The organism is Xanthobacter sp. 91, assembly GCF_000702385.1.
Classification (GTDB): domain Bacteria; phylum Pseudomonadota; class Alphaproteobacteria; order Rhizobiales; family Xanthobacteraceae; genus Xanthobacter; species Xanthobacter aminoxidans.
Genome location: NZ_JNIB01000001.1, coordinates 3,204,245 through 3,260,756, shown reverse-complemented (window position 1 = coordinate 3,260,756; position 56,512 = coordinate 3,204,245). Strand labels below are relative to the sequence as shown.

Genomic DNA, 56,512 nt, shown 5'->3' with positions numbered 1-56,512 from the left:
ACGTTGTTGCCGATGTACTTTTCATTGATCAGAACCTGATGGACCGTACCGCGGGTCCAGGGGCGGCCGGCTTCTCTCGTCGAGCCCCGTTTGTTCAGTTCCTCCGCGATCTGTCTTTCGGATGCCAGGTCTTCTACGAACCGTCGGTAGATCGTGCGGACCACGGCGATTTCGCCATCAGGCCCAGACGTCAGCACCACGCGGTCGGTCTGAATGCTCTTCTGCTCGCCGCGGTTCAACTCTCCCTTAGGGGTGCCCGATTGGTCGATGAGCGCGCGGCGTAAGCCAAAGCCTGGCGGACCGCCTTGACGAAATCCCAGTTCAATCAGCCGGCATTGCCCTGCGAACACCTTCACGGAAAGATCGCGGCTATATTCGCCGGCCATCGCTCGCTTGACGCCCTTGACGATGGTCGAAACGGGACTGCCATCGTTCTCGAATTGCTCGGCGCAATATTGCACCGAGATGCCAGAGCGCTTGCAGATGTACTCGTAATAGGCGCTTTCATCGGCATCCTGGAAGCGTCCCCACCGACTGACATCGTAGACCAGGATCATTTCGAAGTCGGCGCGGCCGGCGTCGACATCGTCGATAAGCTGCTTCAGGGCGTCTCGCCCATCGATGCTAAGACCGCTCTTACCTTCGTCTGCATATGTTTTGACAATGTCGATTGTTCGGGCGGCAGCGTATTGGCGGATCGCTTCGGCCTGGTTCTCGGTCGAGTATTTCTGATGCTCGGTCGACATGCGGACGTATTGAACGGCGCGAGGAGTTTTGCGGACCCCTTCCTGGCCACCATTACGCTGGTCGCTTCGCTCCACCACGATACGTCATCCCTGGTCACGCCTGTCGCCGAGGCAAAGCACCGGCGGGCATATGCTCGCTTGGGCCAAGCGAGCCGCCCCGCATTGCCAAACAGAGTAACTGCGGAGGATGGGCAACATGTTTCCGAAAGAGGGCAAGAAATTACCCCGCGGACCGCGTGGATCAGGCGGCGACGGTGAGTTTGCACAGACCATCGCTGCCGCACTAAGAGGAGAGCTGGGCACGACGCACCAGGCCATCAAGACCGCGATGCGTTGGACGGGAACCAGCGAGCGAACGGTAAAGCACTGGTTTGCTGGAACTCATGCGCCGAGTGGGCCACATCTGGCATCTCTAGCGCGGCATTCAGATTCCGTGTTGATGTGCTTTTTGCGGGCCGCTCATCGCCCAGCATTGTCCGTCGGTACGCACTGGATCAGCGTCAGAACGATGCTCGTCGAGTTGGTGGAGGCGATTGATCTGCACTACGGCCTTTAGCGACTGAAGGCCGTCGCCGGCAGGACCATTTTTACCATCGCCCTTGTTAAGGCTGCCGTTTCGGCATCCGTTATCGACCACATTGCCGATGGGGTACCGAAGCTAGGGGCCTATCTCGGGCGACCACTGCCTTGTTTATGAGCTCGGGTGCCGACGGACCACCGTTTCGTCGGGGAGCGCAGAGCGAGCCGCTCCGACCCATTGGGGGCATGGCCTGAAGGCTACGCGACGTGGTCGGGGAGAGGGCAGCCCCCGACGCTGCCTCCGTCCATGCCCACTGTGCATCAGGGGGCAGGAGCTACTCTGCTGCTGCGGGTATTGCGGAGGATCTTTGGGCGCCTCTGGCGAGTAGCTTCTCGATCTCGTCCGATGTCATGCGCACCGCAAGCTTCAGCGCTTCGTCAATATGAATGTAGTCCTGCGTGACGCTGCGCGATGCGAGCCCAAGCATCGCGCGGATCGTTAGCTCCGAGAAACCGAGATCGCCGGCAACGCTGCCAAAGGTGTGCCGAAGGGTATGTGGTGTCGCCCCACTGATGCCCGCGAGCGTGCAGACACGATCCAAGCATGAGCTGACCGCTGTGAATGGTCCATCTGTGATATCGGACGGAAACACATGCGGGTTACCCGCAACAGTGGGCTGAGCGTCGACGATACGGATTGCCGCCGGACCTATAGCTCGAACCTGTGCGTCACCCTTGGTGTCGGGGAAAGCCACGTAGCCACCCTTCGGATGGACCCACGCGCGGCACATGGCTTGCGCTTCTTCACGTCGGTAACCCGTCAGCAGAAGCAAGCGCAAGACGCCGAGAGCTGTCGGATTCTCTCCGTTTCGTTCGGCATATGCGATGGCCGTACCGAGCGCCTCGATCTCAGCAACGCTCAAGCGTCGGTTCTTCTTGTTGCCTGTCAGCTTTTTCGCACCCTTCGTCGGGTGTTCGGAAAGAAGTCCTTTGTGCTTGGCGTGGCCGATGATGGCCTGAAGCGTCCCGACGCACCGTCCGGCCACACCTGCGCCGCCTGAGGCCTTGCCACCGCGCCCACCGGTGCGCGGCCTCGCGGTCTTCCCATTCTTAATATCAGCCTGCATCTGCTCGACATCTGCGATGGTCAGGTGGCGGACGACACGCTTTCCAAGCAGTGGCGTTATGTGTGTCCGGATCCGACTTGCGTCCATGTCGAGTGAAGACGCCTTGATCGGCCGGTTCTTGCGGCCGAGAATGTTTCCCGCTCGCGCTTCGGTGAGGTACCAGTCGCACATCTCAGCGACAGTCATTCCGCTGCGAGCCTGGCGAGCCTCGTCCGCCGGATCCTCGCCGGCAGCGACTGCGCCGAGCTTGATCTTGGCCTTGTCCCGAGCCTGCTCGACGGTCATGACTCCATAGCGGCCGAGATTGGTCCGCCGCTTGATCCCCTCAGCGTTTCGATATTGCAGGATGAAGGTCTTGAGCCCCGAAGGCAGAACCCGGACTCCAAAGCCGCGGATTTCGCTGTCCCAGTGAACGATTTGATTCTCCGTGGGGAGGGCGAATGCGTCGATAGCCCTCTTCGTCAGCTTTGTGGTTGGCATGCCGTTCCCCCGTGGAGACAAAGGTCCGCAAAGCGCGGTCTTGTCTCCAAAATGTCTCCAACAGAACGCGCTTCATTGGCTAAAGGAGGATATTGCGTCGCAGGCCGACAATCAATAACTACATGACAAATAGCATATTTTAGAGCCATAGCGTATCGCGGCGTAGCAGTATTTCGAAGTTGCCAAGGTTGGGGTCGAGGGTTCGAATCCCTTCGCCCGCTCCAGTTTCTCTCAAGAAAATCAGATGGTTGGCAGACGCCTTTTGGGGCGTTTTCTGCTTCCATTGACATTGGCCGTGCACCGTGGAAGCGGAATGGAAGCAGCGCGGTCGGCCTGAGCCCCGCGCAGCTCGCCCCTGCCTTCGTCACCAGCCGGCCGTTCGCGACCTCCAACATCATCGGCGCCACCACCCTCGCGCAGCTGGAGGAAGATCTCGGCGCGCTCGACGTGACCCTGACGCCCTGCACCAGTTGCACGGAACCCCCGCGCCCTGAACGGCCCCCACCGCCGGCCCGGCAAAGGCCGGCGGCGCCTCTGGCCCGACTTGCGCGATATTTTCCATTAAATTTATAGACAAACTTATTTGTGATCGTAGAGTAGCCGGCACCGATTGGCCGGCACCCGTTTCCAACGCGAGTCACCGGCCGGTCTCCGCCCTTCGGGAGAGACGCCATGGCCCCGCGCCAGCTGCACCTGAACGTCAACACCCTCAATGCCGGCTTCTACAGCTCGGCCTGGCGTGCGCCGTCGTCCGATCCCGGCGCCTATGCCGACATCGCCCATTATGTGAAGGTCGCCCAGATCGCCGAGCGCGGCACCTTCGACGCCATCTTCCTCGCCGACGTGCCGGCCTTCTCCGACCGGCCGGACCTGCGCCCCTTCCAGGCGCTGGAGCCGACCATCGTGCTGGCGCACGTCGCCGCCGCCACCGAGCATCTGGGCCTGATCGGCACCGCCTCCACCAGCTTCAACGACCCCTACAATCTCGCCCGCCGCTTCGCCTCCCTCGACATCGCCAGCAACGGCCGGGTGGGCTGGAATATCGTCACCACCGCCGACGCCTCAGCCGCGCGCAATTTCGGCACCGACGAGCTTGAGGCCCACGCCAATCGCTACGAGCGCGCCGACGAGTTCGCCGACGTGGTGACAGCCCTGTGGGACAGCTGGGAGGACGACGCCTTCGTCGGCGACAAGGCGTCCGGCCACTTCATCGACACCGCCAAGGTCCACCCCATCGAGCATCGCGGCCGGCACTTCTCGGTGCGCGGGCCGCTCAACGTGCCGCGCTCGGTGCAGGGCCGGCCGGTTCTGGTGCAGGCGGGCGGATCGACGGACGGCATCCGCCTCGCCGCGCGACATGCGGAAGCCATCTTCTCCGTCGCCCACACGCTGGAGGAGGCGCTCGCCTTCGCCGGTTCGGTCCGCACCCAGGCCCACACCTTCGGCCGCCGCGGCGACGACATCGTCATCCTGCCCGGCCTCGCCACCATCATCGGCTCCACCGAGGCTGAGGCGCGCCGCCGCGAGGAGGAGCTGTGGGCGCTCACCCCCGGCGACTACGGGCTGCGCCGCGTCGCCGGCATTCTCAAGGTGGACCCCTCCTCCCTCGATCTCGATGGCCCGCTGCCTGAGGTGGCGCGCCCGGTGGACGGGATGCAGACCTTCTTCGACGCTCTGGTGGGCGCGGCGGATCGCGAGAAGCTGACCGTGCGCCAACTCATCCGCCGCTTCGGCGGCTCCACCGGCCACCGGGTCATCGTCGGCACGCCGGAGGCCATCGCCGACGACATCGAGGCCTGGTTCACCGCCGGCGCCGTGGACGGCTTCAACCTGATGCCGGACGTGCTGCCCGAGGGTCTCGAAGTCTTCGTCGACCATGTGGTGCCGCTGCTGCGCCAACGCGGGCTGTTCCGCACCCATTATTCCGGCCGGACGCTGCGGGAGCATTTCGGCCTGCCCCGCCCCGCCAGCCGCTTCGCCCCCGGCACGGCGGTCTCCGCACCGCGCGTCGCCGTCGGCGGCTGAGCTGCCCTTCATCCCGAGGATCCATCCGTCCATGAGCCAGATCGAAGACGCCTGGGGCGCCGGCCCCACCGACCGGTACGAAGAACTCGCCAGCCGGTTCCGCCCCATCTTCCGCGACATCCGCGACAGCGCGGTGGAGCGCGAGCAGACCCACCGCCTGCCCCGCGCCGAGATCGCTGCCCTGAAGGAGGCCGGCTTCACCACCCTGCGCCTGCCCAAGGACGAAGGCGGCTTCGGCGCCACGTTGCCCGAGCTGTTCAACCTGCTCATCGAGCTGTCGGAGGCCGACAGCAACGTCACCAATGCGCTCCGCGCCCATTTCGGCTTCACCGAGGAGGTGCTGAACTCGCCCTTCAAGGACTATCGCGACCGCTGGGTGAAACGCATCGCGGCCAGGGAGACCTCGGGCAGCGGCTTCACCGAGGGGGCGGACAATGCGGTCGGCCACTTCAACACCCGCATCGTGCGCGACGGCGACCGGCTGCGCCTCGACGGGCATAAATTCTATACCACCGGCTCCCTCTTCGCCGACTGGATCAATCTCGGAGCCGAGGATGAGGAGGGCAACTTCATCCTCGCGCAGGTGCCCACCGGCGCGCCGGGCGTGAGCATCGTCGACGACTGGGACGGCTTCGGCCAGCAGCTCACCGCCTCGGGCACCGCGAAGTTCGACAACGTCACCCTCTCCGACGACCTCATCAACCCACAGCGGAAGCGCTTCCGCTATTCGGTCGCCTTCTACCAGCTCGTCCACCTCGCCACCCTCGCCGGCATCGGCCGGGCAGCGGCGGGCGACGTGGCGCGGCTCGTCTCGGTGCGCAAGCGCGTGTTCAGCCATGGCAATGCCGACCGTGCGGGCGCCGATCCGCAGATCCTCCAGATCGTCGGCAAGGTGCGCGCCAGCGCCTACGGGGCCGGCGCGGTGGTGCTCAAGGCGGCCGAGGCGCTCCAGCGGGCCTATGACACCCGCGAGCGGGAGACCTCCGAGGGACAAGACAACTCGGGGCAGGACCTTTCGGTGGCAGTGGCGGACCTCGAGGTGAACCAGGGCGTCACGGTGGTGACCTCCCTCATCCTCGATGCCACCTCCCATCTGTTCGACGCGCTGGGCGCCTCCTCGGCGCGGCGCGGGGTGGGCCTCGACCGCCATTGGCGCAACGCCCGCACCCTCTCCTCCCACAATCCGCGCGTCTACCGCGAGCGCATCGTCGGCGACTTCGCGGTGAACGGCACCTGGCCCCCCGGCCCCTACCGCGTCGGCGACGGCATCGCCAAGGCCGGCTGACCGCTCCTCCTCCTTCACTGGACAAGACCCATGACCACGCCCGCCACCCCCGACATCAATGCCCTCGCCCGTCTTGCCGCGCAGGCTCAGGCCGACCTCTCCCGCATCGGCGAGACCGGCACGGACTGGGTGCCTGAGGCCGAGGGCATCGAGCACAATGTGGTGGTGGTGGGCGCCGGCCAGAGCGGCCTTGCCGCCGCCTTCGGCCTCCGGCGCGCCGGCATTGGCCGCGTGAGCCTCGTCGATGCCGCCCCGGCAGGCCAAGAGGGTATTTGGCGCGGCCCCGCGCGCATGACCATCCTGCGCACCCCCAAGGTGCCACCGGGCCCGGAACTAGGGTTGCCGAGCCTGTCGTTCCAAGCCTGGTACGAGGCGGCCTATGGAGTCGAGGCCTATGCCGCGCTGCCGACCGTGCCGCGCGAGATCTGGGCGGACTATGTGGCGTGGTTCCGCTCGGCGTCCGCCGTCGAGGTGCGCGATGGCGTCACCCTGACGCGGGTGGAGCCGCAGGAGGGGCGGCGAGAGGAAGGGGGGCTGCGGCTCCACTTCACGGCGGAGGGGAAGACCTTCACCGAGACCACCCGCAAGCTGGTGCTCGCCACCGGCATCGCCGGGTCGGGCGGACCGTTCATTCCCGATGTGGTGGCGGACCTACCCGGCAAGCTGTTCGCCCACACCCACGCCTTCGACCTGAAGGCCCTCGCCGGCCGGCGCGTCGCCATCCTCGGCTCGGCGGCCTCCGCCTTCGATGCGGCAGGTGCGCTGCTGGAGGCCGGCGCGGGGGCGGTGGACCTGTTCTCGCGCGGCGCGGACCTCGCCCGGGGCTCCGCCATGAAGCCGTTCGGCTTCTTCGGCGCCTGGGAGCATTTCCACGCACTGCCCGATGCCGACCGCTGGGCGGTGATGGCCCATTTCCGCCGCCGCGCCTCCTTCCCGCCACCGGCGGCGGTGAAGCGGGCGGTGGCCCATGCCAACTTCCGCATCCACCTCGACGCCGGCTGGCGCGCGGTGGAGCCGCACGGGGACGGCGTGCGCATCACCCTCAATTCGGGTGCCGTCTTCGACGCCGACTTCATCCTGCTCGGCACCGGCTATCAGGCCGACGCACGGCTCTACCCGCCCTTCGCCGATTTCGCTCCCGCGATCGCTCGATGGTCGGACAAGGTGGCGGTCGAGCCCGAAGACGCCGCGCTCGCCAGCGCGCCCTATCTCGGCCCCGCTTTCGAGCTGGTGGAGACGGAGAAGGGCGCCGCGCCCTTCCTCGCAGATATTCACTTCCTCGCCTTCTCGGCCATGACCAGCACCGGCCGCCCGGTGGGCGACATCGCGAGCCTGCGCCACAACATTCCCCGCGCGGTGGCCGCCATCGGCCGCGACCTGTTCGTCGCCGACCGCGCCAAGCACCTCGCCCGCTTCCTCGCGCCGGTCGGCACCGACGACCTGCCGCACGACCTCTATGCCGGCGCCATCGACGCCGGCGACACGCTGGCGGCCGCCGAATGAGCCGCCGCCTGCCCACAACCCTTCGCTCCGGAAAGCCGAGATGACCGTTCAACCGCCTCCGCCCAGCTTCGGCGCTTCCGGCGCCAGCCAGACGCCCGCATCCGCGGCGCTGGATCTGGTGGACCTCAGCCCGCGCTCCGGGCAGACCCCGGCCCGCTCGCGCTTCGGCAAGACGGCACGCTTCGCCTCCCGCGCGCTGGTGCCGGCGCTGCTTCTCGCAGTGTGGCAGGCAAGCTCCAACCTCGGCTTCGTCGCCCCGGAGGTGCTGCCCTCCCCCGCCGAGATCATCGCCGCCTATGCCGAATTGATCCGCACCGGCGAACTCCAGTCCGCCATTCCCGCCTCCCTTGCCCGCGCGCTGACGGGGCTGGCGCTGGGGGCGAGCGTCGGGCTGGTGCTGGGCCTCTTCGCCGGCCTGTGGCGCGTGGGCGAGGAACTGTTCGACGCGCCGCTGCAGATGCTGCGCACCATTCCGTTCATCGCGATGATCCCGCTGTTCATCATCTGGTTCGGCATCGGCGAGCAGGCGAAGATCGCGCTCATCTTCGGCGCCACCATCTTCCCGGTCTATCTCAACACCTACTCCGGCGTGCGCGGGGTGGACCAGAAGCTGATCGAGGCGGCGCGGGTGTTCGGCCTCTCCCACGGACGCATCGCCACCCGCGTCATCATCCCAACCGCTTTGCCGTCCATCCTCGTCGGGCTGCGGTTCGCGGCCGGCGTGTCGCTGCTGGCGCTGGTGGCGGCGGAGCAGATCAACGCGCGCTCGGGCATCGGCTTCATCCTCATCAACGCCAACCAGAACCAGCGCACCGACATCATCATCGCCGGCATCATCGTCTACGCCCTGCTCGGCATCGTCATCGACCTCGTGATGCGTTTGGTGGAACGCCTCGCACTGCCCTGGAGGCCCAGCCTTGTCCTTGCATAGCTCTTCTCCCGCTCCCGCCGAAGCCATCGCCCTCGCCGGCCTCGACCTCGCCGCGCCGCCCGCGCCTGTCCAGCCGGTGGCCGTGCGCCTCGAAGGCGTGCGCCGGGTGTTCGGCTCCCGCGCGGTGCTGGACGGCATCGACCTCGAGGTCCGACGCGGCGAGTTCGTCTCCTTGCTCGGTCCCTCCGGCACCGGCAAGACGACGCTCCTGCGCATCCTCGCCGGGCTCGACCGGGCCGATGGCGGGCGCGTGGAAGTCGCCTCCGCCCGCTCCGTTGTATTCCAGGAGCCGCGGCTCGTGCCGGCCAAGCGCGTCTGGCAGAACGTGGTGCTCGGCCATGTGCAGAACCGCGTCACCCGCAGCCTCGCCGCCGCCGCGCTGCAGGAGGTGGGCCTGGGCCGTCACGTGGACGTGTGGCCCAAGACGCTGTCCGGCGGTGAGGCGCAGCGGGTGGCGCTCGCCCGCGCTCTGGCCGGTGAGCCCAACCTGCTGCTGCTGGACGAGCCCTTCGCCGCGCTCGATGCGCTCACCCGCATCCGCATGCATGATCTCGTCGCCCAGCTCTGGCGGCGCCACCTGCCGGCGGTGGTGCTCGTGACCCACGACGTGGACGAAGCCATCCTCATGTCCGACCGGGTGATCGTCCTGTCCGGCGGCGGCATCCGCTTCGATGCCCGCTCGCCGCTGGAGCGTCCCCGCAAGCGCGGCGATGCCGGCTTTGCCGCGCTGCGCGCCCGACTCCTCGCCGAGCTGGGCGTCGCCTCCCCCGAGGCCGGCGGCCACGCCTGTGCCCTTCCCCAGTTTCAGAGTTGGAGCCATTCCCAGTGACCTCTTCCCTGCGTCCCACCCGCCGCCATCTGTTTGCCGCCGGCGCCGCCTTCGCCGCCTTCCTTGCCGCCTCCGCCGCGTCCGCCGAGGAGCGCGTGAAGCTGCTGATCGGCTACCAGGACCTCACCGTGCCCTCCACCGTCACCGCTTCGAAGGTACTCGAGGGCGCGCCCTATGACGTGGAATGGGTGATCCTGCCCGGCCCGGCGGCGCAGCTCTCGGCGCTCTATTCCAAGAACATCGATGTGGGCCACATGGGCGACACCTCGCTCATCATCGAGCAGGGCAAGGCCAAGGACGAGTGGGTGGAGGGCAATCCTCCGCTGCAGATCATCGCCGGCTGGCGCGCCAATGATGGCAAGTATCCGCCCATCGTCACAGTGGTGCGCACGGATGCGAAGATCGACACGCTGGCTGACCTGCGCGGCAAGAAGTGGTCGTACAATTTCGGCGGCTTCAACTATCTGCAATACGTGCTCACCGGCCTAAAGGCCGGGCTCACGCCGAAGGATTACGAGGCGGTGCAGCTCGGCGATCAGAACGCCAGCGCCGCCGCCTTCAATTCCGGCCGGGTGGACGCCTTTTCCGGCTCCATCGCGCCCGTGGGTGAATCCATCGAAAAGGGCACGGCCCGCGTCCTCATCACCAGCGACGAGCTGGAGATCCCCGCCCTCAACGTCTTCACCGCCCGCGGCGACGTGCTGAAGGATCCGGCCAAGCGCGCCGCCTTGGCCGATTTCCTTGCCCGCGTGCGCACCCACTGGACCTGGTATGCCGACCATCTCGACGAGGTGCAGAAGCTCTACGAGGAGAAGGTGAAGCAGACCCCAGCGCGGGCGAAGCTCACCACCCTCTACCAAAAGGCCACCTTCCAGCCCCTCGACGACAAGCTGGTCGCCCGCGAGCAGAAGATCGCCGACATCCTCACCGAAGCCGGCGGCATCCCCAAGAAGATCAACGTGAACGTTGAGTTCTACCGCGGCTTCAATTCCTCCACCGTCGGCGGAAACTGAGCGGCGCGGAACGGGAGACGACACATGGCAGCCTCTCCTCCGCCCGCCGTCAGCCGGCTCTCGCGGCGAACCCTTCTGGCCGCCACCGGCGCGCTCCTCCTCCCCGGCCTTGGTGCCGGTCGGGCGGGGGCGGCGGATGCCAGCCTCAAGGTCGGCTATCAGGACTCGACCCTGCCCGAGCTTGCCCAGGCGTCGGGGGTGTTCGAGGGGGCGCCCTACAAGGTGGAATGGGTGGTGCTGCCCGGCCCCGCCGCGCAGCTTACCGCCGCCTATTCGAAGGCCATCGACCTCGCCCACCTCGGCGACACCTCGCTCATCATCGAGCAGGGCAAGTCCGCCGATGGCTGGGCGGGTGGCCCGCCGCTTCAGATCATCGCCGGCTGGCGCAATCTCGATGCGCGCTATCCGCGCATCGTCACCGCCGTGCGCAGCCGCACCGGTGCGAAGACGGCGGCCGAGCTGAAGGGCCTCAAATGGGGCTTCAATTTCGGCGGCCTCAATTACGTGCAGTATCTCCTCGCCCGCCGGGCGGGCGGCCTCACCACCGCCGACGTCGACCCCATCCAGTTCGGCGACGGCAATGCCGCCGCCACCGCCTTCAATGCCGACAATGTGGACGTCTATTCCGGCCTCGGCGCGCTGGTGGGCGAGGCGGTGGAGAAGGGACAGGCGCGCATCGTTCTCACCAGCGACGACCTCGACATTCCCGCGCTCGGCGTGTTCGCCGCCCGCACGGACGCCATCGCCGATCCCGGCGGCCGCGCCGTGCTGCTAGATTTCGTCGGCCGGCTGGCACGCTATTTCGCCTGGTATGCCGACAATCTCGACACGGCCGAGCGCATCTATATCGACAGGGTGAAGCAGAGCCCGGCGCGCGCCCGCTATTACGTGGAGTTCGGCAAGGCGCGGCTGCGCCCCATCGATGCCGAACTGATCCGCCGCGAGCAGAAGATCGCCGATGCGCTGCTGGAGGCCGGCGCCATTCCCCGCGCCATCGATGTCTCGCCCGAGTTCAACACCACCTTCAACGCCGCCGTGAACTGAACGGCGCCGGAGGGACCATGAACGTCTCCGTCAGCCCGAAGGGGGCCGCGGTGCGCGCCGACGTCACCGCCGCCGTGGTGGAGGCGACCCAGCGCATCCGCTTCGACGACATCCCCGCGCGCACCATCGCCACCGCCAAGCGCGTGCTGCTCGATACGCTGGCGGTCGCCTGGGCGGCGGCGGATGCGGCCGGCGTCAATGCGGCGCGGGCGCTCGCGCTGCGCGGCGCGCCGGGCCATGCCAGCCTGTGGGGCGAGGGTGAGACGCGGCGGGAGCCCTCCGCCGCCGCCTTCTACAACGGCACGCTCGCGGCGGCGCTCGATTTCGACAGCCTCGCCGGATTCGTCCATGCGGACATCATCGTGGCGCCCGCCGCGCTCGCCGTCGCAGAGCAGCAGCGGCGCAACGGGCGCGAGCTTCTCGCCGCCCTCACCCTTGGCAACGAACTGGTGGTGCGGCTGGCGGCGGCGACGCGCACCAACCGGGGCTTCTTCCACACCTCCATCGCCGGCGTGTTCGGCGCCGCGCTCGGCGCCGCGCTCGCCGCCGCCCGCCTGCGCGGGCTGGATGCCGACCGCACCCACAATGCCCTCGGCATCGCCTTGTGCCACGCAGGCGGGACCCAGCAGAGCCACGTGGAGCAGCGCCTCACCAAGCGCCTGCAATCGGCCTTCGCCGCGCGCGACGGCATCATTTCCGCCGATCTCGCCGCCCTCGGCACCACCGGCCCGCGCGCCGCTTTCGAGGGGCCGTTCGGCCTGTTCGCCTTGTTTGAGGAGGGGCGGCCGGAAGAGGTGCTGGATGGCCTCGGCCGGCGCTTCCTCGCGGAAGAGACCGCGCTCAAGCGCTTTCCCGCCTGCGGCTGCAGCCATGCGGCGCTCGCCGCGGCACTGGAGATCGTCGCCCACCACGGCATTGCCGGCGCGGATGTGGCGCGGGGCGAGATCGTGCTCACGCCCTACATGGCGCGCCTCGTCGGCGGCGCCTTCGCGCCCGAGGCCAATCCGCAGGTGACGGGCCAGTTCAACGTGCGCTACGGCGTCGCCGCTGTCCTCGCGCGCGGCGGCTTCGGCCTTGCCGACATCGAGCCGGCGGCGGTGCTCGACCCCGCTATCCGGCCGCTGGTGGAGCGCCTGTCCGTGCGGGTGGACGAGAGCCGCACCGGCACCTTCGCTCCGGCGGACGTCACCATCGAGACCCACGACGGCCGCCGCCTCTCCCATCGCGTGGAAGCCGTGCCCGGCAGCCCCGAGGCGCCGCGGGGCGAGGACGAGATCAACGCCAAGCTGGTTGCCGCGTTCGGCTACGGCCGCAACGCGCTGCCGGCCGCACGCATCGAGGCGTTGGTGCAGCGCATCCACCGCCTGGAGGGGGTGGATGATAGTTCCACCCTCTTCGACCAGGTGCTGTGAGTGGCGACCCTTTTCAAGTCACTTCGCACGAGGCCTCCATGGCGCATGATTTCAAGGACCGGGTCATCTGGATCACCGGCGCGGGCGGCGCCCTCGGCCGGGCCAGTGCCGAGACACTGGCCGCGCAGGGCGCGACCGTCATCGCCTCCGGCCGGCGGGCGGAGACGCTGCCTTCCGGCGATCGCATCATCCCGCTGGCCGTGGACATCACCGATGCCGCCGCCGTCGAGGCCGCCGGGGCCGAAATCGCCAGGCGTTTCGGCCGGCTGGACGGGGTGGTGACCTCCACCAACCTGCCCGTCTTCGGCGACTTCCTGAAACTCGACGACGCCGACTGGCTGAAGGTGATCGACGCCAAGTTGCTGGGCACCGTGCGCGTGGTGCGCGCGGCGCTGCCGCATCTCATCGCCTCCGGCAAGGGCAGCGTGGTGGTGCTGAGCGGGCGCGGGGGCATCGAGCCCTCGCCGCAGCATCTGCCAGGCTCCAGCGTGAATGCGGCGCTGATCCTGCTGGTGCGGGGCCTCGGCACGGTCTACGGGCCACAGGGCGTGCGGGTGAATGCCGTGTCGCCCGGCCCCATCAAGTCGCCCCGGCTCGACGCGCTGAACGCCGCCGGCAAGGGGGCGCCGCCCGACACTGCCCTTCCCGGTCCGGGCCTTCCCACCGACGTCGCCGACGCGGTGGCGTTCCTGCTGTCCGACGAGGCGCGCTACATCACCGGCTCGAACCTGTTCGTGGACGGCGGCGGGCGCGCCCTTGCCTGATCCCCTTGCAAAGCAGAAGGCCGCCGGATCGTGATCCGGCGGCCTTCTAGCGTCAGGGATAGACCTTGAACGCGATGGTGTCGTCGCGCTCGATCTGGTGGATCAGGTCGATCTCCCAGTCCAGATACCTGCGGAAGGCGGCATGGCGGTCGCCGGCCTCCTGATAGGGCGAGCGCCAGACGTCATCGGCGGCATGGAGCAGAGCCCTCTCGCCGGTCTCCAGCGGGAGACCGATGGCCTTCCAGGCCGCCGTTCCGCCTTCCAGCACCGAGACCTGCCGTCCGGACCCTGCCAGCTCCGCCGCCGCCAGCGCCGCGAGCTTGCCATCCGCCGAGGTGAGCACAAGCGGGCGTGGCGGCAGCGTGTCCAGACCCTCCGGCAGGCGGGCGCGGACGGCGAAGCGGGCGCCGGGAATGTGACCGGCCGCATAGGCCAGACTCGTGTCGAGATCGAGCACCACCACCGCGTCCTTGGCAATGAGCCGCTCGAGCCCCGCCACCTGCGTCACCGCGACCGTGGGTGCGCGGCCGAGCAGCACCTGCGGCTCCGGCCCCTGTTCCAGCCGATCCGCCGCATCGAGGCCGAGCACATAAACATCGCCGACCCCGAGTTGAATCAGCCAGGAGGCGGTGATGGCGGCGCGCACGCCGTCGGCGTCGTCCACCAGCACGATGCGGGCGTTGCGGGTGCCGACCCAGCGGTCGGTGGCCTGCACCAGCTGGCCGCCTTCCGCCCAGAGCGATCCCGGCAGGTGGCCAGCCTCGTATTCGGCGCGGGTGCGCACATCCAGCACATAGAGGGTGCGCGCATCGCGCTCCGCCTCGAAGCGGGCAAGGCCCTCGCGGTCCAGCGTGCGGATGCCGAATCGCCGGGTGAGGCGGGCGACGCTGGCGCGCGCCTTCTCCAGCTCGGCGGGACCTGGGGCGGGCACTTCGGCGCGGTCGCCATGGGCGAGGTCGTAGCCCTCGAACAGCCAGGCCATGGTGCCGTTCTCCAGCGCCACCACGGTGTTGGGAATGCCGGCATTGATGAGCGCCTGCGCGCCGATGATGGAGCGGGTGCGGCCCGCGCAGTTCACCACCACCAGCGTCTCATCGGAGGGCACGAGCCCATGGACGCGGAACGGCAACTCCGCGTTGGGCACCGCATGGGCTCCGGGAATGTGGAAATTCTCGAACTCCTGGAAGGTGCGTCCGTCGAGGATCACGATGTCCTCGCCACGATCGAGCCGCTCCTTGACCTCGCGGGCCGGCAGGCGGGGCGTGCCATAGGCGTGCTCCACGAATTCGCCGAACGCCTTGGAGAGCACGTTGGAGCCGGTATAGGCGATGCCGCCCGCCCGCTCCCAGGCAGAGACGCCACCATCCAGCACGGACACGTCGGAATAGCCGAGTTCGGACAGCCGGCGGGCCGCGCGGGTGGCAAGGTCGCCGGCGCCGCCGTCCGTCACCACCACCGGGGCGCCGAAGCGCGGCAGGAGGGCGGCGGCGCGCAGCTCGATCTGGCTCAAAGGCAGTGGAACGGACTGGAGGATGTGGCCGTCGCGGGAGCGCACGCCCTCCTCGCGGGCATCCACCAGCGCGACTTCTCCGCCGCCAGCCAGACGGTTTCGCAGGTCCTCGACGGTGATGAGTTGGTAGTGCTCCGCCGGTGCGGCGGGCGGGATCTGGAGCGCGGCGGTCGCGGTCATGGGCGGTCTCCGGGAAGGGGTGGGCAGCCATCCTCCCTGTCTTTCTCCATAAATTCAATTGAATTTATTGACTAACATAAGAGGTGTTGATTTTCTGCGCTCACGCCGCCCGAACGGAACCGGAAACCGACCCATGACGCAGACGCCCGCCCCGGACAGCACCGGCCCCGCCGCCGGTTCAAAGAAGGAAATCCGCGTCAACGCCTTCGCCATGGCGACGCCGGTGCATCACTCGCCCGGCCTGTGGCGGCATCCGGAAGACCGCTCGCTCGACTACACGACGCTCGGCTACTGGACCGACCTTGCCCGCACGCTGGAGGACGGCGGCTTCGACGCGCTGTTCGTCGCCGACAGCATGGCCTCCAACGATGTCTATGGCGGCTCCTACCATGCGGCGCTGAAGGTGGGCGCACAGATCCCCAAGCTGGACCCCATCGTGGCGGTGTCGGCCATGGCCCGGGTGACGCGGCATCTCGGCTTCGGCATCACCAGCAATGCGCTCTACGAGCCGCCCTACCCCTTCGCCCGCCGCATGTCGACGCTGGACCACCTCACCAAGGGGCGCATCGGCTGGAACATCGTCACCGGCCACACCAGCTCAGGCTCCCGCGCCGTGGGCGAGAAGGCGCTGACGCCCCACGACGCGCGCTATGACATCGCCGACGAATATCTCGATGCCGTCTACGCCCTTTGGGAAGGCAGTTGGGATGACGACGCGGCGGTGCGCGACCGAGCGAACCGCGTTTTCGCCGACCCGGCGAAGGTGCGCCCCATCGTCCATCGCGGCCAGCATTTCCAGGTGGAGGGGATCCACCTCTCCGAGCCGTCTCCCCAGCGCACGCCGGTGCTGTTCCAGGCCGGCGCTTCCACCCGCGGCCGGGCCTTTGCCGCACGCCACGCCGAATGCATCTTCGTGAGCGGGCCGACGCCAAATGTCATCGCCCCGGTGGTGGCCGACACCCGCGCCCGTGCCGCGGCGCTGGGGCGCGACCCGAAGGAAATCCTGTTCTTCTCCATGGCCACCACCATCGTCGGCGCCACCGAAGAGGAGGCGCGGGAGAAGCTGGAGAGCTACCGCCGCTTCCTCAATCCTGAGGCCGCGCTGATCCTGTTCTCGGGCTGGACCGGCATCGACTTCTCCAAGCACGACCTCGACGCCCCCATCCGCTTCGACGACCGCTCGCAGGGCCTCGTCTCGGCGCTCGAAGCCTTCTCCATCGCCGATCCCAACCGGGTGTGGACGGTGCGGGAACTGGCCGAGCACAACGCCATCGGCGGGCGAGGCCCGGTCTTCATCGGCTCGGCCGCCCAGGTGGCGGACCAGATCGAGGCCTGGGTGGAGGCCACCGACGTGGACGGCCTCAATCTCAGCTACGCGGTGACGCCCGGCGGCTATGCGGATTTCGGCGCGCTGGTGGTGCCCGAGCTGCGCCGGCGCGGCCGCTGCTGCGCCTCATCGCCGGGCTTGAGCGGCCGGATGCCGGCAGCATCCTTATCGGCGGTGCGGCGGTGTCGGGGCCGGGCCTTGATCGCGGCGTGGTGTTCCAGGACTATTCGCTCTTTCCCTGGCTCACAGCAGGCGAGAACCTCGTCTTCGCCCTGGAGCAGGCCTTCCCGGACCGCCGCCGGCGGGACCACGTGGAGGACGCACGCGCGCAGCTCGGCCGCGTCCACCTGGAAGGCGCCTTCGACAAGCTGCCCTCGCAATTGTCCGGCGGCATGCGCCAGCGCGTGGCCATCGCCCGCGCCTTCGCCACCGATCCGCCCCTGCTGCTCATGGACGAGCCGTTCGGCGCGCTGGACGCGGTGACGCGGGCGCATCTGCAGGAACATCTCCTCGCCCTGTGGCAGACCCCGTCGGGGGCGGCGAAGACGGTGTTCTTTGTCACCCACGATGTGGACGAGGCGATCCTGCTCGCGAGCACTGTGGTGGTCCTCGGCGCCAATCCCGGACGGATCCGCGGCGTGCTCGATATCGACGTGGCGCGCCCCCGCTCGCGTCAGTCCATCCAGTCGAGCCCGCGCTACCTCGCACTGCGAGCCGCCATGGTCGATCTTCTCTACGAGAGAAGCGACGATGCGGGCGATGCCGGCACCCCTCAATAGCCCCTAATCCGACGAGACACGGACATGACGGACACGCCCCAGACCAATTCCTCGCCGCTTTCGGTGCTGACCGCATGGCTGCGTCGGCCGTGGGTGGACATCGCCGCCACCTCGGTATCTCTGCTGTGCCTGCTACATTGCATCGTCCCGCCTTTGCTCATCCTCCTGTTTCCGCTTCTCGCTTATGAGATCGAGCTGCCGGAATACATTCACGTCGTGCTGCTGGCGGCGGCCATCCCCCTCAGCCTCATCGCCCTGCGACAGGGCCTGAAGGATCATGGCAAGGTATTGCTCGTGGTGCTCGGCGTGCTCGGCCAAGGTATTGTGGCCTTCGGTGTCCTGAGCGAATCCGTGCCAGTGCTCGAAACCGGCCTGACCGTCATCGGCGTGAGCATTGTCGCGCTGGTACACCTGCTGAACTGGCATATCCGCCGCCGCAAGAACGCACTAAACTGATGGGTTGGATTCCCCCTCCGGCCAGCGTCGTAGATGTCTGCGCAGCGCTTTCGCGGCGCTTGCATGGGAGGAGCACATGCCGATGTTCATGTCCTCGCGATCGACCTGGCCAAGCGGAGCTTCCAGGTCTGCGGCACGGATCGGGGCGGGGCGGTTCTGTTCAACCGGACGGTGTCCTGCGCCAAACTGATCCAGCTATTGACTGCGCAATCGCCCTGCATCGTGGCGATGATCCTCCCCCGTTTTGGTGGACACCCATGTTAGCTTTTATGAGCTTCACAGGAGTGTTCGATGGGCGCACGGCGTCGGGTGTTTCCAGGGGCGTTCAAGCGGGAGGCGGTTGAGCGGGTGGCCTCCAGCGGCCTTTTCACCTCACAGGTGGCGCAGGAACTGGGGCCGCACGAGACGGTGCTGCGCCGGTGGGTGAGAGACCTCGCCCCCCAGGCGACGGAGCCGGCGCGGCACCCGATCCCGCAGGCGGCGGCCCCGTCGCCGGTAGACCTGGCTGCCGAGAACGCCCGGCTCAGGCGGGAGAACGAACGCCTACGGATGGAGCGCGACATCTCGAAAAAAGGCCTTGCTCATCTTCGGAGCAGCCTCCCGATGAAGTTCGGGTTCGACGATGAGCATCGCGCTGTGTGGCCGGTCCGTGTGATGTGCGCGGCCTTGGGGCTCTCCGCCAGCGGCCATTGTGCTTGGCGTGCCCGTCCGGAGAGCTTGCGCGCACAGGCTAACCGGGCGCTCACCGATGACATCCGGCTGATCCACGCGGAGAGCAGCGGGACCTATGGTGCCCCCCGGATCCATGCAGTGCTGCGAGGGCATGGTCGGCGCGTGGGCCGTTCCCGGATCGAGCGGCTGATGCGCCGCGCCGGCACCCAGATCTACTTCTGCGATCCTCAGAGTCCGTGGCAGCATGGCACCAATGAGAACACGAATGGATTGCTGCGCCAGTACTTTCCAAAGGGTACGGATCTGAGCGCACACAGTGCAGAAACGATCGCCGCCGTTCCGGCAACCCTCAACGCAAGGCCCCAAAAAGCCCTCGGCTGGAAGAGCCCAGCCGAAGCACTTGACCAGTGATTAGAATAGGATGGAACACAACTGTTGCGTCGACCGATTGAATCCGCCCAATATGCTGCCGAGGCCTACCGCGGGGCGCTTGCTACCGCGAGCATCACCCCATCCATGAGCCGCAGGGGCGATTGCTGGGACAATGCCCCCATGGAGAGCTTCTTCCACACGCTGAAAACCGAGCGGGTCCATCATCGACTCTATGCCACGAACGCCGAGGCAAGACGGGACCTGCTCGGATAGATTGAGGGCTTCTACAATTCCCGCCGCCTGCACTCCGCGCTCGGCTACATCAGCCCGGCCCAGATGGAACGCAGAGCGGCATAACCCCGTCCACTTTTTCGGGGGAAGATCACCCGCGAATTCCTCGCTGACGGCTGGCGGGTGCGGCGCTGTGCGGCAAGGTTAAGCGGGCGCGCCGCGGCCGAGCCTCATATCAATGACTGACGGGCGGCCACCGGACGCCTTCTTTCGGAGCGACTGACACAATGGACCGACTAACTGCTCTGAAAGTGTTCAAAACAGCTGCTCAGCTGGAGAGTTTCGCCGAAGCAGGCCGGCGCCTAGGCCTGTCGCCCGCTGCGATCAGCAAGAACATCTCCGAGCTGGAAGACCATCTTAAAGCGCGCCTGTTCAACCGCACGACCCGGCGCCTCAGCCTGACCGAGGCCGGCACCGCATACTTTGACCGCATCTCGCCGCTTCTGGATGGTCTGGAAGAAGCCGATGAGATGGTTGGCGCGTTGAACACCTCGCCGACAGGTGTTCTGCGTGTGACCGCGCCCCAATCTCTCACGCTCCATTGTCTTGGCCGGCTACCCGCTCGGTTGTTGCAGACCTATCCTGGGTTATCGATGCGGCTCGACCTGGACGATGGCAAGACCAACATCGTTGAAGAGGGCCACGACCTTGCCATACGCGGCAGCAGCCAGCTTGAGGACTCCAGTCTGATGGCGCGAAAGCTGATGGACCTGCCGCATGTCGTCTGCGCGGCTCCGACCTATCTCGAAGCCTGTGGGGCGCCCGGCCGGCCGGAAGATCTAAGGCGACACGAGTGTCTCACCTATGTGTTGTCGGATCATGCGGCGGAATGGCGTTTCAGTAGGGCCGGAGAAAGTATCGGCGTGGCCGTGCCCGGTCGCTTCTTCACGAATTCCAGCCTGGCGGTTCGGGACGCAGCCCTCGGAGGGCTCGGCATCGCCCTCCTGCCACGCCTTTATGTCGACAGGGATCTAAAAGAAGACCGTCTGCGGATCGTCCTCGACGATTGGATGCTCCCCGCTGCATCCGTTTATGCAATTTATCCGTCACGACACCACATTGCGCCCAAGCTTCGGGCGATCCTCGATGTCGTAGCGGAAGAATTGGCGGCGCGCACCGAGGACAAAACCTTTTTCTGAGTTTTGTGCGGCGCGTTAGCGTGGCGGAGCGCCCAGACACGCACGCGCCCTTGAGATGATCGGCGCGTGCGTGCTTCTGATGCGGCTAACGGGTGCCGTTCTTCGCGCGCTCAAGGAGCTTCGGAGGCGCGGCTTCGAAGTCGATCCACGGATTGTCGCCCAAGCACCCCGAGGCACGTGAGCTCACATCCTCATAGCGCATGACGAATTGCTCGGGGCCGTGGGCGTAGGCGACCACGAGACCATGCTTCGCGTCGAAGTAGCCACCGTGCGGCACCAGCCCCGGGTAGCTGATCCGCCACCCCTTGTCGGCTTCGGCGACCGCGCTGAACCGAACCTTCGCCACGCTCCCGTCTTCGAGAACGAAGAACCAGGTGTAGGGCCCGCCCGAGATGATCGTCATAACCTCGTCGATACCCTGACCGGCATCCGTGCGATTCACGTGCAAGCGTCCGAACTTTTTCATCAGGAACGCCACGGTGTCGGGGCCCAGAGCCTTCATGTCGTAGATCTTCGGATAGGGCGGCACCCCTTCCTCCGACGTGGTGAGAGATCCCCCGTCCTTCACCGCTGACTGCCGTCCCGCCTGATCGATCTCCCGGAGAAGAGCCTGGCGGTCGAGCGCGAAAATGGACAGCAGACGCCCCTGCTCCTGCGCATCGAGGCTCCGCATCCTGGATGTCTCGATAAGCGATCGGGCGCTTTCCGGGATCGGCACTTCCGAGACCCGGACACCGACCTTCAAGAGATGCGCGTTAACCGCGTCGAGACCGATGGCATCCGGGCGTCCATCACTGAACGACATGCGAACATATCTCGTCCCCTCGGGCTGCGGCTCGGCTTGCGCTGAAGGCACAAAGACGGTGCCGAGAAGGGCGACGGCCATGAGGCCTTGCTTGAAGAATGTCATATCAAATCCTCGCATGGGCCCCGCTTTCACTGGGGCACGAGATCTGATTTCGGTCTCGGCCGTCGAAATATTAGAGCAAGGCCAATGAAGACACTCTTCACCGGCAGTAGCGATAGGCGGGCTGCCTGTGCGAACGGCGAGCGGCCCCTGGCGGTCCTTCCAGTCGGAGCCCGTGTCGCAAGGCGTCCGCCTGGGCGGGCCGCGGCACAACGTCATGACGACGTGCGGCCCGGCTTCTAGCCGGCGGCACCGCCCCGCCGCGCGAGAATGGCGCGGGCGCGGATGCGGACTGGTTCGTCCACCATCGAGCCATCGACGGAAACGGCGCCAGCGCCGCTTGCCAGAACCCGCTCCGCCCAGGCGATCTCCGTCGCATCCGGCGCAAAGCCGGTGCGAATGGGGGCGATCTGCCGTGGATGGATGGCGAGCTTGCCGCCGAGCCCCAGCGTGCGGGCGCGGCGCGCGTCGTCCGCAGCCGCCGCAGCATCGTCGAGAGCGGTCGTGACCCCGTCGATCGGCGCCGGCAAGCCGGAGAGACGGGATGCCAGCACCAGTTCTGAACGGGCCGCGAGCAAGGCCTCGGGCACATGGGCGCAACCGAGATCCGCGCAATAGTCCACCGAGCCGAAGGCCAGCCGCGCCACCGCCGGATGGGCGGCGAGCGCGCGTGCGACGGCAAGCCCGCGCGCTGTTTCCATCAAGGCCACCACCGGCACCGGACCCACAGCGTCGGCCACGCGGCTCACGACGTTGAAATCCTCCGCCTTGGGCAGCAGGACGGCGGCCGGCTGGAGCCGCGCCACGGCGGCGAGGTCCGCCGCATGCCACGCGGTTCCGGCCGCATTCACGCGCACCAGAACCGGCAGGTCGGTGAAGGCGCAATTCATCGCGGCCCGCGCCGCCTCCTTCGCCTCGGCCGGCACAGCGTCCTCCAGATCGAGGATCACCGCATCGGGGTGCGCGGCGGCGGCCTTCGCGAAGCGCTCGGGCCGATGCGCCGGCACGAAGAGGGGGACGATGATGTCGGCGATCACCACGCGGCCTCCGCGCTCATGGCGACGGGGCCGCCGGGCCGGGCGGTCCAGAGGCTGAGCCCTTCGGCCGTTTCCTCCGCATGGAGCATCAGCGGCGCATCGTCGAACACGGGGGAGTGGCCCCGGAACGTGAAGCGCGCCGGCGGCGTGCCGTGGATGTCGGTCGCGAACCGCAAGAGCCAGGTGGCCTGGAGCGGACCATGGACCACGAGGCCGGGATAGCCCTCCACCTGCGTCACATAGGGATGGTCGTAGTGGATGCGGTGCCCGTTGAAGGTCAGAGCGGAATAGCGGAACAGCATCGGCGCGGAGGTGTCGGCCGGCCGGCGATGTCGTCCCTCGGGCGCGGGCGCAATCCCCGGAGCGGACGTCGCCGTGCGGCCGGCCGCGCGGTAGACGATGTCCTGCACTTCGCTGATCACCAGGCGTTCCCCCGACCAGATCTCGTGCCCGACGGCCACGAAGCAGAGGGAGCCGCTGCGGCCATGCTTCACCTGCACGTCCGTGACCGTGGAGACGCGGCGCACCTCGTCCTCCACCGCGATGTCGCCGGTGAACGCGAGGCTCCCGCCCGCCCACATGCGGCGGGGCAGCGGCACTGGCGGCAGGAACCCGCCGCGGGCCGGGTGCCCATCCGACCCCAGCGCACGGGTCTGCACCGCCGGCAGGGCGAGACACCAGTGCAGCATGCGAGGGGCCGCCGCGCCTACCGCCACGTCGCCGGGGTCGTCGTCGAAGGTGGCGCGGAAGCGGCGCACGAGATCCGCCGTGGCGCGCTCCGAGGCCTCCTCGCGCCGGCCGATCCACCGGCGCAGATCATCAATGTCGAGGGTCGCCGCATCCGTCATCGCGCCTTCTCCTCTTCAGGCGTGTGGGCACCAATGGCCGGCACCGGCCCATAGCTGCGCGGCGCGTCCACAAAGATCGGCCCCGGCGCGGGCAGGCGGACCGGACCGGCCGGCGTCTCCACGCAGATCCGGCGCAGGTGCGGATGGGCCGAGAGCCCGGCCATGTCGTTGATGAAGGCGAAGGCGACGCCGGCCGCCTCCACCCGTTGCGCCGCAAGGGCCGCATCGAGCGCGGCGAAGGCGTCCGCGACGGCGGCGTCGGTCTGCGTGCGGTTCTCGCAGCGGGCGATGTTGGTGGCGAAGCGCGGGTCCTGCGCGAACTCGGGCCTTTCGAGCACATGCCGCGCGAATGCCACCCATTCGCGGTCGCTTTGCACGGAGATCAGGATCTGCGACCCGTCGCGCGTATCGAACACCCCATAGGGGGCGATGGAAGGATGGGCGAGGCCCATACGGCGCGGCGGCTTTCCGCCCTCGTGCTGCAGCAGGGGGACGGTGAGCCATTCGGCCGTCACGTCGAACATGGAGACGCGGATGTCCGCCCCCTGGCCCGTTGCAGCGCGGGAGATGAGGGCTTCGAGAATGGCGGCATGGGCGCTCGCGCCCGTGGCGATGTCCACCACCGAGAAGCCGACGCGGGCCGGTGCCTCCTGTCCCCCGGTGAGCGAGGCGAGCCCGCTTTCGGCCTGGACCAGAAGGTCATAGGCCTTGCGGTCCGCCAGCGGGCCCTCGTCGCCATAGCCGGAGATGGAGCAGATGATGAGGCGCGGGTGGGCGGCCCTGAGTTTTTCCCGACCGAGGCCGAGGCGCTCCAGCGCGCCGGGCTTCAGATTCTGCACCAGCACGTCGGCACCGGCGATGAGCGCCTCCGTTTCCGCCCGGCCCTCCGGCGAGGCGAGGTCGATGGCGAAGCTCTCCTTGCCCCGGTTGAGCCAGACGAAATAGCTCGACTGGCCATTGGCCACGTCGTCATAGCCGCGGGCGAAGTCTCCCTCCGGGCGCTCGACCTTGATGACCCGGGCGCCGGCATCGGCGAGGCGGGCGGTGCAGAAGGGGGCGGCCACCGCCTGCTCGATGGCGACAACCACGAGGCCGGCCAGCGGCAACGGCGCCGGACGATGAGGAACCTGTTCCAATTTCGGCCTCGTCAGAACGAGCGCGGCAGGCCGAGCACATGCTCGGCAACATAGCTCAGGATGAGGTTGGTGGAGATGGGCGCGACCTGGTAGAGGCGCGTCTCGCGGAACTTGCGCTCGATGTCGTATTCGCAGGCGAAGCCGAAGCCGCCGTGGAACTGGAGGCAGGCGTTGGCCGCTTCCCATGAGGCCTTGGCGGCGAGATACTTCGCCATGTTGGCCTGGGTTCCGCAGGGCTGGTGGGCGTCATAGAGCCGGCAGGCCTCGAAGCGCATGAGATTGGCCGCCTCCACCTCGATGAAGGCCTCCGCGATGGGGAATTGCACGCCCTGGTTCTGGCCGATGGGGCGGCCGAACACGACCCGCTCGTTCGCGTAGGCAGTCACCTTGTCGACGAACCAGTAGCCGTCGCCGATGCATTCGGCGGCGATCAACGTGCGCTCGGCATTGAGGCCGGTGAGGATGTATTTGAAGCCTTGGCCTTCCTCGCCGATGAGATTTTCTTCCGGAATCTCCAGACTGTCGAAGAACAGCTCATTTGTCTCGTGGTTCACCATGTTGAGGATGGGTTGGACCGTCATCCCCTTGGTCATAGCCTCCTTGATATCCACGATGAAGATGGAGAGGCCTTCAGACTTCTTCTTCACCTGGTCGAGGGGGGTGGTGCGGGCGAGCAGGATCATCAGGTCGGAATGCTGGACGCGGGAGATCCAGACCTTCTGGCCGTTGATGATGTAGCGGTCACCCTTCTTCACTGCCGTGGTCTTGATCCGTGTGGTGTCGGTGCCGGTGGTGGGCTCGGTGACGCCCATGGACTGGAGGCGTAATTCGCCGGCTGCGATCTTCGGCAGGTAGCGGTTGCGCTGTTCTTCCGAGCCGTGCCGTACCAGCGTGTTCATGTTGTACATCTGGCCGTGGCAGGCGCCGGAATTGCCGCCCGCGCGGTTGATCTCCTCCATGATCACGGACGCCTCCGTGAGGCCGAGGCCGGAGCCGCCGTACTCCTCGGGGATCAGCGCCGCCATCCAGCCGGCCCTGGTCAAGGCATCGACGAAGGCTTCCGGATAGGCCCGCGCCTCGTCCACCTTGCGGTGGTACTCGGCTGGGAAATCGGCGCACAAGGCACGCACCGCGTCCCGGATCTCCTGATACTGGCCGCTGCCAACGGTCTGCATTGTCCCTCTTTCCTCCCTCGGCCTCACCCTTTGAAACCACAGGAGCCGGCCTGCGGTCGATCGGCAAGGGGCCGACGACCTAAACCCGATATAAGCGGCAGGCATAAGCGGCGGACGGGCGCTTCATGTATCGCTGGCCGGGCGGCCGCAGCCCGCGGGGAAAAAGCATGGACGCGATACGACACTTCTCAAACCACGTCTTGGATGTCCGCCTCAAGGACCTGCCTGACATCGTCGTCACGAGTGCCAAAACGTTCGTGCTCGACAGCATCGGCGTCGGCATCGCCGGGAGCACCGGCCAGTGGGCGCCGGAACTGGCGGCGTGCGCCCCCGCCTGGGGAACCGGCGAGGACGCCCGCGTCTTCGGGCGCGCCGGCCGCTACCCGGACGCGCTGGCGGCTCTCATGAACGCCTACCAGATCCACAATTGCGAGTTCGACTGCCTGCACGAAAAAGCGGTGGTCCATGCCATGACGGCCGTGCTGCCGGCGGCGCTCGCAACGGCCGAGCGCTTGGGCGGGGTGGCGGGTCCGCAATTGCTGGAGGCCGTGATCGCCGGCGTCGATATCGCCTGCGCCATCGGCCTCGGCGGGACGCGCCCTATGAAGTTCTTCCGCCCGGGTGTCGCAGGCGGCTTCGGCGCCACGGCGGCTGCCGGCAAGCTCCTCGACTTTGATGCCGCGACGCTGCAGAACGCTTTCGGGACCACATTTGCCCAGTCGTGCGGATCCATGCAGGCGCATGAGGAAGGCACCATGCTTCTGGCCCTGCAGGTCGGCTTCAATACGAGGAATGCGTTGCACGCCTGCGCGCTGGCGGCCAAGGGTCTGCGGGCGCCCCAAGAGGTGCTGGAAGGTCGCTTCGGCTATTACGCTTTGTTCGAGGACGGCAGCGACCTCGGCCCCGTAGTGGAGAGCTTCGGCAAGGTCTGGCGCATCGCCGAACTGGCGCAGAAGCCCTTCCCCAGCGGCCGCGCCACCCACGGCGCCCTCGAAGCCATCGCCGGCCTCATGGCGCGCCATGCCTTCGGCGCCGATGACGTCGAAACCGTGCTCATCCGCCTGACGCCGGTGGCGCGCACACTCGTCGGCCGGCCGCCACGGGACGACATGGCGGCCAATTACGCCCGTCTGTGCATGGCCTATTGCGCCGCGCGGATGCTGGGCGGCGGCCGTCTCGACATGGAGGACTTCACCGCGCAGGTGCTGGCGGACGGAAAGAGCCGGCATCTGGCGTCGCGCGTTAAGATCGAGGCGCTCGATACCGCCAGCACTGACGCCTTTGCACCGGCCGAGGTGGAAATCGCGCTGAAGGATGGTCGCACGCTATCGCAGACGGTCGCGCACATCCTCGGCCACCCGCTGAACCCGCTGCCGCGCGAGGCGCACCTGGAGAAGTTCCGGCGCAATTGCCGCTTGAGTGCGACGCCGCTTTCGTCCGTTGCGGCGGAGCAGATGATCGCGGCGGTGGATGAGCTTGAAAGGGTTCCCGACGTCGGGATTCTCATGGACCTCGCGGCCGCGTCCTCCTGAAAGCCCGGGGGCGGTCGCCAAGGCGCCGCCCCCGCCGTCGTCAGACGGTCCGCGCTTCTTCACGCGAGGCACCGGCTTCCCGTGCGATATCCAGCAGGATGCTCACGTCGGGCAGGTCCTCCAGGTGCCATACGGCATCGAGCAGGCGGCGTCCGGCGCCGTCCGGGAGAACACCATCGGTGCAGTCCCGGAACTTGTCCTCCAGCTCGCCATCGCTAAGCGGATAGGCAGGCCCGCCGCGATAGCGATGGTCCGACATGCGGGAAATCAACGCGCCAGATTTCGTCACGACCTCGATCCGCGAGAGGATGCGATCATGGCCCATGGCGTCGATCTCGGGATCGAACTGTGCGCGCACGCGCCGCTGCATGGCCTGCACCTCGGGCGAGCGCACGAAGGCATCGGTGAACTCCGCCTTTCCAGCCGTGCCCCGCAGGATGATGGCCGACAGCAGGAAGGCCATGGAAAATTTGCCTTCCAGCTCCGAGGTCGCGATCTCGTAGCGGATCGGATGGAGGATGTTGTTGGCGGCGAACAGCGTCACGCTTTCGATGTCGTCGGGCGTGAGGCCGTGCTCGGCCATCAGCGCTTTCATGGCGTCCATGGAGGGATGGGTGAGCACGCCACTGGGGTAAGGCTTGATGCTGATGCCCGGCGAGACCATCGAGAAGGGCTTGCCGAAGCGTCCCATCACCAGTTTCGGCTCCCCGCCTCGGCCGGCCACCGCGAGGTAGCCCCACTTCGTATCGAGCGCCTCCGTGTTGAACGCAAAGCCCTCACGCACGAGCAGCGCTGCTGTGACGCCGTTTTCGGCGGAGCGGCCCACGTGCATCGGCTTGCCCATCGTGCCGAAATTTGCCCGGATGCCCGCCGCCATGGACGCAGCGCCACCGATCGCCTGGGCCGTCGCGACCGCATCAAACTTCAGGAGCTTCGAGGCCGCCACCGCCGAGCCGAACGTGCCGATGGTGCCGCTTGTGTGGAAGCCGAGGTTGTAGTGGTCCGGGTTGATCGCCTCGGCCACCTTGCACTCCACCTCCACGCCACCGGCGAAGGCGGTGATGAAGTCCCGCCCACTGACCGGCCCGGCGATTTCCGAAACGGCCAGCGCGGCCGCGAGCGGCGGCACGGTGGGATGGGTCAGAAGGCCATAGGGGCGGCCGGGACCTTCGGCGAGCTGCGTGTCATCCCAGTCCATGGCATGGCCGGCGAGGCCATTCCAGAACGCTGCCTGAGGCGCCGAAAGGCGCAGGTCCGCCCCGACGACGCGCGCCGCCGGGGGACCGGCGTGACGTTCCAGGTAGCGGCGGGCCACATGCAGCGTCTCATGGGTGGTGCCGGCCAGCATCACGCCGAGGCCATCGACGATGCAGCGCCGGGCGATCCGCACGGCGTCCGGCGGCAGGTCCGCATAAGAGAGGTCGGCGGCGAAGGCCGATGCGTCCGCGGTGAGGGTTTCCTTCATGGCATTTCCTTTCAACGGCCGGACGAGTCGTCCCATGACCGTGCGAGATCGGTGGCTGTGGCCACGATTCCAAAACGGGCCTCGACATTGCGCAGCGTGGCGTGGTGGAGGTCCATGTCCCAGGAGGCGCAGGCATCGCCCACGGCGCTCACGTAGTAGCCGTGCTCGAACGCATCCCTGAGGGTGCTTTCCACGCACACGTTGGTGGACACGCCGCACACCGCCACCGAGGCGATGCCGCGCCCGCGCAACACCATGTCGAGATCGGTGCCCTTGAACGCGCTGTAGCGATGCTTGTGGATCACCACCTCGCCGGCGGCGGGCGACAGCTCCGGCACGAAATCCGCCCCCCGGGTTTCCGCGATGGCGATCCGGTCCGAAGCGTAAGTGGACCTTCGGCGCTGGGCGAGCCACGGCCCGGAGTCCGAGAGATGGCCGGGCAGCGTCCAGAAGCCCACATGGCAGACGAGAACGCCCGCCCTGCGCGCCGCCGCACGCAGCTCCGCAATCACCGGAACGATGGCCTGCGCCGCTCCGAGCGGCCGACCGGCGGCACTTGCCGCGAATCCGTCCACGCAGAAATCCTTCTGCATGTCGATGATGACGAGCGCCGTGTGGGGCGGTGCGAAGCGCTCGGTAAAGGATGCAAGGATGAGAGGCTCAGCTGCCGTCATGAGCGCACCTGTGTCGAGAACCAGTCGGCGATTGCGGATCCCGACATGAAGCAGACGTCCGGATTCCCCGCGAGCAGATCGACGATCCGCTCCAGGTAGACGAAGCGATGGGGCACGCCGATGAGGTGAGGATGCAGTCCGATGCCGAGCACCCGCGGCGCATGGCGGCCTGCCTCACGTGTGAGGCATTCGAGCGTCAGGCTGACACGCGAGAACATCTCCTCGGAGCGGTGCCGCTCCACCGCGTAGATCACGCTGTCGTTGAGCTCCAGCGTGTAGGGCATGGCGATGAGTTCACCGGCCCGCGTCGCCATAAGGGATGGCAGGTCGTCCACCCCCCAGTCGCAGACATAATCGAGGCCCATCTCCGCAAGGATGTCAGGCGTTTCCGCACTCTCGCGCAGCCCCGGGCTGAGCCAGCCGCGCACCTTGCGGCCGCTTACTGCCTCAAGCCGGGCCAGCGACCCGCCCACCACGTCGCGCTCGTGCTCGACACTCTGGAGGCTGGCCTGGTGGATGCCGTGGCCGATGAGTTCCCAGCCGGCCTCGAGCACGGCCTCGACACAGGCCGGATATGCATCGGCGACACTGGCATTGAGGCTAGCGGAGGCGGCGATGCCGTGCGCCCGGAACAGGCGGAGGATGCGCGACATGCCGGCACGAAGGCCGTATTCGGCCCAGCAGAAGTTCGGCACATCCGGCAATTGCTCCACCCCGTGCGGAGGCGTGAGGATTTTGCGCGGCATGGCTTTGTCGAAGGGCCAGTATTCGATATTCACCACGAAATGAACGATGATCGGCCTGCCGTTCGGCGCCGTCAGGCGCGGACGTTGGTGGGCCATCACGTAAGGGATGCGCGGGTTCGCCATGAGACCCGCTTCGGTTCGATACATCAGATCTTCCTTCGGGGAGAAGCGCTGGCGGTGAACAGCAATTTGCGTTGGCCGACGCTTCGGCTGAGGTCGCGGGAACGCGCGTCACGGTCCTTGAAAAGGCGTATCGGCCGCGACCACAGCCCGATAGAAGGATTGGCATTCAACCAGTTATACGTTTTCTTGAAGGGTGCCCGGCGCAGGGCATGGCCTAAGCGGGACGCAGCAGCGCCCCGTCCCGAACGAGCGCCTTGGGGGAGACGGTGGGCAATGGAACTGCGGCAGCTGCGGTATTTCGTGACGCTTGCGGAGATCGGCAGCGTCTCCCGCGCCGCCGTGCTGCTGGGGGTTGCGCAACCGGCCATCAGCCGGCAAATTCGGTTGCTGGAGGATGAGTTCGGTGTCGCCCTGTTCTACCGCACCGGACGCGGCATGGAGCTGACCGAAGCGGGGCACTTACTTGCCGCCCGCGCCCCCACCATCCTCACCGATTTGCAGCAGCTGGAGAACGATGTGCGCGACCTGCGCGGCGTCGCCGACGGACAGGTGACGCTGGGCGTGCCGCCAACCGAGAGCTACTTCCTCGTCACCCCGCTGGTCCAGCGCCTGCGCCGCAGCCACCCGGGCATCTCTCTCAAGGTGCTTGAAGCCTTCAGCGGCCATGTGAACGAATGGCTCTCCGCCGGGCGCATCGACGTGGCGCTGTTCTACCGGGCGCCGCGCACCACGCATCTGGAAGCGGACGAGCTCGTCACGGAGCGGCTCTATTTCGTCGGGGCGCGCGGATCGCTCGGTGACGGACCCGCGCTCGGGCTGGCGGACGTGGTGGATCGCGACTTCATCCTGCCGAGCCGCGCCCACGGCCTGCGCCTGCTGGTGGACGGGGTCGCGCAGGCCAAGGGCCTGACGCTGACAGTGCCGCTGGAGATCGATGCCCTCCTCACCCTGAAGGGACTGACGGAGGCAGGGGTCGGCATCACGATCCTTCCCCATCACGCCGTCGCGCGGGATGTCGAGGAGGGCAAGCTCGATGCGCGGCCGGTGGCCGATGTGGAACTGTCGCGCACGCTTCTCTTGGCGACCTCCACCCAGCACCCCCTCTCGCTCTCCTCGCGGGTCGTGGTGCGGGAAATCCAGGCGCTGGTGCGCGACCTTGTATCCAGCCGGCGCTGGGTCGGGGCCATGGTGGAGTGAAGGTCCCAAAACGATATTGGCCGACCTCGCGAAGAGGTCGGCCAATACAAGGTGAGCACCGAAGCCGGTGCGCCCGCACCTAGAAGGGGACGTTTTCGAGCATCTCCGTCCAATAGGCGTGGCTGAGCCGGCGATCGAGAACGGGATCGACGAGCTCCACCTCGAAGCGCGCGGAAGACCTTATGCCCCCGAGCGCCGGCGGCGTGCCGCACATGAACAGTCCATTCTGCGGCAGCGGCGCGACCGCCTCGGCCAGCCTGGCCAGAAGAATGTGCGGATGGAGCATCTCCGCGAGGCTGTCCTCCTGATAGACGACGCGCCGGCCGCCCTCCTCGATGAAGCTGCGCACCACCAGACGGTCCCAATGGTCCGCGACCTCTTCCAGCGGCCACAGCCCCGCGCCGATGGGCTTCTGGCAGAGCTGCTTGGACAACGGGATGTCGATGGTTTCCGCGCTGCGGTCCGTATGGTCCGAGCCGACGCCGAGCCAGATACCATCGGGCAGGGCCAGGAGCACCGGCTCCACCTCGCCGGAGGTATGCGGGCCGATCACCTGGATCGTGTCGGCCCGCGTCGCGAGATTGGCCGTCAGCTGGAAGAACACGGGTGCCCTGTTGGGGCGACGCACGCCGATGGCCTCCAATTCTTCCAAATGCCGTTTCACCGAATCCGGGGTGCCCGTCAGCCCGCCGAGCACCAGCGCACGCGGCGTCACGCGCACGTCTTCCTCGCCCGTCCGGCGGGTCTTCCTGAAGTCGAGCATGACCGGTCAGTCCTTCAGGGGACGGCTGGCGGTTTCCCGTGCCGCGAGCACCGAGACGATGGTGATGGCCAGCGTCGCCCAGATGTAGGCTTTCAGAGGCAGCGTGCCGGGGAACTCGCGGTAAAGCGTCGTGAAGACGAGGGGAGCCAGGCCGCCGCCTACCGCACCGGCCAGCGTGTAGGCGAGCGAGCAGCCGGTATAACGCACGCGGGTGACAAACTGCTCCGCCACGAAGGACGCCTGCGGGCCGTACATGGCCGAGTGGATCACCAGCGCGACGGAGATCGCGATGATGATGAGGAGCGGATCGCGGGTCTCGAACAGCACGAACAGAACGTTGATCCACAGCGCCGACGCGATGGCCCCCGCCACATAGACCGGCCGCCGGCCGATGCGGTCGGACAGCGCCGAGAAGGCGAGACAGCCAAAGCCGTTGGCGGCGACGCCGATCATCACCGCGCTGATCGCCACCGTGCGGTTCACGCCCAGCGACTGGGTCAGGTAGGTGAGGGAAAAGGCGATCATGAAGCCGAAGACCACGTCAGAACCGATGCGCGATCCCGCCGCCACCAGAAGGTTGCGCAAATGGCCGGTGAGCACCTCGGTGATGGGGGCCGCGGAGGTTTCACCGTCCTTCGACATCTGTTCGAACGCGCCGGTTTCTGGGACGCCGCGCCGGAGCCAGATGCCGAACGCGACCACGAAGAAGCTGAGCAGGAAGGGCACGCGCCAGCCCCAGTCCACAAAGCGTTCGTCGGAAACGAAAGCCGTGAACAGGGTCAACATGGCCGTTCCGGAGAAGATGCCGACCATGGCGCCGACCTGCGCCCAGGATGCCTGGAAGCCACGGTGGCGGATGCTCGCCTGCTCGGCGGTCAGCAGCACGGCGCCGGCCCATTCGCCGCCAAGTGCGACACCCTGAATGAAGCGCAGCGCGACCAGCAGCAGCGAGGCGCCGACGCCAAGCGTCGCATAGGTGGGCAGGAGGCCGATGGCAAAGGTGCAGGCCCCCATCAGCACCAAAGTGAGCATCAGCACGTCACGGCGGCCAAGCTTGTCGCCGAGTCGGCCGAAGATGAAGCCTCCGATGGGACGCGAGAGATAGCCGACCGCATATGTGGAGAAGGCGAGAATGGTCCCCGCGATGGGGTCGAACTGCGGGAAGAACAGCTGGTTGAAGATCAGCGCCGCCATGGTGTTATAGAGCGTGAACTCGAACCATTCGAGCGCCGTCCCGACCATGCTCGCGGCTGCGAGGCGAGAACTCCATTGCGATGGCCCTGCCGCCGCTGCACTTCTTCCTTTATCGACGTCCGATATCGTGGTCATGGATGCTCGTCCCCTGGATATTGCTCCCACCTCGGCTGACCGGATCGGCGCGATGCGCGGTGCTTTCGGGAGGCTCGGGCCGGGTCGGAGTCCGCTGGAAACGGCCTCTCTTTCGGCTCACGGGAACACTGTGATGCGATCGGTAGCCACGCAACGGCTTGCACAATCAACCAGATATAACCGAACGTTATCTGGGGGCGCTAGGCGCAGTATCCCTAGCCCTACTTGGGCCGCCCCGAGTCTCCTAGACGCCCTCGGCTTTGACTTTGTGCTGCCCTTCGAACTCGATGGGTGACAGCATCCCGTTGCGTGCTTGCGGGTGGGGTTGTAGAATATTTCGATGTAATCGAACACGTCCTGGCGTGCCTCGTCGCGCGTGCGGTAGGTCTTGCGGCGGATGCGTTCGCGCTTGAGCAAGTTGAAGAAGCTCTCGGCCACGGCGTTGTCGTGGCAGTTGCCACGAGGGCTCATCGATGGAGGCTTGGTTCAGGTACTACGACGAGGATCGGCCGCATCCCTCCGATCACGCTGCAGAACTCTGGCGCCCTCCAGCCCACCGCCGTGAGCAAGGCCGGAGACTCCAACGTCGGGCGCTCCCACGTGGTCTCGGATCAGGCGCCGATGACCTGCGAACGCTGACTGCCGCCGTCGCGAGCGACGGCTGGGTACTCCACGAAATTCACCATGGCGCCGAGATCGAGGGCGGTGCGGGTCATCAGCCGCGACACCGGGAACTCTGCAATCGGGTGGTGACAAGAGCGTCGGCGCAAGCCCGGCAAGTGCCCATCAGGCCGGTGCGAGGTCCAGGGCGGGCTTTAGCAGGGAATTGCGGATTCGCGCCACCAGCGGACCGTCGGCCTCGCTTCGCCGGCGGGCTTCGATCCAGCGCGGATCGGCCGCGAACGCCGTCCATTTTTCCTCGCGTTCCGTGAGGCTGAGCCACGCCAGCATGTAATGAAGGCTCTGGTCGTTCTCGCCGACCAGGGTAGTCCAGAAGCCAACCGGCCGGATTCCCGCCTCACGCCAGAGCGGCAGCGCATCGTCCTCGAACCTCCGCAGCACACGCGGCAGGCAACCGGGCATGCAATCGTAACACCTCAGCTCGTAGATCATGCCGGCTCCTCCTGCGAATAGCGCTCCGGCTCCGGTGCGCTCGGCATGCCGGGAAGGTCCACCAATCGACCCGCAAAGCAATCGCCGATGAGCTCGATTAGAGCCCGGACCGCAGGCAGCACGCCGTGGCTGGAGGCGAGGAGTGCGCTCACCTCGAACGTGCCGCCCGTCCAGCCGGGTAGGACGCGCACCAGATCGCCCCGCTGCACCGCGTCCTGGCCGCAAGACGCCGGCAGCAACGCCACGCCCATGCCCGCGCGAACCGACGACAGGACCGCGCCGAGGTCGCTGCTCACGAGGCGTGGTCCCAGGTCTAGGCCGCTATCCGCGATGCAGGCGCCCTCAAGGATAGTGTCCTGCCGCTCCCTCGCCGGGGTCAGCAACAATCGGCCCGGGGCCTCTGCGAAGACGAACAGCGGGCAGCCCGTCAAATCGGCGGGCCTCGTCACTCCTGCGTAGGTGGCGGCATGGCCGGCGCTTGCAAAGAGGTGGCGCGGTTCCGCCTTGAGGCGCCGTCGGACCATGCTGGAATCCTCCAGCGGCCCGTCGTGGGCGACGAGATAGACATCGGCGGTGCGCGCCCCCATTTCGTCCAGCCGCGACAGCATCCGCTGCTCGACGCGCACCTGGGGAAAGCGCGCCAGGAAGCCGGGCAACACGGTGCCAAGGCAGAGCGCGGCAGCAACCGGCGAACAGGCGAGGCGCAATGTGCCGCTCGGCGGTCCGAGACGGCTTCTGACCGCGGATTCGGCCGCCTGCGCTTCGGCGAGCATGTTGCGCGCGTGGCGATAGAATTCGCGACCCAATTCGGTGACAAGGAACGTGCGCGAGGAGCGCTGTATCAATCGGACTCCCAGCCTCATCTCCAGCTCCGCGACCCTGCGGCTGAGTTTAGACTTTGGAAGATTGAGTGCCTTGCTTGCAGCAGGGCGACACCAGATTCCGGTCGCGACCCAGGCGGTCATGCTGGGGGGAAATGTGCGGGTGGGGCTGGAGGACAGCCTTTTCATCGGCCGCGGACGGCTCGCTGCAAACAATGCCGAGCAAGTGAGGAAAGTCCGCAAGATCTTGGAAGAGCTCGGCCACGAGATCGCGACGCCAAGCGACGCGCGGTCGATGCTCGCCCTCAAGGGAGGTGATCGCGTCGGTTTCTAAAGTGTCGAACAATCATAAAATCTGGGAGGAAGAACATGAAGCAATCAGTGTCGCGCCGGGCTCTCCTGGCCGTGCCCGCGCTCGTCCTCGCTCTTGCGGGTACGGGGAAGCCAGTTGATGCCGCGGAACCGATCCGCATCGGCGCCATCCTGTCGACCACCGGGCCCGGTGCGGGGGCCGGCATCCCGCAGCGCAACGGGCTGCAACTGGCCGTGAAGCTGGTGAACGAAAAGGGCGGCATCGACGGCCGACCGGTCCAGCTCATCGTGGAGGACGATGGATCGAGCCCGGACGTCGCGGTCACAAAAGCGAACAACCTGATCTTCTCGCAGAAGGTGCAGGCCATCATCGGCCCGACGCTGACAGCCTCCACCCTCGCCGTGGGCGGTGTCGCCGACCCGGCCAAGATCCCCGTCATGGCCTTCACCGGCCTTGGCGTTCCCATGGAGAAGACCCGGCGCTGCGTGTTCCACATGCTGCCGTCGCAGGACCTCAACGCCCGCGCACTGCTCGAGGTCGCGACCAAGGCGCTGGGCGCGAAGAAACTCGGCGTCCTGCATGATTCCGCCTACGGCAACATCGTGATGACGAAGATCCGTGAGGTGAGCCCCGATTATCCGGTGGAGATCGTGGCGGTGGAAAAGTGGGAAGTGGGCGCCACAGACGCCACGACGCAGGCCGCCAAGGTGAAGGCCGCAGCTCCCGACGCCATCGCCGTCATCGGCAATTCGGCGACGCCCTTCCGCAATGCCCGCCAGATCCGCCTCACCGCGCCGCTCCTCTCGGCGCTCGGCACTGCCACCTATGAGTATGTGAAGGCCATGGGCGATGCGGCGGACAACATCGTCTTCGCCGAATTCCTCGTTGCCGAGGATCCTCTGCCCAGCCAGACCGCGTTCGTGGATGCCTTCCGCAAGGAATACGGGGTGCTGCCCAAGACCATGGAGGCGAGCGCCTGGGATGCCTTCAATGCGGTGGCGGCCGGGCTCGCCAAGGTCGGGCCGGAGGCCCAGCCTGGCGCCCTGTGCGAGGCGATCCGCGGGCCCTTCGACGGCGCCATGGCCCGGTTCGATTTCTCCCAGGAGGACATGACCGGGCTCATGCTCAAAAGTTACGTCTTCTCGAAGCTCGACAAAGGCAAGTTTGTCCGCCTGCCTTTCAAGGCCGGTTCCTGAACCCAAAGAGGGGGACATCCCTTGGCCTTGATGCTCTTCACCCAGGCGCTGCTCGCCGGCGTCACCAACGGCTTCGTCTATGCCCTCGTGGGGCTCGGCATCGCCGTCATCTTCAAGGGTAGCCACGTCATCAACGCCATGCAGGGCGAGCTCGCCGTGGTCGGCGCAGCCACGGCCGTGTTTGCGGCTGACATATGGGGCCTTTCGCTCTGGCTGGCCGTCGTTGCCGGCGCGCTCACGGGGATGGCCCTCGCCATCCTCGTGGAGCTCGGCCCCATCCGCGCCCTGTTCGCGCGGCGGGCGCGGGAGGAATCCTTCCTCCTGCTCACGGTGGGCCTCGGCTTCACCTTCTCGGCCGGGGTGCTCTATCTATTCGGACGGGAGGAACATCTTCTGCCACCGCTGGGAGACGAGGTTTACGAGGTCTTCGGCGCCATCATCCGCGAACATGCGCTCTGGGTGATCGCCATCTCCGCCGCGCTGATCCTGGCGCTGCGCCTGTTCTACCGGCACACCCATCTGGGTCTCTCGATGATGGCGGCCTCCATCGACCCCGATGGCGCCGCCACCACCGGCATCAATGTCCGCGCCATGCGCACCGCCACCTTCGCGCTGGGCGGCCTGCTGGCGGCGCTGGCTGGCCTCCTCGTCGCCCCGCTCATCGGCGTCGGCTACCAGATGGGGCCGCTGCTCACGCTGAAAGGCTTTGCCGCGGCCATCCTCGGCGGCCTTTCCAATCCGCTCGGGGCGCTGGTGGGAGGCCTCGTCATCGGCATCCTCGAGGCGATGTCCATCGTCTTCGTCTCATCCGGGATGAAGGATGCGGTCGCCCTCACCTTGCTCATAGTCATCATGATCTTCGTTCCGGATGGAATCCTCGGCCGCGCCGGCCGCAAGGGAGGCTGAGCCATGCTGCCGAACAAGACCTCTCTGGCCCCGCCCGGAATTGCCGGCGAGCTGCCGGCGCAACGGCTGCGGACCGCCCGCCCGTCGGCGGCCACCTTGTCCGTTCTTGCATTCGGAGCCGGCCTGTACCTCATCCTGCCGCTGGTTCTGGAACGCCACGCCGTGGATCTCCTGGTGTTCTGCGGGCTCTATGCCATCGCCGGCGCAGGGGTCGGCTTCCTCCTCGGGCAGGGCGGGATCGTCAATCTCGGCCAGGCGGCGTTCTATGGTATCGGCGGCTACGCCAGCGCCTATTGCTCGGCGCGGCTGAACTGGCCGGCGCCAGCGGGGATCGCCATCGGCATCGTGCTTTCGATGGCCATCGCCGCGCTCATCGGCCGGCCGATCCTGCGGCTGTCGGGTTACTTCCTGGCGCTGGCGACCCTCGCGCTCGGCATCATCTGCACCAACATCTATTTCGAGGCGGACTTCATCACCGGCGGCACGCTCGGCGTGCCAGGCGTGCCGAAGCTGGCGATCGGCGGCTTCGTCTTCGATACGCCCGAAAGGTACTATTATCTGGTCTGGCCGATCGCCTTCGCCATCATCCTTGCCATGCACAATCTGATGGGCAGCCGCATCGGCCTTGCCCTGCAGGCCATGCGCGACGCTCCGGATGCGGCCATGGTGATGGCCATCGACAACGCCCGGCTGAAGCTCTGGATCTTCATGCTGTCGAGCGGGCTCGGCGCGCTGTCGGGCAGCCTGTTCGCCCATTATGTGGGGTTCGTGAACGTGGACAGCTTCGGCGTGGACAAGTCGATCCTGTTCCTGCTCGTCCCGGTCATCGGCGGCGCCTCTGTTCCGGCAGGTGCGATCATCGGTGCCCTGTTCATCGGCCTCGTGCCGGAACTGCTCAGCGCTCTGGGCGACATCCACCGCGTCCTCTTCGGGCTCGCGCTTGTCGCATCCGTGGTGTTCTTCCCGGATGGCCTGTGGGGTCTCGGACGCGGCCTGATCGAGCTGACGAGGCGCAGGTCCGGCGCCGCTGACCGCGGGGAGACCATGCCATGACCCTTGCTCCCCGCATTGCCCCCGACGCGCCCGAAGCTCCGCTGCTGGAGCTGAAGGCCATCGCCCACCGCTTCGGCGGCTTCCAGGTGCTTCACGACGTGAGCTTTACGGCTCCGCCGGTGGGCATTACGGGACTGATGGGCCCCAACGGCTCCGGCAAGACGACCTTGTTCAACATCATCTCCGGCTTCCTGACGCCCACGTCGGGCGCAGTGCTGTTCGATGGGCGGGACATCCGTGCCGAGAGCGTGCGCCGGCGAAGCCTCGACGGCCTGGTGCGCACCTTCCAGACGCCGAAGATATTCGAGCGACTGACCGTCGCTGAGAATGTGATGGTGGGCGCATTCAAGTCCGGCCGTTCGGGTTTCTTCGCCGGCCTTGCCGGCCTCCCCTCGGTGCGGCGCGAAATGTCGGACATGCGCGCGCAGGCTTACGAGACCGCGCAGCGTTTCGATCTTGGCGCCGTCTTCGACCGGCCCTCGCCGCTGCTGACCGCCGGCCAGCGCCGTCTGCTGGAACTGGCGCGGGCCTATCAGGGCCGGCCGCGCCTCCTGATGCTGGACGAGCCCTCCTCGGGCCTCACCACCACCGAGATCGAGGTGCTCATCGCGAAGCTGAGGCTCCTTGCGGACGAGGGGATCGCCATCCTGCTCGTCTCGCACGACATGGAACTGATGGGCGTGGCGCAAGCCATCCACGTGCTGAATTTCGGGCGGATCATCGCCTCGGGCACCATGGCGGTCGTCCAGGAGGATACGGCCGTGCGCGAAGCCTATCTGGGGGTGTGAGATGTTGAGCGTGAAGGGCCTCTGCGCCGGCTACGGCGCGCTGACAATCCTCAAAGGGATCGATCTCGGCATCGGCAAGGGAGAAGTGGTCGGTCTCGTGGGGGCCAACGGTGCCGGCAAGACAACGCTGGTGCGCACGCTGGCGGGTCTCCTGCCCGCGCGGGACGGCGAGATCCGCCTGGGCGGCAAGGACATCACCCGTATCCCGCCGCATCTGCGCAGTGGGTTCGGTCTCGCCGTGGTGCTTGAGAACCGGAACCTCTTCGGCGAGCTGACGGTGCGGGAAAATCTGGCCCTGGCCGAGCGGGCAGGCCGGGGACGCCGGCGCGTGTTCACCCTGGAGCGGATCGTCGATCTTTTCCCTGCGGTGGGCGAAAAGCTGTACGTGCGATGCGACCTGCTCAGCGGAGGCCAGCAACAGCAGGTCGCCATCGGCCGCGCGCTTCTCCTCCAGCCGGACATCATGTTGATGGACGAGCCCTCCACCGGCCTTGCCCCGAAGGTGGTCAAGGACATCCTGGATGTTCTCGGCCGGCTACGCGCCGACGGCATGAGCATCATTCTGGTGGAGCAGAACATCGCCATCGCGTCGAGCGCAACCAGCCGGGCCTATGTGATGGCGATCGGGCGGGTCGCCCACGAGATCGGCGAAGGCGATTGGCCCCGCTTTATGGCCGACGAGAAGCTGGTGAGCGCCTATCTGGGCCATCATCAGGGGGCGGCCCACCAGTAAGGCAGCAGGTCCGGCCATGCCACCAACTCTGCATGCGTACCACCCCATCCGGGCGGAGCCGGCCCGGAGGCGCTCCGGCAGGTGCGGCGACAGGGGGCTCGCGCCCCCCGTTCAGGCGTAGCGGGAGAGGGCGAGGTCGCCGGCCTCGATGGCGGGGCGGCGGCCGTCGATGAGATCCGCCAGCACCGCGCCCGAGCCGCACGCCATGGTCCAGCCCAGCGTGCCGTGGCCGGCGTTGATGTAAAGGTTCGAGCAGGAGGTGGCACCGATGATCGGCGTGCCGTCCGGCGTCATGGGCCGCAGACCGGTCCAGAAATTGACCTCCCGCGTATCCGCGGCCCCGGCGAACAGGTCGCCTACCGAATGCAGCAGGGTGCCGCGGCGCGCGTCGTGAAGGTCGCGGTTGAAGCCGGCGATCTCCGCCATGCCGCCCACGCGGATGCGGGAGCCGAGGCGAGTGATGGCCACCTTGAAGGTCTCGTCCATCACGGTGGAGATGGGCGCGCGGGCCTCGTCCACGACCGGCATGGTGATGGAATAGCCCTTCACGGGATAGATGGGCAGCCGGAGCCCGAGCGGCGCCAGCAGCGCCGGCGTATAGCTGCCCAGCGCGGCGATGAAGAGATCGCCGGCAATGTCACCCGTTCCGGTCTCGACCGCCGTCACCTTGCCCGACGCGCGCTTCAGCCCGCGGATGTCCACGCCGAAGCGGAACGTGACGCCGAGCCCCCGGCACAGGTCCGCCAGCGCCTCGGTGAACTTGAAGCAGTCGCCGGTCTCATCGCCCGGCAGGCGCAAGCCGCCGACGATGCGCTCCGCCGCCTCACCCAGCCCCGGCTCGGCGGCGATGCAGCCGGCACGGTCCAGCACCTCGAACGGCACGCCGTCGGCACGCAGCACCTCGATGTCCTTGGCGATGGCATCGATCTGCTTTTGCGTGCGGAAGACCTGCAGGGTGCCCTGCATGCGCTCGTCATAGCGGATGCCGGTCTCAGCCCGCAGGTCGGCGAGGCGATCGCGGCTGTATTCCGCGAGGCGCACCATGCGGCCCTTGTTCACCTTGTAGCGTTCGGCGGTGCAGTTGCGGAGCAGGGCCAGCATCCAGCGCCAGGTGGCGGCATCGGCGGTGGGATGCAGGATCAGCGGCGCGTGCTTCATGAACAGCCACTTCATCGCCTTCACCGGCACGCCGGGCGCGGCCCAAGGCGAGGAATAGCCGGGTGAGACCTCGCCGGCATTGGCGAAGCTCGTCTCCAGCGCCGGTCCGGGCTGGCGGTCGATGACCGTGACCGAATGGCCGGCCTTCGCGAGATAGTAGGCAGAGGTGACGCCGATGACGCCGGCTCCGAGCACGACGATGTTCATGTGAGTTCTCTTTGCGATGTGTTGGCGCGCCGTCAGCGATAGCGGCGGTGATAGCGGCGGCCGAGCTGGGTGAGCAGCTCGTAGGAGATGGTGCCTGCGGCGGCGGCGAGATCCTCAAGGCTCTGATGGGGGCCGATCAGCTCCACCAGCGCGCCCTCGGCCAGCGCGCCTTCCGGCAAGGCGGTCGCATCGACGATGAGGCTGTCCATGGACACGCGGCCGACCATGGGTAGGCGCACCCCCTCGAACCACGCCGCGCCCCGGTTGCCGAGGCAGCGCGGCAGGCCGTCCGCATAGCCCACCGCGAGAGTGGCAAGGCGCATGGTGGCCGGTGCCACGAAGGCGCCGCCATAGCCGATGCGGGCACCGGCCGGCACGGTCCGGGTCTGGATCACCCGAACATCGAGCCGTACCACCGGACGCATGGGATTCTTGCCGGCCGCCGTGGGCGCCCCGCCATAGAGCGCGATGCCCGGCCGCGCCAGCGCTCCGTGATAGTCCGCGCCGAGGAAGGCGCCGCTGGAATTTGCAAAGGACACCAGCGCATCGGGAAACGCCGCCGCGATGGTCCGCAGAACCCGCAGCTGGTCGTCATTCTGCGGATTGTGGGGCTCGTCCGCGCTGGCGAGATGGCTCATGATGGCAAGGATATCGAGGCCCTCCGCGAGGCCTTCGCGGACAACGACACCAGCCTCCTCCTGCGCCATGCCGAGGCGGGACATGCCGCTGTCGAACTGCAGCACGGCGGGCAGCTTTTCGCCCCGCGCCGCCGCTGTCCGCGCCCAGCGCTCCAACTGGTCGAGGCTGTTGATGACCGGAACGATGCCAGCCGCCGCGCACGTCCCCTCGGAACCGGGCATGAGGCCGTTCAGCACGTAAAGGCGGAGCGGCGCGAGGCCTCGCGCGCCATACTTATCGCGCACCGCGGGCAGCAGCTCCAGCGCTTCGCCCAGATGGGCGACGAAGAAATCCCGGCAGCCGGCGGCGATCAACTCGGGGACCGCATCGAGCGCACCGAGACCATAGGCATTCGCCTTCACCACCGCGGCGGCCCGCGCGGGCGCCACCTGCGCACGCAGGCGGCGGTAGTTGTCCGCCAGCGCTCGGCAATCGATGGTCAGCACGCCACCGGCGGCTGCGCTCGTGTCGAAATGTGAGATCGTGCCGTGCATCGTCCGCCCTCTTGCGACCGACAACAAGGCTAGCGCAAGGACTGCGCACAATCCGGGCTTTATGTGCGCGATAGCTGCGATATGATCGTATCAACGCAACATTTTGGCATGAACTCGAAGAATCACGCATGCGCAGTCTGGACGCCATCGACCATGCCATCATCCGCCAGCTGCTGCTGAACGCGCGCATCAGCACCACGGACCTTGCGGCGGAGGTCGGCCTCTCGCCGTCCTCCTGCCTGCGGCGCATCCGCCTTCTGGAAACCAGCGGCGCCATCAAGGGCTACACGGCCATCGTCGACCGCACCTCCCCGGACGCCGGCATGTCGGTGATGGTGGACATTACCCTCGAACGGCAGACGGAAGACTTCCTGCGCCGGTTCGAGAGCGCCGTCCGCAAATATCCGGAGATCCGGGAGTGTTACCTGATGACCGGAGGCGCCGATTATCGCCTGCGGGTCGAAGTGGAGACCGCCGGGGATTTCGAGCGGGTGCATACGGATATTCTCTCCACGCTGCCGGGCGTGCTGCGCATCCATTCCAGCTTCGCCATCCGCAACGTGCTCGCCACCCGCGCTCGTCCTCGGCGCAGCGGAACCGCCTGAGAACGCCCCTACAACGCCCGCGCTCAGGTGTGGCGAGCGGAGGCGCGCATGTCGCCGCTCGTCCAGGCCGGATCTCACGGCGCAATCGGGGCAGAGCGGTGTTACCGCGCCACCAATCCCATGGGAACATCGCGCGAGGTCATGGCGCCGAGGACGAAGGCGAGGTTGGCCGCCGCGGCCAGAGAGGCGGCGTGGGCATCCGAGCGGGCCTGGCGGGCAACGAGAAGACCGCTGTCCGCAGCCGTGGCCACCGATATGTTGCCCACCCCCGCCTTGTAGGCGGAGAGCGCCGCGTCGTAGGTGACGGCTGCGGCGTCCGCGAGGGCGCTTGCCGCGCGGTAGGAGGCGAGCGCCGAGCGCAGCGTATTGGCGCTGGCGACGATCTCGCGGGCGGCCGTGTCCCGCACCTTCTCGAAGCCCGCTTCGGTCGCCGCGGCGAGGGACTGCGCATTCTGCACCTGCGCCGCCCTGAGCCCGCCGTCGAAGATGGGCACGGTCGCCCCGACCATCACGCCCGACGCCGAGGAGATCTGCCCGATGTTCGGCAACCCGGACGCCGACAGGCTGGTATTGCCGGTGGCGGCCACGGCGCTGAGATAAACCTTGGGCAGGAATTCCGCCTGCGCTGCGGCGATGCCCGACTGGCTCGCCTTCATCGCTGAGAAGGAGGCGAGCACGTCCGGCCGGCGGGCAAGGGCGGCCTCGATCATTTTCTCCGTCGGCGTCCCGATGCTCTCGGGCAGGCTGCGCCCAGTCGCCGGCCGCACCCGGATCTGCGTGACCGGGCTCACCCCCACGGCGCCGAGCAGCACCTGATAGGCATCGCGCTCGCCACCCTCGGCCTGCACGAGGGCAAAGCGCGACTGCGCCATCTGCTGGCGCGCCTGCGCCACCTCCACCGTGTTCCCGATGCCGTTCTTCAGCCGCGCCTCCGCCGCATCGAGAATGTCGCGGCTGTTGGCGAGGGTCTGGGTGGCGGCGTCGACCCGGCTGCGCGCGGCGCCGTAGAGGAAATAGCTGCGCGTGACATCGTAGATGATCTTCTGATGGACGCCGTTGAACAGCACGTTGGCGGCGTTGGAATTTTCCTTCGCCGTCTGGTGCAGCGCGCTGCGCTGGCCGAAGTCGAAGACGAGCCACTGAAGCGCCACCTGCGGCGAAAGCCCGGAAACCGAGCTCTGCACCTGATTGACATTACCTATGGTGAGGGGCAGCGGATTGGTGAAGCTCTGGTAGCCGCCGATCACGTTGGCGGTGATGAGCGGCACATAGGTCGCCTCCACCATGCCCGCCGCCAGCGCCGCCTGCCGGGCCTGCTGCCAGGCGATGCGGGTGGCGGCGTTCTGGCTCTGGGCGAGATCGATCAGCTCGGCGAGGCCGTAGGTCCTGCCCGGCGAGATATCGGGCGTCGGCTTCAGCAGCGCTGCGGCGGGCTCGGGGGGCACGGCGAAATTCGGCGCCGGTGTTGTGGATGCCGAAGTCGCTCCCGTGCCCGTGGCCGCGGCCCTATCGTCCGCCGCGGGCGCGGAAGCCGGCGCCTCGGCTTGCCTGGGTGTCCAGGGCTGCGCGGGATCGGCCGGCGCGCTGTCGAGCGCGTTGAGGGCGCAGGCCGCCAGCAGCATGCACGCCAGCATCAGGAGCGCGTGGTGCGCGATATCCTTGAGGACCGTTGGCTGTGGGCGAGGTGGCTGACGCATCATTCCGTCACCCTGCCGCCAGCCGTTCGATGCGACGCACAAGCACCGCGAGCACGCCGGGATCGCCCTCTGCCTCGCTCCTGTCGGGCAGGTCCCCGCCGCTGCCCCGGGCGACCTCTTCCGCGGCGCGGGCGAAGTGCGCCGAGATCTCCGGCGAGGACGCTCCGGCGAAGAGGAGAACCGGCAGCGCCGCGCGCACGTCCGCGATCAGTGCGTCGAGACGCGCGATCCTTACCCGCGCCGGGCGCAGCCACGCCGGCTCGAACGGCAGCAGCAGCAGTTGCTGCCGCGCCTTCTCCGCCTCGGTCTCCACGAGAGACGCGTCGTCCACCGCCTGCGCGCGCTCCCCAGGCTCCCGTGCCGCGAGCCGCGCGAGCGCGTCGAGAGCCCGCGACAGCCGAGCCCGGACGTCGAGGACGGCGCTCTTCGGCCAGATGCCGGTGAAGATGAGATAGACCACGAGATTGCCGAGCAGGATGCCGACGATGCGATCGCGCCCCGCCGACATGTCGAGGCTCGGTGCGAACCCGTTGAGGATGGTCAGCAGGAAGGCGAGCCCAACCTGCACGCCGGCGTATGAGATGCGCTCGTTGCCCGACGAGATCCAGGCCGCCGGGAGGATGCCGAGGAAAACCAGCACCATCAGCCCACCCACCGATTCCAGGTGGGGGATGACGAACAGGATGGAGAAGAAGCCCAACCCGGCGCCGAGGAGGCATCCGGAGATGCGCAGCGCCAGCTTGTGGACAGTCTCCGCCGTCGTTCCGAGGGCCGCCACGTAGCAGGTGATCATCGCGGTGTGGATGCCCTGCCAGCCGATCAGCGAATAGGTCAGGTAGCAGATGATCGCCGCCGCCGTCGTCTTCAGGGCATAGCGCTGGTAGTCGGGATTGGTGAAGGCGTCGACCGCGAGGAAGGGGGGCTTGGGCGCCACCGCGCGGGTGCCGCCGTCCGCCCGGGCAAGGCCGGCGAGCGCCGCCGTCACGGCGGCTTGGGCGGCGGACACCGGCGTCTGGTCCACCGGGGTCTCGGTCTCGGGCGCGGCATCCGTCTGCGGCGCCTCGGGTCGCCGGCCCGCGCTGACGTGCCCGGCGGCCTTGCGGCAGTGATCGGCGAGCTGGGCGCGCGTCTCTTCCATCATCCCGGCCGGCAGGGCGGCGACGGCGAGCAGCAGCTGGTAGCTGGTGCGCGCGGCCCCCGACAACCACGTCACCTCGGCGGAGGGAGCGGTGTGGAACAGGCGGGCCAGCATCACTTTCTGGCCGTCGGCGCTTATGCCTTCGGCGAAGGGCGCCGCGAGCCGTCCCGGTGCGGCCGCCGGCGACAGCGCCAGGGCATCGGCGGCCGCCACCAGGCGTTCAGCAACCGTCCTGCGCAGCAGCCGGTGGGGCGGGGTGCCGAGCACGATGTTGAAGACGATCATCAGCGCCATCGGCATGGCTGCCATCTGCCAAGCATAGAGCAGGCCGCGCGTCGCGATCTCGCCCGCCGGAAGCTGGTCCACAAGGGTCAGTACGAAGGCGATGACGAGGCCGATGATGGAGCCTATCTCGCCCAGCTGCGAGGCTGCGCCGAGGAACACGAAGACGAAGGAGAGGAGCGCCAGAATCGCGATGCGCAGCATCGGATTGTCAGCCGTCGCCGCGATCAGGGGGGCCATGGCGAGCACGACAATGCCGGCGAGAATGATGAGGCCGATGCCCTGCCCGACGCACTCCGCTCCGTCGGGCCGCGCGATGAAGATCACGAGATAGCAGCCGATGGCGGCTTCCGGCACCTTGTAGAGCATCGCCACGGCAGCCACGAGCGCGCACAGCAGCGCCACGCGCCATGCCAGTCCGAAGCGGCCCGGAAAGGGCAGCAGATCGCGCCACGCCTGGCGCGCCATGGCCGGCCACGGCCGGTCAGCAGCGGCTGCCATGATGCACCGTCGCTGTGGCGGAGGCTCCGATGCGCATGAGGCCTTCGGGCGGATCAATGAGGCGGATGCGCACCGGGAAACGCTGGGCGACACGCACCCAGTCCAGCGACTTCGGCACGATGGGCATCGTCCGCGGCAGCTTGATGAGCTCCTCCGACGCGACGCCCCAGCCAATCCCCTCCACCCGGCCGCTGATGGGTCGGTCGCGGTCCGCCAGCGCATAGACGGTGGCGCAATCCCCGGGGGCGATCCGTGGCAGCTCGGTCTCGAGGAAGGCGGCGGAGACGTACCATGCCCCGGTGTTGATGAGGGTGAAGATCGACTGGCCGGAGATGACGAACTCGCCCGGCGATACGGCGAGGCCCACCACCTTGCCGTCGAACGGTGCGCGGACCTCGGTATCGGCGAGCGCCCTCTGCGCCAGCCCCAGCGCCGCCCGTCGCGCGTCCACCAGGGCCGCGGCGGCTGCCGCGTCGCTCACGAGGGCATCGGCCGCCGCCTGCTGGTGCAGGGCCTGCCGGAGGGAGATTTCGGCGTCTCGCTTGGCGGTGGCGGCATCGTCCACCTGCTGGGCGCTCACATAGCCCTTGGGCCTAAGCGCCTCCAGCCGCGAGAGGGTCTGGCTGGCAAGATCCAGGTTGGAGCGGGCGCGCGCCACCTGCTCCTGCGCGATCACGGCGTTTGAGCGCGCGGCCGACACGGCGCGCTCCCGGTCCGCCAGCGCCGCCTCGGCGATCCTGAGGTCCGCGGCAGCCTGCTCGGCCTGCAGCTTGTAGGAGGTGGCATCGAGCGCGAACAGGAGCGCGTCCTTGCCTACGCTGCCATTGTCCTTCGCCTCGATCCGCGCGATGCGTCCCGGAACGGCGGGCGCGACGTTGACCGTATCGGCGGTGACGACCGCGTCCTGGGAGAGGGGATTGAGTTCGGCATTGCGGACATAGCGCCAGCCGAACACCACGGCTGCCGCCACCGCGACGAGGCTGACGACGACACCGACCGCGCGCCGGGGATGGGCCTGCTCCGACTCTTCCACGACCTACCGCCCGAAGCTGACAATCGAGACCAGGAAGCCGATGCCCGCCGCCACGCAGACATAGACGGCCAGACGCGCCGGAATGACGTCGTCGACGCCCAGGCGGACCAGCACCACCCGCACCAGCAGCGCCCCGAGGATTCCGATGACGGCGCACAGCAGCCAGGACGGAAAGTAGGCGCCGAAAAAGGGAATGGACGGCGCGCCAGCCGGCACGCAGCCGCCGAGCGCCATGGCCATGACGACGGTGACGGGGAGGCTTTTCATGCCGCCGATGCCCCTGCCGATATCGCGGATCAATCGATGGGACACTCGGGACGATCCTCCGCCACTGAACCCGCACAGGGATGGATATCGCCTCGAGGCGGTATTCCCGTGCGTCGTCCCATCTTCAAGTCTTAACAAACGGTTAACGGTAAATCAAACGGCAAAGACGGCGAAGCGCAGTTGTACGCGGCCTTTGCGCGCGGCACGAAATATGCCACCAAATGTCGTGCCCCGCACGGTGCGAGGCTTCAGCTTCGGGGGAAACGCCGGCATGTGCACAGCGCTCGTCTACAGCGACTCAGCCGGGCGGAAGTACCTCGGCCGTACGCTCGAGCTGACCGTCGAGCTGCCGTACGAGCTGGCCTACTTCCCGGCTGGCTTTTCGGTGAGCTCGGAGGTCTCCGGCCATCCGTCTCTCGCCTATACGCTTGAGCATGCCTTTGTCGCCATCACCATGCCCTGGCGGTTGCCGACGCCGGAGGCGCCGCTCGGCATCGCGGACCTGAAGGTCATCGAGGGGTTGAACGACAAGGGCGTTACCTTCAGCGTGCTGTCCTACCCGTCCGCCGCGGGCCGAGGGCAGGCGGTGGAGATGACGCGCGCCGTTCTCGCCGCCTCCGACCTCGGCAGCTGGGTGCTGGGCCGGTTCGCGTGCGTGGCGGAGGTGAAGGCGGCGCTCGGCACGCAGCCGGTCGTCCTGGAGGCCCTGTCCATTCTGCAGGGGGCGGTCTCGCCCTTCCATTATGTGGTGAACGATGCTTCGGGCGCCTCGCTCGTGATCGAGTTCCACAAGGGCGAGATGCAGCTTTACGACAACCCCGTCGGGGTGATGACGAACGGTCCCCGCTTCGACTGGCACCTGACCAATCTCGACAACTACACCTTCCTCAGCAACGTCGATCGCTCGGCCGCCACCTTCGGCGGTTACGAGGCGCGCCAGCCGGATTCCGGCATCGCCACGGCCGGCCTCCCCTCGTCGAGCACCTCGGTCGGGCGCTTCGTGCGGGCGGTCTATTATGCCCAATTCGCCGAGAAGTCCGACACGCCCGATGCGGCGGTCTGCGCGCTCGCCCACATGATGAACAATTTCGATCGGCCTCGTGGCATCTCGATCGATTCTTCCGGCGGCGGCCATATGGAGGTGGCTGGCCTCCAGGAAGATGGGGCCCACCCCTACGCCACGGAATTTACCTGCTGGACCAGCCTTTCGGACCTCGGCCGGCGGCTGTTCTTCGTACGCGACTACGCCGGCATGAACTACACGCGCCTCGACCTCGGCGCGCTCGCGGGCGTGGACGCCCCGAAGGTCATCCCGCTGCGCCGGCTCAGCGGGCTTCCGGCGGATGCCACCGGGGCCCTCAGGGACGCGTAGTCCGGTCCACGAGCGGACAGGAGGCCAGCGTGGCCGGCGCGGCATCAGCGCTGGTCCCAGCCCGCCGCTTTTCCCGCCATCGTCGGCGGGATGCATCGGTGTGAACCGCCCCGCTTCATCGCGGCGGTCCGGTGCGTCATGGCAACCGCAGCTCGCAACAGCTGAGCCCCCGACACCCAGCGCCTTGCGAAGGCGGGCATCACGCCCGCCGGCGGCAGCGTCGGTGACAGCTAGGGCATTGCTTGCGCCAGACGATCAACGGCCGCGACAAGGCCGAAGTCCCTCAAGCCGCTCGACAATGAGGACATGGCCCGCCTTTTGCCGGCACGGCGACGCGGGAGTCCACTTGATCCCCATACGCCCGAACTCCGCCCGGCTGCGCATCTCGGACCCCGAGAAGGGATGGCCTGCCGACGCTGCTTCCACGCCAGCTAACGCCCCGGGCGAATGGAAACATCCGCCGGCACCACGGCCGTTCCGCGCCATTCGGGCGCCGCTACGGCTCTCTTGACAATAAACTATATAGCGTTTTATCTTTCACTACATATCACAAATGCTATTCGCCGCGCCGGCGTCCCGTTCGGACACTGTCGAAGGCGAAACCAGAGCCGGAACAACGAGGGGGCCGATGAACGCTGCCGCCATGCATCCGAAAGACCAGACGTATCCGCCTTCACAAACGAGGCCATTGCTGGAGGTGTCCGGGGTCACGCTCCAGTACAAGACCCGCGATCTGCTCGTCACGGCCACCCGCGACGTGAGCTTCGAAGTCTATCCGGCCGACCGCTTCGTGCTGCTCGGCCCTTCCGGCTGTGGCAAGTCCACCCTGCTGAAAGGTGTCGCCGGCTTCCTGAAACCGGTAGCGGGCTTCATGCGGCTGAACGGCCAGATGATCGACGGCGCCGGCCCCGACCGCATGATGGTGTTCCAGGACTTCGACCAGCTGATGCCCTGGAAGACCGTGCTGGAGAACGTGATGTTCCCCATCCTGGTGAGCCGCCGCTTTCCCCGCGCCGAAGCCCGTGCGCGGGCCATGGCCAGCATCACGAAGGTCAAGCTCGGCAAGTTCGCCGATGCCTATCCGCACATGCTGTCAGGCGGCATGAAGCAGCGCGTGGCCATCGCCCGTGCCATGGCCATGGAGCCCGCCATCCTGCTGATGGACGAGCCGTTCGCCGCCCTCGATGCCCTGACGCGTCGCCAGATGCAGGACGAACTGCTGCAGCTGTGGGACGACACCCGCTTCACCGTCCTGTTCGTCACCCACTCCATCGAGGAGGCGATCGTGGTCGGCTCGCGCATCCTCGTGCTCTCGCCCCATCCCGGCCAGGTGAAGGCGGAGCTGAACGCCCACCAATACGGGCACGACCACCAGGGCGGCAGCGATTTCATGGCCCTGTCCCAGAAGATCAACACCATGCTTTTCGCCGAGGGGCACCATGGCTGAAATCACCCCCTTGCCGGTCACCCGGCTGTCTCCGCCGATCCGGCCGGAATTCGAGCGGACCACGCCGCCCGTGAGCGATGCGGCGGAGATCGAGCGCCCGCTCTCGCTCTGGGAACACCTCGCGAACATGGAGGGGGTGCGGCGCGGTGCCATCGTCGTGGCGCTGATGGTGGCCTGGCAGGTCTATGCCATCTGGCTCTCCAACCCGCTGATGTTCCCCACGCTGACGGATACCCTGCGCGCCTTGTGGGATGGCCTCATCCATGGCGTCCTGCTCCAGCGCATCGGCGCCACGCTCCAGGTGCTCATGACGGGATATGCCATCGGCATCGCCCTTGCAGCCATGCTAACCACCTTCGCCGTCTCTTCGCGGCTGGGCGCCGACCTTCTGGCCACCCTGACCGCCATGTTCAATCCCCTGCCCGCCATCGCCCTCCTACCGCTGGCGCTGCTGTGGTTCGGACTTGGTATTCCGAGCCTCGTCTTCGTCATCGTGCATTCCGTGCTCTGGGCTGTGGCCCTCAACACCCTGACGGGCTTTCTGGGCGTCTCCGAAACCCAGAGGCTGGCCGGCCAGAACTACGGCCTGCGCGGCGTGCGCTACGTGGCGCTGATCCTGATCCCGGCCGCTTTCCCCTCGATCCTCTCCGGATTGAAGATCGGCTGGGCCTTCGCCTGGCGCACGCTGATCGCGGCGGAGCTGGTGTTCGGCGTGTCCTCGCGCTCCGGTGGCCTCGGCTGGTTCCTGTTCGAGAAACGCAACCAGCTGGAGACCGATCAGGTCTTCGCCGGGCTCACCTGCGTCATCATCATCGGCCTGCTGGTGGAAGGACTGATCTTCCGCACCATCGAGGCCCGCACCATCCGCCGCTGGGGCATGAGCCGCGGCTGACCTCACCCTGCACATACAACCCAAGGAAAAGAGCAGTCCCATGCGTATTCGCCTTCTCGGCACAGGCACGCCCACGCCGTCCCTGCGCCGCATGTCCTCCGGCTATGTGATCGAGACCGGCAACGACGTGATCGTCATGGACCACGGCTTCGGCGCCCATCATCGCCTGCTGGAGCTGGGTATCCCCGCGACCAAGGTGACCCACCTCTTCTTCTCCCACCTGCACTATGACCATTGCGGCGACTATGGCCGCCTGCTCCTGACGCGCTGGGACCAGGGCGCCGACCGCATCCCCGAGCTGAAGGTGTTCGGGCCGGCGCCCATCGCCCACATCACCGAGCGCCTGTTCGGGCTCGATGGCGTGTACAATGCGGATCTGGTGGCGCGCACGTCGCACGGTTCGAGCCTCGATCTGTTCAAGGCCCGAGGCGGCACCCTGCCCCGGCCGCGCCCTGCCCCCGAGGTCACGACGCTGTCGCCCGGCGACGTCATCAAGGGCGATGGCTGGACGCTGGAGACGGATCAGGTGAACCACTTCCAGCCCTTCCTCGTGACCCTCGGCTTCCGCCTGACGACGCCCGAAGGCGTCTTCGTCTATTCCGGCGACAGCGGGCCGGCGGAGAGCATGCACGTGCTGGCAAGGGATTGCGACGTGCTGGTGCACATGTGCCACTACCTCTCGGGCACCAATTACAGCCCCGATTTCTCGCACAGCTGCATGGGGCATATGGAGCTGGCCGAGCTGGCGCGCGATGCCCGGGTGAAGAACCTTGTGCTCACCCACATCACCGAGCAGTTCGACCGGCCCGGCCTCAGGGAGCGGGTGGTCGCCGACATCTCTCGCGTGTACGGCGGCAACATCTTCTTCGGCGAGGATCTCATGGAAATCCCGCTCAAGGGACCGCAGAACGACCGCCTGCTCTGAGGCGTTGAAAATGGGAATGCGACGCCTGCGGGCGTCGCGTTTCATCGATCACCAAACGAGACGCCGAACTGGCGCGGAACCTTCCAGACAATGAGGGGATCCAGATGAAACATTTTGCCCGGCTGGCCGCATTGGCCGTCGCTCTTGCCGCCAGCATCGCCCCGCCCCTCGCGAGGCCCGCCGCGGCGGCCGAGGTGCGTGTCGTGAGCGGCCTCGGCCTGTGCTATTTGCCCATGATCGTCGCAGCGGAAAACAAGCTGATCGAAAAGCATGCGACGGCCCTGGGCCTGCCCGATGCCAAGGTGGTCTACACGCAGCTGACCAGCGGCCCGGCCATCACCGATGCGCTGATCTCCGGCAATGCCGACATCGCCATGGCCGGCACGTCGGTGATGCTCAATCTGTGGGACAAGACGGTGAAGTTCGCCCCCGTGAAGGGGATGATGGCGATCTGCGATTCCCCGATCTATTTCAACACCATCGATCCCGCGATCGCATCCATCAAGGACTTCAAGCCCACCGACCGGATCGCCATGGCCGCCGGCAAGGGCACGCAGCATGCGCTGATCCTGGAGATGGCCACCGCTCAGGCCTTCGGCTTCGACCAGCGCAACAAGTTCGACACGCTGGCCATCACCATGTCCCATCCCGACGGCGTCGCCGCGCTGCTCTCGGGCGGGGCCGTCGCCAGGACGCATGTGACGACTGTGCCCTTCATCCAGATGGAGCTCGCCAATCCGAATGTGCGCACCATCCTCAGCTCCTATGACGTCACCGGCGGCGCCAACACGCTGATCACCGCCTATGCCAATGACAAGTGGCGGGCGGCCAATCCCAAGCTCTACGCCGCCACCTATGCGGCGCTGACCGAGGCGATGGGCCTGATCGCCGCCGACAAGACCGCCGCGGCGGAGGCGTTCAAGCGGTTCGACAAGTCGAAGTTGTCGGTGTCCGAGATCGTGGCGATCCTGAACGATCCGAACATGATGACCTTTTCGCCGACGCCTCGGAAGGTGATGGTCTTCGCGCAATACATGCACAAGACCGGCCTGCTGAAGAACCTGCCGACCTCCTGGAAGGACGTATTTTTCAGCAACGTCCACGATCTGCCCGGCGATTGACCCCTCGTGGCGGGCACCGGACACGCCACGTGCCGGCGCCTTGCCTCCTTGGGGGAATGTCAGTACCACCGCCCTCTCACCTGCGTTCGGAATCTCCCATGACAAAGCCTCGGGTTCCGCGTGCGACGCACGACAAGGCAGATGCCGTGACCAAGGCTCCGGCGTCCCAGGCGGGCCACGACTTCTGGCGCCGCTTTGCGCCGAAGGACCCCGGCCAGTCCCCCAAATACCTCCAGCTGCGGGACGCGGTGCTGGCGGGAATTCGCGAGGGATACTGGAGCCTTGGCGACCGCCTGCCGCCGGAGAAGGATCTGGCGCTCGCCACCGGGCTCAGTCTCGGGACGGTGCAGAAGGCCTATCGCGAGTTGGTGCAGGACGGGGCGGTGGATCGCAAGCAGGGGCGGGCCGGCAGCTTCGTCAATCGCGAGCCGCGCCAGGTGGACACGGTCTGGCACTTCCTGTTCAGCGACGAGCGGCGCGAGAACTTCTTTCCTGTTTTCCCCCAGGTGGACCGTATTCACCGGCACAGGAGCCGCGGGTCCTGGAACATGCACATGCAGTGGGTGGAAGACGAGGTGGTCGAGATTGACCGCATCGTCGACATCGGCCACGAATTCCTCGTCTACAGCCAGTTCATCATTGATGCGCGGGTTTATGACCAGGCACGCAAGGACAAGCGGACGGCACTGGAAGGCGTCAATCTGCGCCGTGAGCTGAACCTGACGGTCCAGCGCATGACGTATGACATCCGCATCGAGCCGCTGCCGCGCGACATCTGCTCCAAGATCGGAGTGGAAGCCAAGACCATCGGCATGGTGGTGGAAATCTTCAGCTCGGCGAGCCCGGCGCATTACGGCTCGTTCCAGCGCATCTTCGTCCCGCGCACCCAATTCTTCATGCGCATCGACAGCCAGGCGCCCCGGTCCGCGTGAAAGCTCCCTCAGGCGAGGGCGGAGACGCGGCGGCGGCGTCCTGTGACCGGCAAAGGCGGCGACCGGGAGCTATCCCAGATAACTCTCGATCACGGCCCGGTCGCGGCGCAGTTCGTGGGCCGGTCCGCTGAGGGCGACGCGCCCGCGCTGCAGCACATGGGCCTCGTCTGCCGTATCGAGCGCGAGCAGGGCGAGCTGCTCCACCAGCAGCACGGCGAGACCATCGTCGGCAAGGCTGCGCAGCGCCTTGAGGATGGTCGTCACCACCTGCGGCGCGAGCCCGAGGGACGGCTCGTCCAGCAGCAGCACCTTCGGCCGCATCATCAGCGCCCGGCTCACCGCGAGCATCTGCTGCTCGCCGCCGGAGAGGTTGCCGCCGAGGATGTGCTGGCGCTCCTTCAGCACGGGGAAGCGCGCGAACTCCCGCTCCAGCCCCTGCGCAATGGTGTCAGCGTCGAGACCGGCCACGCGGTCGGCGCCGATCACCAGATTGTCGCGCACCGTCAGGCCGGGAACGATCTGGCGACCCTGAGGCACATGCACCAGTCCCGCGCGCGCCAGAAGATGAGGCTTGATGCCGGCGGTCGGCATGCCGCCGAAGCGGATTGCCCCGGAGCGCGGGGTGACAATGTTGGAGAGCGTGCGCAACAGCGTAGTCTTGCCCGCGCCATTGGCGCCGATCACCGTCACCAGCCGCCCCGGCGTCAGCCGCAGGGAGACATCATGCAGGATCCCGACCGGACCGATGGCGACATCGATGTGATCGACCTCGATCATGCCGCATCCTCCACGGCGCCGAGATAGGCGCGAATGACGTTGGGGTCCTTCTGCACCTCAGCCGGCGTGCCGCAGGCGATCCGGTTGCCGAAATCGAGCACGGTGACGCGATCGGCAAGGCCCATCACAAACTCCATGTTGTGCTCCACCAGCAGCACGCTGATGCCGGCGTCCCGGAGCTTTCCGACGATGCGCGCGACCTCCCGCGCCTCCTGCGGGTTCACGCCCGCCACCGGCTCGTCCAGCAGCAGGATGGCGGGCTTCTGGGCGATGGCGCGGGCCAGCTCCACCAGCTTGCGGTGCCCATAGGACAGGTCCTTGGGCTTCATGTCCGCAAGGGTGCCGATGCCGAGGAAAGCGAGGATGGAGGCAGCCTCCGCCCGCTCGCGGGCCTCATGGCCCTTGCCACCGAGAAAATCGAGCACGTCGGCAAGGAGGCCGCGGCGGCGCTCCATCCCCAGCATCACGTTCTCCAGCACGCTCACGCCCTGGATGAGCTGAAGGTTCTGGAAGGTGCGCACCAGCCCGAGGCGCGCGCGGCGATGCGCCGGCAGTTGGGTCACGTCCGAGCCGCCGATCAGGATGCGGCCGGCCGTGGGGGCATAGAGGCCCGCCACCACGTTGATGAAGGTGGACTTGCCGGCCCCATTCGGGCCGATCAGCGCATGGACCGTACCGGGCTCGACCGAGAGCGTTGCGTCGCGCAGCGCCACGACGCCCGCATAGC

At 67.3% G+C, this 56,512-nt stretch carries 53 protein-coding genes and 4 pseudogenes (2 of these 57 cut by a window edge); 33 read left to right on the top strand and 24 right to left on the bottom strand.

The features are described 5' to 3' along the window. Positions 1–824, bottom strand: partial view of a recombinase family protein gene (locus A37E_RS0115370; RefSeq protein WP_280938444.1) — the 5' portion only. It extends 748 nt beyond the left edge of the window; only the first 824 of its 1,572 coding nucleotides appear in the window; the start codon lies at positions 822–824; its stop codon lies off the left edge, out of view. Positions 825–942: 118 nt separating this feature from the next. Between A37E_RS0115370 and A37E_RS26510 the strand changes: the two genes are divergently transcribed. Further along, complete coding sequence (locus A37E_RS26510) at positions 943–1,302, top strand: hypothetical protein (protein WP_081837621.1); 360 nt, start codon at positions 943–945, stop codon at positions 1,300–1,302. 298 nt (positions 1,303–1,600) lie between these two features. On the opposite strand, the gene A37E_RS0115365 is transcribed toward A37E_RS26510, so the two are convergent. Beyond that, on the bottom strand, positions 1,601–2,872 hold the full coding sequence (locus A37E_RS0115365; RefSeq protein WP_029557415.1) for an integrase family protein: 1,272 nt from the start codon (positions 2,870–2,872) through the stop codon (positions 1,601–1,603). A 330-nt stretch (positions 2,873–3,202) separates the two neighbouring features. On the opposite strand from A37E_RS0115365, the pseudogene A37E_RS27455 reads away from it, so the two are divergent. From A37E_RS27455 to A37E_RS0115320, 10 genes and pseudogenes are all read left to right on the top strand, one after another. Next, a pseudogene (locus A37E_RS27455) lies at positions 3,203–3,445 on the top strand (hypothetical protein); the annotation flags it as partial. Between the two features lie 99 nt (positions 3,446–3,544). Further along, on the top strand, positions 3,545–4,897 hold the full coding sequence (locus A37E_RS0115360; protein WP_029557414.1) for an LLM class flavin-dependent oxidoreductase: 1,353 nt from the start codon (positions 3,545–3,547) through the stop codon (positions 4,895–4,897). A gap of 31 nt (positions 4,898–4,928) precedes the next feature. Continuing rightward, positions 4,929–6,182 carry an acyl-CoA dehydrogenase family protein gene (locus A37E_RS0115355; protein ID WP_029557413.1) on the top strand — a complete coding sequence of 418 codons (1,254 nt, stop codon included), beginning with the start codon at positions 4,929–4,931 and terminating at the stop codon, positions 6,180–6,182. A 30-nt stretch (positions 6,183–6,212) separates the two neighbouring features. After that, positions 6,213–7,685: an FAD-dependent oxidoreductase gene (locus A37E_RS0115350; RefSeq protein WP_029557412.1), complete on the top strand. Its 1,473-nt coding sequence runs from the start codon at positions 6,213–6,215 to the stop codon at positions 7,683–7,685. A gap of 40 nt (positions 7,686–7,725) precedes the next feature. Next, positions 7,726–8,616: an ABC transporter permease gene (locus tag A37E_RS0115345; protein WP_081837620.1), complete on the top strand. Its 891-nt coding sequence runs from the start codon at positions 7,726–7,728 to the stop codon at positions 8,614–8,616. Positions 8,617–8,692: 76 nt separating this feature from the next. Next, positions 8,693–9,445: an ABC transporter ATP-binding protein gene (locus tag A37E_RS25405; RefSeq protein ID WP_051679441.1), complete on the top strand. Its 753-nt coding sequence runs from the start codon at positions 8,693–8,695 to the stop codon at positions 9,443–9,445. Continuing rightward, on the top strand, positions 9,442–10,458 hold the full coding sequence (locus tag A37E_RS0115335) for a PhnD/SsuA/transferrin family substrate-binding protein (protein WP_197022993.1): 1,017 nt from the start codon (positions 9,442–9,444) through the stop codon (positions 10,456–10,458). Before A37E_RS25405 ends, A37E_RS0115335 begins: the two co-directional genes overlap by 4 nt. Positions 10,459–10,482: 24 nt before the next feature. Next, complete coding sequence (locus A37E_RS27210; RefSeq protein ID WP_029557408.1) at positions 10,483–11,502, top strand: hypothetical protein; 1,020 nt, start codon at positions 10,483–10,485, stop codon at positions 11,500–11,502. A 17-nt stretch (positions 11,503–11,519) separates the two neighbouring features. Beyond that, complete coding sequence (locus A37E_RS27205; protein ID WP_051679077.1) at positions 11,520–12,914, top strand: MmgE/PrpD family protein; 1,395 nt, start codon at positions 11,520–11,522, stop codon at positions 12,912–12,914. 38 nt (positions 12,915–12,952) lie between these two features. Continuing rightward, positions 12,953–13,678: an SDR family oxidoreductase gene (locus A37E_RS0115320; RefSeq protein WP_051679076.1), complete on the top strand. Its 726-nt coding sequence runs from the start codon at positions 12,953–12,955 to the stop codon at positions 13,676–13,678. Positions 13,679–13,730: 52 nt separating this feature from the next. Here A37E_RS0115320 and A37E_RS0115315 read toward each other — a convergent pair whose 3' ends face one another. Then, the gene (locus A37E_RS0115315) at positions 13,731–15,368 is read right to left on the bottom strand and encodes a rhodanese-like domain-containing protein (RefSeq protein WP_051679074.1); all 1,638 of its coding nucleotides are present in this window, start codon (positions 15,366–15,368) and stop codon (positions 13,731–13,733) included. A gap of 133 nt (positions 15,369–15,501) precedes the next feature. On the opposite strand from A37E_RS0115315, the gene A37E_RS0115310 reads away from it, so the two are divergent. From A37E_RS0115310 to A37E_RS0115285, 7 genes and pseudogenes are all read left to right on the top strand, one after another. Next, positions 15,502–17,178, top strand: coding sequence for an LLM class flavin-dependent oxidoreductase (locus A37E_RS0115310; RefSeq protein ID WP_051679072.1), 1,677 nt, complete (start codon positions 15,502–15,504; stop codon positions 17,176–17,178). Continuing rightward, complete coding sequence (locus tag A37E_RS27200) at positions 17,100–17,474, top strand: ABC transporter ATP-binding protein (protein ID WP_197022992.1); 375 nt, start codon at positions 17,100–17,102, stop codon at positions 17,472–17,474. Before A37E_RS0115310 ends, A37E_RS27200 begins: the two co-directional genes overlap by 79 nt. A 24-nt stretch (positions 17,475–17,498) precedes the next feature. Then, a complete protein-coding gene (locus A37E_RS0115300) occupies positions 17,499–17,930 on the top strand; it encodes a MerC domain-containing protein (protein WP_051679069.1) in 432 nt (143 codons plus the stop codon). 291 nt (positions 17,931–18,221) lie between these two features. After that, a pseudogene (locus tag A37E_RS27635) lies at positions 18,222–18,455 on the top strand (transposase); the annotation flags it as partial. 24 nt (positions 18,456–18,479) lie between these two features. Then, complete coding sequence (locus A37E_RS27630) at positions 18,480–19,013, top strand: IS30 family transposase (RefSeq protein WP_348550898.1); 534 nt, start codon at positions 18,480–18,482, stop codon at positions 19,011–19,013. A gap of 24 nt (positions 19,014–19,037) precedes the next feature. Further along, positions 19,038–19,247, top strand: coding sequence for an integrase core domain-containing protein (locus A37E_RS27625; RefSeq protein WP_280938443.1), 210 nt, complete (start codon positions 19,038–19,040; stop codon positions 19,245–19,247). 245 nt (positions 19,248–19,492) lie between these two features. Continuing rightward, positions 19,493–20,404: a LysR family transcriptional regulator gene (locus A37E_RS0115285; protein WP_029557402.1), complete on the top strand. Its 912-nt coding sequence runs from the start codon at positions 19,493–19,495 to the stop codon at positions 20,402–20,404. A gap of 85 nt (positions 20,405–20,489) precedes the next feature. Here the strand turns inward: A37E_RS0115285 and A37E_RS0115280 are convergent, their stop codons facing one another. From A37E_RS0115280 to A37E_RS0115260, 5 genes are all read right to left on the bottom strand, one after another. Further along, complete coding sequence (locus tag A37E_RS0115280; protein WP_029557401.1) at positions 20,490–21,314, bottom strand: hypothetical protein; 825 nt, start codon at positions 21,312–21,314, stop codon at positions 20,490–20,492. Between the two features lie 236 nt (positions 21,315–21,550). Beyond that, positions 21,551–22,351, bottom strand: coding sequence for a CoA ester lyase (locus A37E_RS0115275; RefSeq protein ID WP_197022991.1), 801 nt, complete (start codon positions 22,349–22,351; stop codon positions 21,551–21,553). After that, positions 22,345–23,196 (bottom strand): MaoC family dehydratase N-terminal domain-containing protein, encoded by an 852-nt coding sequence (locus tag A37E_RS0115270; RefSeq protein WP_029557399.1) that lies wholly within the window; start codon positions 23,194–23,196, stop codon positions 22,345–22,347. Before A37E_RS0115270 ends, A37E_RS0115275 begins: the two co-directional genes overlap by 7 nt. Continuing rightward, complete coding sequence (locus tag A37E_RS0115265; protein WP_245279342.1) at positions 23,193–24,332, bottom strand: CaiB/BaiF CoA-transferase family protein; 1,140 nt, start codon at positions 24,330–24,332, stop codon at positions 23,193–23,195. The genes A37E_RS0115270 and A37E_RS0115265 overlap by 4 nt, the downstream gene beginning before the upstream one ends. A gap of 11 nt (positions 24,333–24,343) precedes the next feature. Further along, positions 24,344–25,507, bottom strand: coding sequence for an acyl-CoA dehydrogenase family protein (locus A37E_RS0115260; protein ID WP_029557397.1), 1,164 nt, complete (start codon positions 25,505–25,507; stop codon positions 24,344–24,346). Between the two features lie 167 nt (positions 25,508–25,674). On the opposite strand from A37E_RS0115260, the gene A37E_RS0115255 reads away from it, so the two are divergent. Continuing rightward, entirely contained in the window at positions 25,675–27,039 is a 1,365-nt protein-coding gene (locus A37E_RS0115255; RefSeq protein ID WP_197022990.1) for an MmgE/PrpD family protein, read from the top strand. Positions 27,040–27,079: 40 nt separating this feature from the next. Here the strand turns inward: A37E_RS0115255 and A37E_RS0115250 are convergent, their stop codons facing one another. Genes A37E_RS0115250 through A37E_RS0115240 form a run of 3 tightly spaced genes read right to left on the bottom strand, consistent with a single transcriptional unit; the run spans position 27,080 to position 30,047 of the window. Continuing rightward, positions 27,080–28,504: an MmgE/PrpD family protein gene (locus A37E_RS0115250; protein ID WP_051679066.1), complete on the bottom strand. Its 1,425-nt coding sequence runs from the start codon at positions 28,502–28,504 to the stop codon at positions 27,080–27,082. 11 nt (positions 28,505–28,515) lie between these two features. Next, positions 28,516–29,178 carry an isochorismatase family cysteine hydrolase gene (locus A37E_RS0115245; RefSeq protein ID WP_051679065.1) on the bottom strand — a complete coding sequence of 221 codons (663 nt, stop codon included), beginning with the start codon at positions 29,176–29,178 and terminating at the stop codon, positions 28,516–28,518. Next, the gene (locus A37E_RS0115240) at positions 29,175–30,047 is read right to left on the bottom strand and encodes a polysaccharide deacetylase family protein (protein ID WP_029557393.1); all 873 of its coding nucleotides are present in this window, start codon (positions 30,045–30,047) and stop codon (positions 29,175–29,177) included. The genes A37E_RS0115245 and A37E_RS0115240 overlap by 4 nt, the downstream gene beginning before the upstream one ends. A gap of 273 nt (positions 30,048–30,320) precedes the next feature. Here A37E_RS0115240 and A37E_RS26955 point away from each other — a divergent pair, with 273 nt between their 5' ends. Further along, positions 30,321–31,244, top strand: coding sequence for a LysR family transcriptional regulator (locus tag A37E_RS26955; protein WP_029557392.1), 924 nt, complete (start codon positions 30,321–30,323; stop codon positions 31,242–31,244). Positions 31,245–31,323: 79 nt separating this feature from the next. Here A37E_RS26955 and A37E_RS0115230 read toward each other — a convergent pair whose 3' ends face one another. From A37E_RS0115230 to A37E_RS0115210, 5 genes and pseudogenes are all read right to left on the bottom strand, one after another. Next, on the bottom strand, positions 31,324–32,007 hold the full coding sequence (locus tag A37E_RS0115230; protein WP_029557391.1) for a DUF2848 domain-containing protein: 684 nt from the start codon (positions 32,005–32,007) through the stop codon (positions 31,324–31,326). A 6-nt stretch (positions 32,008–32,013) separates the two neighbouring features. After that, entirely contained in the window at positions 32,014–33,249 is a 1,236-nt protein-coding gene (locus A37E_RS0115225; protein WP_197022989.1) for an MFS transporter, read from the bottom strand. Between the two features lie 331 nt (positions 33,250–33,580). Beyond that, positions 33,581–33,810: pseudogene (locus A37E_RS26950) on the bottom strand (IS3 family transposase); the annotation flags it as partial. 312 nt (positions 33,811–34,122) lie between these two features. After that, on the bottom strand, positions 34,123–34,449 hold the full coding sequence (locus tag A37E_RS0115215; protein ID WP_029557389.1) for an NIPSNAP family protein: 327 nt from the start codon (positions 34,447–34,449) through the stop codon (positions 34,123–34,125). Next, positions 34,446–35,414, bottom strand: a complete 969-nt coding sequence (locus A37E_RS0115210; RefSeq protein ID WP_245279341.1) for a LysR substrate-binding domain-containing protein — start codon at positions 35,412–35,414, stop codon at positions 34,446–34,448. Before A37E_RS0115210 ends, A37E_RS0115215 begins: the two co-directional genes overlap by 4 nt. Here A37E_RS0115210 and A37E_RS26475 point away from each other — a divergent pair. The 6 genes and pseudogenes from A37E_RS26475 to A37E_RS0115180 form a co-directional block, all read left to right on the top strand. Then, a pseudogene (locus A37E_RS26475) lies at positions 35,362–35,604 on the top strand (3-keto-5-aminohexanoate cleavage protein); the annotation flags it as partial. The gene A37E_RS0115210 and the pseudogene A37E_RS26475 sit on opposite strands and share 53 nt — an antisense overlap. Before the next feature lie 35 nt (positions 35,605–35,639). Further along, entirely contained in the window at positions 35,640–36,779 is a 1,140-nt protein-coding gene (locus tag A37E_RS0115200) for an ABC transporter substrate-binding protein (protein ID WP_029557386.1), read from the top strand. A 30-nt stretch (positions 36,780–36,809) separates the two neighbouring features. Next, positions 36,810–37,685, top strand: a complete 876-nt coding sequence (locus A37E_RS0115195) for a branched-chain amino acid ABC transporter permease (protein WP_156026459.1) — start codon at positions 36,810–36,812, stop codon at positions 37,683–37,685. Between the two features lie 3 nt (positions 37,686–37,688). Further along, positions 37,689–38,738 (top strand): branched-chain amino acid ABC transporter permease, encoded by a 1,050-nt coding sequence (locus tag A37E_RS0115190; protein ID WP_081837612.1) that lies wholly within the window; start codon positions 37,689–37,691, stop codon positions 38,736–38,738. Further along, positions 38,735–39,526 (top strand): ABC transporter ATP-binding protein, encoded by a 792-nt coding sequence (locus tag A37E_RS0115185; RefSeq protein WP_081837611.1) that lies wholly within the window; start codon positions 38,735–38,737, stop codon positions 39,524–39,526. The genes A37E_RS0115190 and A37E_RS0115185 overlap by 4 nt, the downstream gene beginning before the upstream one ends. A gap of 1 nt (position 39,527) precedes the next feature. Continuing rightward, positions 39,528–40,259, top strand: a complete 732-nt coding sequence (locus tag A37E_RS0115180) for an ABC transporter ATP-binding protein (protein WP_029557382.1) — start codon at positions 39,528–39,530, stop codon at positions 40,257–40,259. Between the two features lie 111 nt (positions 40,260–40,370). Here A37E_RS0115180 and A37E_RS0115175 read toward each other — a convergent pair whose 3' ends face one another. Continuing rightward, a complete protein-coding gene (locus A37E_RS0115175; RefSeq protein WP_029557381.1) occupies positions 40,371–41,624 on the bottom strand; it encodes a D-amino acid dehydrogenase in 1,254 nt (417 codons plus the stop codon). 32 nt (positions 41,625–41,656) lie between these two features. Next, entirely contained in the window at positions 41,657–42,796 is a 1,140-nt protein-coding gene (alr, locus tag A37E_RS0115170; protein ID WP_029557380.1) for an alanine racemase, read from the bottom strand. A gap of 128 nt (positions 42,797–42,924) precedes the next feature. Here alr and A37E_RS0115165 point away from each other — a divergent pair, with 128 nt between their 5' ends. Further along, positions 42,925–43,401 carry an Lrp/AsnC family transcriptional regulator gene (locus tag A37E_RS0115165; protein ID WP_024280136.1) on the top strand — a complete coding sequence of 159 codons (477 nt, stop codon included), beginning with the start codon at positions 42,925–42,927 and terminating at the stop codon, positions 43,399–43,401. Between the two features lie 101 nt (positions 43,402–43,502). Here the strand turns inward: A37E_RS0115165 and A37E_RS0115160 are convergent, their stop codons facing one another. From A37E_RS0115160 to A37E_RS0115145, 4 genes are all read right to left on the bottom strand, one after another. Continuing rightward, entirely contained in the window at positions 43,503–44,846 is a 1,344-nt protein-coding gene (locus A37E_RS0115160) for a TolC family protein (protein ID WP_051679437.1), read from the bottom strand. Positions 44,847–45,105: 259 nt separating this feature from the next. Next, positions 45,106–47,019 carry an FUSC family protein gene (locus A37E_RS0115155; protein ID WP_081837610.1) on the bottom strand — a complete coding sequence of 638 codons (1,914 nt, stop codon included), beginning with the start codon at positions 47,017–47,019 and terminating at the stop codon, positions 45,106–45,108. Next, positions 47,003–48,052 carry a multidrug transporter subunit MdtN gene (mdtN, locus tag A37E_RS0115150; RefSeq protein WP_029557377.1) on the bottom strand — a complete coding sequence of 350 codons (1,050 nt, stop codon included), beginning with the start codon at positions 48,050–48,052 and terminating at the stop codon, positions 47,003–47,005. The genes A37E_RS0115155 and mdtN overlap by 17 nt, the downstream gene beginning before the upstream one ends. Before the next feature lie 3 nt (positions 48,053–48,055). Then, on the bottom strand, positions 48,056–48,352 hold the full coding sequence (locus A37E_RS0115145; protein ID WP_245279340.1) for a YtcA family lipoprotein: 297 nt from the start codon (positions 48,350–48,352) through the stop codon (positions 48,056–48,058). A 238-nt stretch (positions 48,353–48,590) separates the two neighbouring features. Here A37E_RS0115145 and A37E_RS0115140 point away from each other — a divergent pair, with 238 nt between their 5' ends. The 6 genes from A37E_RS0115140 (at position 48,591) to A37E_RS26020 (ending at position 55,008) form a co-directional block, all read left to right on the top strand. Next, positions 48,591–49,691 carry a linear amide C-N hydrolase gene (locus tag A37E_RS0115140; RefSeq protein ID WP_029557375.1) on the top strand — a complete coding sequence of 367 codons (1,101 nt, stop codon included), beginning with the start codon at positions 48,591–48,593 and terminating at the stop codon, positions 49,689–49,691. Positions 49,692–50,334: 643 nt separating this feature from the next. Next, on the top strand, positions 50,335–51,138 hold the full coding sequence (locus tag A37E_RS0115135; RefSeq protein WP_155982456.1) for an ABC transporter ATP-binding protein: 804 nt from the start codon (positions 50,335–50,337) through the stop codon (positions 51,136–51,138). Next, positions 51,131–52,030, top strand: coding sequence for an ABC transporter permease subunit (locus A37E_RS0115130; protein WP_051679061.1), 900 nt, complete (start codon positions 51,131–51,133; stop codon positions 52,028–52,030). The genes A37E_RS0115135 and A37E_RS0115130 overlap by 8 nt, the downstream gene beginning before the upstream one ends. A 40-nt stretch (positions 52,031–52,070) precedes the next feature. Next, positions 52,071–52,955, top strand: a complete 885-nt coding sequence (locus A37E_RS0115125; protein ID WP_029557372.1) for an MBL fold metallo-hydrolase — start codon at positions 52,071–52,073, stop codon at positions 52,953–52,955. A 104-nt stretch (positions 52,956–53,059) separates the two neighbouring features. Beyond that, positions 53,060–54,076 carry an ABC transporter substrate-binding protein gene (locus A37E_RS0115120; protein WP_029557371.1) on the top strand — a complete coding sequence of 339 codons (1,017 nt, stop codon included), beginning with the start codon at positions 53,060–53,062 and terminating at the stop codon, positions 54,074–54,076. 146 nt (positions 54,077–54,222) lie between these two features. Then, positions 54,223–55,008, top strand: a complete 786-nt coding sequence (locus tag A37E_RS26020) for a GntR family transcriptional regulator (protein ID WP_024280146.1) — start codon at positions 54,223–54,225, stop codon at positions 55,006–55,008. Between the two features lie 69 nt (positions 55,009–55,077). Here A37E_RS26020 and A37E_RS0115110 read toward each other — a convergent pair whose 3' ends face one another. Both A37E_RS0115110 and A37E_RS0115105 read right to left on the bottom strand, forming a co-directional pair. Beyond that, entirely contained in the window at positions 55,078–55,785 is a 708-nt protein-coding gene (locus A37E_RS0115110; protein ID WP_029557369.1) for an ABC transporter ATP-binding protein, read from the bottom strand. Further along, positions 55,782–56,512 carry the 3' portion of a branched-chain amino acid ABC transporter ATP-binding protein/permease gene (locus A37E_RS0115105; protein WP_081837609.1) on the bottom strand. It continues 1,036 nt past the right edge of the window, so 731 of the gene's 1,767 nt are visible here — the last part of the coding sequence; its start codon lies off the right edge, out of view; its stop codon occupies positions 55,782–55,784. Before A37E_RS0115105 ends, A37E_RS0115110 begins: the two co-directional genes overlap by 4 nt.

Bases quoted from the DNA above. Each gene is read 5' to 3' on its own strand.
- A37E_RS0115185 (WP_081837611.1), top strand. From the start codon at position 38,735: ATGACCCTTGCTCCCCGCATTGCCCCCGACGCGCCCGAAGCTCCGCTG.
- A37E_RS0115280 (WP_029557401.1), bottom strand. From the start codon at position 21,314: ATGACATTCTTCAAGCAAGGCCTCATGGCCGTCGCCCTTCTCGGCACC.
- A37E_RS27205 (WP_051679077.1), top strand. From the start codon at position 11,520: ATGAACGTCTCCGTCAGCCCGAAGGGGGCCGCGGTGCGCGCCGACGTC.
- A37E_RS0115315 (WP_051679074.1), bottom strand. From the start codon at position 15,368: ATGACCGCGACCGCCGCGCTCCAGATCCCGCCCGCCGCACCGGCGGAG.
- A37E_RS0115345 (WP_081837620.1), top strand. From the start codon at position 7,726: ATGACCGTTCAACCGCCTCCGCCCAGCTTCGGCGCTTCCGGCGCCAGC.
- A37E_RS0115155 (WP_081837610.1), bottom strand. From the start codon at position 47,019: ATGGCAGCCGCTGCTGACCGGCCGTGGCCGGCCATGGCGCGCCAGGCG.
- A37E_RS0115320 (WP_051679076.1), top strand. From the start codon at position 12,953: ATGGCGCATGATTTCAAGGACCGGGTCATCTGGATCACCGGCGCGGGC.
- A37E_RS0115245 (WP_051679065.1), bottom strand. From the start codon at position 29,178: ATGACGGCAGCTGAGCCTCTCATCCTTGCATCCTTTACCGAGCGCTTC.
- A37E_RS0115350 (WP_029557412.1), top strand. From the start codon at position 6,213: ATGACCACGCCCGCCACCCCCGACATCAATGCCCTCGCCCGTCTTGCC.
- A37E_RS26510 (WP_081837621.1), top strand. From the start codon at position 943: ATGTTTCCGAAAGAGGGCAAGAAATTACCCCGCGGACCGCGTGGATCA.
- A37E_RS0115130 (WP_051679061.1), top strand. From the start codon at position 51,131: ATGGCTGAAATCACCCCCTTGCCGGTCACCCGGCTGTCTCCGCCGATC.
- A37E_RS0115360 (WP_029557414.1), top strand. From the start codon at position 3,545: ATGGCCCCGCGCCAGCTGCACCTGAACGTCAACACCCTCAATGCCGGC.
- A37E_RS0115310 (WP_051679072.1), top strand. From the start codon at position 15,502: ATGACGCAGACGCCCGCCCCGGACAGCACCGGCCCCGCCGCCGGTTCA.
- A37E_RS0115255 (WP_197022990.1), top strand. From the start codon at position 25,675: ATGGACGCGATACGACACTTCTCAAACCACGTCTTGGATGTCCGCCTC.
- A37E_RS26955 (WP_029557392.1), top strand. From the start codon at position 30,321: ATGGAACTGCGGCAGCTGCGGTATTTCGTGACGCTTGCGGAGATCGGC.
- A37E_RS0115200 (WP_029557386.1), top strand. From the start codon at position 35,640: ATGAAGCAATCAGTGTCGCGCCGGGCTCTCCTGGCCGTGCCCGCGCTC.
- A37E_RS0115270 (WP_029557399.1), bottom strand. From the start codon at position 23,196: ATGACGGATGCGGCGACCCTCGACATTGATGATCTGCGCCGGTGGATC.
- A37E_RS0115135 (WP_155982456.1), top strand. From the start codon at position 50,335: ATGCATCCGAAAGACCAGACGTATCCGCCTTCACAAACGAGGCCATTG.
- A37E_RS0115230 (WP_029557391.1), bottom strand. From the start codon at position 32,007: ATGCTCGACTTCAGGAAGACCCGCCGGACGGGCGAGGAAGACGTGCGC.
- A37E_RS0115175 (WP_029557381.1), bottom strand. From the start codon at position 41,624: ATGAACATCGTCGTGCTCGGAGCCGGCGTCATCGGCGTCACCTCTGCC.
- A37E_RS0115250 (WP_051679066.1), bottom strand. From the start codon at position 28,504: ATGAAGGAAACCCTCACCGCGGACGCATCGGCCTTCGCCGCCGACCTC.
- A37E_RS0115180 (WP_029557382.1), top strand. From the start codon at position 39,528: ATGTTGAGCGTGAAGGGCCTCTGCGCCGGCTACGGCGCGCTGACAATC.
- A37E_RS0115355 (WP_029557413.1), top strand. From the start codon at position 4,929: ATGAGCCAGATCGAAGACGCCTGGGGCGCCGGCCCCACCGACCGGTAC.
- A37E_RS0115120 (WP_029557371.1), top strand. From the start codon at position 53,060: ATGAAACATTTTGCCCGGCTGGCCGCATTGGCCGTCGCTCTTGCCGCC.
- A37E_RS0115110 (WP_029557369.1), bottom strand. From the start codon at position 55,785: ATGATCGAGGTCGATCACATCGATGTCGCCATCGGTCCGGTCGGGATC.
- A37E_RS0115195 (WP_156026459.1), top strand. From the start codon at position 36,810: ATGCTCTTCACCCAGGCGCTGCTCGCCGGCGTCACCAACGGCTTCGTC.
- A37E_RS0115240 (WP_029557393.1), bottom strand. From the start codon at position 30,047: ATGGCGAACCCGCGCATCCCTTACGTGATGGCCCACCAACGTCCGCGC.
- A37E_RS0115215 (WP_029557389.1), bottom strand. From the start codon at position 34,449: ATGATCTACGAGCTGAGGTGTTACGATTGCATGCCCGGTTGCCTGCCG.
- A37E_RS27630 (WP_348550898.1), top strand. From the start codon at position 18,480: ATGGAGCGCGACATCTCGAAAAAAGGCCTTGCTCATCTTCGGAGCAGC.
- A37E_RS0115140 (WP_029557375.1), top strand. From the start codon at position 48,591: ATGTGCACAGCGCTCGTCTACAGCGACTCAGCCGGGCGGAAGTACCTC.
- A37E_RS0115365 (WP_029557415.1), bottom strand. From the start codon at position 2,872: ATGCCAACCACAAAGCTGACGAAGAGGGCTATCGACGCATTCGCCCTC.
- A37E_RS0115225 (WP_197022989.1), bottom strand. From the start codon at position 33,249: ATGGTCGGGACGGCGCTCGAATGGTTCGAGTTCACGCTCTATAACACC.
- A37E_RS0115165 (WP_024280136.1), top strand. From the start codon at position 42,925: ATGCGCAGTCTGGACGCCATCGACCATGCCATCATCCGCCAGCTGCTG.
- A37E_RS0115190 (WP_081837612.1), top strand. From the start codon at position 37,689: ATGCTGCCGAACAAGACCTCTCTGGCCCCGCCCGGAATTGCCGGCGAG.
- A37E_RS0115210 (WP_245279341.1), bottom strand. From the start codon at position 35,414: ATGACCGCCTGGGTCGCGACCGGAATCTGGTGTCGCCCTGCTGCAAGC.
- A37E_RS27210 (WP_029557408.1), top strand. From the start codon at position 10,483: ATGGCAGCCTCTCCTCCGCCCGCCGTCAGCCGGCTCTCGCGGCGAACC.
- alr (WP_029557380.1), bottom strand. From the start codon at position 42,796: ATGCACGGCACGATCTCACATTTCGACACGAGCGCAGCCGCCGGTGGC.
- A37E_RS0115285 (WP_029557402.1), top strand. From the start codon at position 19,493: ATGGACCGACTAACTGCTCTGAAAGTGTTCAAAACAGCTGCTCAGCTG.
- A37E_RS0115125 (WP_029557372.1), top strand. From the start codon at position 52,071: ATGCGTATTCGCCTTCTCGGCACAGGCACGCCCACGCCGTCCCTGCGC.
- A37E_RS0115300 (WP_051679069.1), top strand. From the start codon at position 17,499: ATGACGGACACGCCCCAGACCAATTCCTCGCCGCTTTCGGTGCTGACC.
- A37E_RS0115260 (WP_029557397.1), bottom strand. From the start codon at position 25,507: ATGCAGACCGTTGGCAGCGGCCAGTATCAGGAGATCCGGGACGCGGTG.